Here is a 43,583-nt window from a genome sequence, read left to right as displayed (position 1 = left end):
CTGTCTGGGTTGCCCTAGGCTTACTCAGTTTTTTTTGGGGGTGTGCTTTTGTCTCATTTCTCGCCGGCGGGCGGGCCGGGCGCGGCCGCCCCCGCCCCCCCCCCCCCCCGTCCGCCGTCTGGTGGCACGGCGCCGCACGGCGCTCGGCCCGCCGGGCACGCCGTCCGTGCCCGCGGGCGCCTCGTATCCGGGGCAGCTCGACAGCGTCGGGAACAGGTGCGGTAACTCTCCGCCCGACCACCCTGCCTGCGATCCGGGCACCCGACCGGGACGCGCCCGGCGAAGTGGTGTCAGCGGTCGGGGGCGGGGACCGGGCAGGATGGGGGAGTGAGCTTGGTCACCTGAGAGCTTCGTGTGGGTGCGACCCGGCGAACGCGACCCCGATCAGCAGGCCGGAGGAGGGCGACGCGGTGAGCGACGAGTTCGACGTGGTGGTGGTCGGGGCGGGTCCGGCCGGCGCGGCAGCCGCGCTGGCTGCCCGGCGGGCGGATGCCCGGGTGCTGCTGCTCGACCGGGCGGACTTCCCCCGGGACAAGGCGTGCGGTGACGGGATCGCCGCGCACGCGGTGGACGCCCTCGCCGAGTTGGGGGTGCTGGATGCGGTCGCCGGCTACCCGCCACTGCCGGCGCTGCGGCTGGTCGGCCCGGGTGGCGGCACGGTCGCCCGCCCGCTGCCCCGCCCGGCGTACACCGTGCCCCGGGAGGTTTTCGACGCCCGGCTCGTCGCGGCGGCGGTGGCCGCCGGTGCGGAACTGCGCCGGCACACCGTACGCCGGTTGGAGCAGACCGCCGACCGGGTCGTGCTCGACGGTGACATCGTGGCGCGGGCAGTGGTCGGCGCCGACGGCGCCGGCTCGGTGGTCCGGCGGCTGCTCGGGCACCCGGTCAACCCGGACCGCCACCTCGCGCTGGCCATGCGCGGTTACGCCCCGGCCCCTCCCGGGTCACCGGAGCAGCTCATCGTCACCTCGGGCGAGCGCTGGCCGGCGTACGCCTGGTCGTTCCCGATCGGCGACGGGCGGGCGAACATCGGGTACGGGGAGGTGCTGCGGGGGGAGGCGCTGACCCGGGCGTACCTGCTCGACCGGCTCGCCGCGCTGCTGCCGGGAATCGATCCGGCCGCGGTCGAGGGGCTGCGCGCCCATCACCTGCCGCTGTCCACGCACCGCCCGGTGCCCGGCCACCGGCGCGTGGTGCTGGCCGGCGACGCCCTCTCCTTGATCAATCCGTTTACCGGGGAGGGGATCTTCTACGCGCTGGTCTCCGGGTCATTGGCCGGCGCCGCGGCGGCGGGCGCACCGGACCGGGCCACCCAGCGGTACGCCCACTCACTCCGCCGCCGGCTCGGTACCCACCTGCGGCACAGCTCGTTGGCGGCGTCGCTGGCCCGGCACCGGCGGGTGGTGGACGCGGCGGTCCGTGCTGCCCGGCGCGACGACCGGGTCTACCGCAGCGTCGTGGAGCTCGGGCTGGGCGACGGACGGCTGAACGCCCGTACCCTCGCGATGATCGGGATCGGTCTTCCGGCGCGTGATGAGGCTCCGCGACGCTGATGCCCCGGGCAGGTCGCTACGCTGCTAGGTGATGTCTCTGCGGAACCTTGTCTACTCGGCGTACGAGCGGCGCCTCAAGGCGAAACTCGTGGGTAAGCCGGTGCCCCGGCACGTCGGCGTCATGTGTGACGGCAACCGCCGATGGGCCCGGGAAATGGGTTACGTCGACCCGAACGACGGCCACCGGATGGGCGCCGAGCGGATCAAGGAGTTGCTGCGCTGGTGCGACGCCGCCGGTGTGGGGCACGTCACGCTCTGGCTGCTCTCCACCGACAATCTCTCCCGGCCGGCCGCCGAGCTGGACCCGCTGCTCCAGATCATCGAAGACCTCACCACCGAGCTGGCCGAGGAGGGCAACCCCTGGCGGCTGCGGATGGTGGGCGCGCTCGACGTACTACCGGCGCACCACGCGGCCGCGCTCAAGGCGGCCGAGGAACGCACGCGGGGTCGCAGCGGCGGGGCGCAGGTCAACATCGCCGTCGGGTACGGCGGGCGGCGCGAGATCGTCGACGCGGTGCGCTCGTTGCTGCTGGAGCACGCGGCGGCCGGAGGCAGCATCGAGGAGCTGGCCGAGGGGCTGGACGTCGAGCACATCGCCGAGCACCTCTACACCCGTGGCCAGCCGGATCCGGACCTGGTGATCCGGACCAGCGGGGAGCAGCGCCTCTCCGGGTTCATGCTGTGGCAGTCGGCGCACTCCGAGTTCTACTTCTGCGAGTTGAACTGGCCGGATTTCCGGCAGACCGACTTCCTCCGCGCGCTGCGCTCGTACGCGAACCGTCAACGGCGCTTCGGCGCCTGACCGACCGCCACCTCGGGGTAAGGCGGGGCTAGCCGAGGTGCCGGGCGGCCCGGGTGAGGAAGTCGCCGAGCGCGGCTGGTGAGTCGATGGTGAGGTCGGCGGCGTCGGCCACCTCCTGACCGGTCTCCGGGTTGGCGACCGCCACGCACATGCCGAAGAAGCTCGGGTCGGCGGTGGCGCGGGCGCGCAGCGCGGCGAACGCCTTGATGTCGGAGACGTCGTCGCCGAAGTACCACGCGGCGGCCGCGTCCTGGATCGCCTCGCCGATCACCATGCCCTTGTCCCGGTCGACCGGGGGCTTGAGTTCGAGCACCATCCGGCCGCCCTGCACGCGCAGCCCGAGGCGGTCGGCCTGGGCCTGGCCCCATTCCTGCACGGCCTCGCCGAGCTGGGGTGCGGTACGCCAGTGCAGCGCCACCGAGAGCCGCTTGAACTCGACGAGCGTGCCGGCGGGCAGCTCGGCCCGGGCCAGCTCCGCCAGCTCGGCCATGGTGGGCACCCAGGGCAGGGCGGCGGGTTCGGTCACCGTGTCACCCCCGGAGTGGCTCTGCTCCAGGCCGTAGAGACCGTAGAGGTCGACCCCGGCGAGGCCGCCGAGGCGATCACGCAGGAAGTCCACCGGGCGGGCCGACACGATCGCGATCCGGCGTACCAGGGGAGCGAGCGCCTCGATCGCGGTCAGCACCCTCGGGGCGGGCTGTACCGCGGTCGGATCGTCGCCGACCGGCGCGAGCGTGCCGTCGAAGTCGAAGAAGAGCACGGTTCCGGCTGCCCGGCCGGCGTTCGCGCGCCAGACGTCGTCGGCGCTCGACAGGTCCCTTGGCTGCTGGTTGCCCAGATTCAACGGCGGCACGCGCGTCAGCGTACCCCGGCGTCGCGGGCTCATTCGTGGTCGAGCGGACTCCGCGGTGAGAGCTCGGATCAGCGTTCGGCGGCTCCTCTTCCCCGTCTCCCGAACGGTACGACCGCCGCCTCCTGGCCGTGGCTGAGCAGGTAGCCCTCCACGAAGCCGGTGTTGCGGTCACCGGCGCGCGACTCGATCTCGTCCAGCCGCGCCACCAGGAACTCGGTGAGCGCGCTGACCCGGTCGTTCAGCCGTTCGTGCAGCTCGGCGAGGACGGCCAGGACGACCGCGATGCCGGCGGTGGTGAGCGCGAAGAGATTGACGAGCAGGGGAAGCTGCCCGCCGTCGACCACGAGTGTCACCGCGTTCCCGGTGATGCACAGTGTCATCGACACCGTGGCCACCACGACTGCCAACCATTTCAGGGTCATGGACAGACCCCTCCTTCTGTCCCGCAGGGCTGGGTTCGGCCTTGTCCCGTCCCCCCGCCGACGACGAGCCCAAGCAGTACGAATAGGGACGCTAGCGTGCCCGTTACGGCCCCGGAGCGAAACGAATGAGTCTGACCTGCTGTTCTTTCGCTATCTGAGGAACTACCCGGCCTGTTTCCCGCGCTTTCGGACATCGACCGGGAGGGTTGGGCGATAAGCGAGGTAGCGAATGGTTTCTCGAATGTGGAACTTCTCCGCGTCCGAGACGTTCGGATCGACGAGGCGCCGCAGTAGTGCCTCCACGTCCGGGTCCATCGGCGGGACGGTCCGGGTGTCGCGGGGGGCGGCGGCGGTGCGGTCCCAGCCGAGGGCCGCGAAGGCGGTGGCGGGGTTGAGACCGAGGCCCTCGCAGAAGGCGACCACCCGTTCGGCCTCCGGATCGCTGGCCCAGTCGCCGCGTACCCAGCGGTTGATGGTCTGCCGGGAGACGCCGGTGCGCCGGGAGACCTCTGTGCCGCTCCAGGCCCGGGTGGCTCGTGCCTCGTCGAGCGCCCGTCGGACGAAGGTGGCGAAGGCGATCTTCCGTGCGTTGGCGGTCTCGGTCACCTCGTGACGGTACGGCCAGTCGGCGGCGGGCGGGGTCCCTGGCACGCCGTTGTCACGTGAACGTGACGGCCGACTCGGATTTGCGGTGAACGATCCAGTACGGCTTCTGAGGGGTGTCAGCTGGGCAGAATAGATGACCATTGGTGGTGCCGTAAACGGACGAAAAGCTGATACTGTCACGCCCATGGGACAACCTACGGTGTGTCACGTGCCTGAGACGATTGGTGCTCACATGCGTCACGCCCCCGGTGCGAGGGGGGTGTGGTGACCGAACTCGCGACGCGTGCCCAGGCCTTCGGTCTGATCGCCGAGGGCGTCGCCGCCGGCCTGAGCGCCCCCTGGCGCCTCTACCTCGCCCGGGGCTGCCGTTACCTGTCGCTGAGCGTCGGCGACCGGACCGAGTGGAACGCCTGGCGTACCCACCTCGGCTGCCCGGAGCTGAGCGTACGGGTCTACGACGCCGGCGGGGAGATCCGCCGGTCGTCGGTGGCGGAGGTGGTCCTGGACGGCTGCCGGGTCAGCGTCGAGCTGGTCGAGGAGGTCAGCACCGGCGACCTGGACCAGCTGCTGGTCGCCGATCCCGCCTCGGTCGATCCGGAGGAGCGATGACGCGGCCCCGGCGGCGTCCGGGAGCCGCCCGATGAGTCCATTCCTCGCGATCTTCCTCGTGCTCGTGCTCGGCGCCGCCAGCTACGCCGCCGGGCGGCTGCACGGGCAGCTGAGCTATCGCATCGGCTACCGGTTCGGCTACCGGCAGGGCTACTTCGACGGCGACCGTGGCGCCTGGAACCGGCGCCGCCGGGACGCGCAGGCCGCCATCGCGTCGGCACTGTCCACACCTCCCCCGCCCAGCACCATCCGGGTGAGCGGGACGGTGGCCCGTCCCGGCACCACCTACACCGGCTCGTCGTTCTCGGCGCCGGCCGCCCCGGTCACCGGGCGGCACCCGACCGGCACCCTGGTCAGACGAACCGGTTGAACCGGTCGACGGGGTTCGCCGCCCGGCACCCGGTCGTCCGGTCGAAGGCGCGGTGCGTCGTCCGCGGCGGACACGCACCGTCGGGGCCACGTCAGACCGGTGACGGTGGTCCCACCGGCCGGGATGCGCGCAGGGGGCATGCATCCCGGCCGGCTCCGCCGCCCTCGGCTCGGCAGCCGGCGTGCCCGATCGCGCCGGCTGCCGCGGGGTCCTGCGCGCCGACGGCGTACGAGCCGGGTACCCCGGTCGGGGACGTGTGCGCCGCCGTGCCGGTGACCGGCCGTTCAGGTACCGGTCGGCGGAGAGCAATCACCAACCCCTAGCCGGGATGCCCGTACCGGGCTAGCGTCTAGGCATGGCGCGGGGTTCCCCCGGCCAACCGGCAAGCCCGGACCTGCGACCCTCGCGCATGGGGCCCGCATCCGACCCCGTGTCCCCGGGCACCGGCGGAGGCGGAATGCGGATGGCCGGGTGCACATCCGCCGGAGCAGGCCTGTGACGACTCGCCGTACCACTGCCGGTGCCGATCAGACCCCGGCCGCGACTGCCGTGACCCGCCGAGCCACCCGGAGCCGCCGCACGGCGGCCACCGCGCCGGCCGACGCCAAGGAGCCCCGACCAGCCGGCCAGTCCTTCGTCCTGGACACCTCGGTGTTGCTCTCCGACCCGGCAGCGTTCCACCGATTCTCCGAGCACGAGGTGGTCCTGCCGCTCGTGGTGATCTCCGAATTGGAGGGCAAACGTCATCATCCGGAGCTGGGCTGGTTCGCCCGGCAGTCGCTGCGCATGCTCGACGAGCTGCGCGTACAGCACGGGCGGCTGGACCGGCCGGTGCCCGCGAACGACGCCGGCGGCACGCTGCGGGTGGAGCTCAACCACACCGACGACGGGGTGCTGCCGCCCGGGTTCCGGAACGAGAGCAACGACGCCCGCATCCTCTCCGTGGCGTTGAACCTCGCCGCCGAGGGGCGGGCGGTCACGCTGGTCAGCAAGGACATGCCGCTGCGGGTCAAGGCCGCTTCGGTGGGTCTGCGTGCCGACGAGTACCGGCACGGCCAGGCCAGCGACCCGACCTGGACGGGCATGGCCGAGTTGGAGCTGAGCGAGGAGCAGATCGGCCAGCTGTACGCCGGCGAGACGCTCGACCTGGACGAGGCGGCGGGGATGCCCTGCCACACCGGCCTGGTGCTGCACTCCGGGCGGGGGTCCGCGCTCGGCCGGGTGCTGCCGGACAAGACGGTACGGCTGGTCCGCGGCGACCGGGAGGCGTTCGGCGTCCACGGTCGTTCGGCGGAGCAGCGGATCGCCCTGGACCTCCTGCTGGACGAGTCGGTTGGCATCGTGTCGCTGGGCGGCCGGGCGGGCACCGGTAAGTCCGCCCTCGCCCTGTGCGCGGGGTTGGAGGCGGTGATGGAGCGGCGCCGGCACAAGAAGGTCGTCGTCTTCCGTCCGCTCTACGCCGTCGGCGGCCAGGAGTTGGGCTACCTGCCCGGCACCGAGTCGGAGAAGATGTCGCCCTGGGCGCAGGCGGTCTTCGACACCCTCGGCGCCGTGGTGCACGAGAACGTGTTGGAGGAGGTCACCTCCCGGGGGCTGCTCGAGGTGCTCCCGCTGACCCACATCCGTGGCCGCAGCCTGCACGACGCGTTCGTGATCGTGGACGAGGCGCAGTCGCTGGAACGTGGTGTCCTGCTCACGGTGCTGTCCAGGATCGGGCAGGGTTCCCGGGTCGTACTGACCCACGACGTGGCGCAGCGGGACAATCTGCGGGTCGGCCGGCACGACGGGGTGACCGCGGTGATCGAGGCGTTGAAGGGCCATCCGCTCTTCGCCCATGTCACGCTCAGCCGTTCGGAACGCTCGCCCATCGCGGCGATGGTGACCGATCTGCTGGAGGACATCCCGACGTAGTGACGTTTTAATGGTGTCTCGTCCGGATTTTTGCTGTGGTCCAAGTCACAAATCCGTCGCTTGGTTTCCCATCGGCCTCACCGTGCGCAATCGTGTCCCACGAGCGCCCACGCACCGAACAGATCGTCAGGCATCATTCGTCACACCCGCCACGACACCGGTGCGTCGGCTGCGACCGGCGACGGTCGGGGCGCTCACGGCGCGGGCCCGGCCCTCGACGGCCCGGGACCCCGCCGTGTCCTTGCCCCCGACGAAGGGACCACTTCGTGAGTCGGCTGTGGAGCCGGTTGGGCGCCCGCACGGCCGCCGTCGCGCTGCTCTCCGTGGGCGTTGCCGGCGGCGTCTATCTGGGCGACGACCGGGAAGCCCAGCAGGATGGCCTGGCGGCGCAGGTCAGCGCGCAGGTCGACCAGGCGGAGCACGAGTACCTGCGCGAGCGCCAGGCCGCCCACCAGATGCAGTTCGCGCAGCAGCGCGCCGCCGAGTACCAGGCGCAGCTGCGGGCCGCCGAAGCCGCCAAGGAGGCCGCCGAGCGGGCCAAGCGGGCCGAGCGGGCAGCCGCGTCCCGCAAACGCGAGCGGGCGAAGGCCGAAGAGGCCGCGAACGCGGTCACGAAGCCGTACGACGGGCCGATCCCCGCCTCGTGCGGTGAGTACAGCGGCAACCGGAAGATCGGCTGCGCGGAGATGATCAACGCGGGTTTCCCGATCAAGGAGTTCCCGTGCCTCGACAGGCTTTGGACCAAGGAGAGCGGGTGGAACCACAAGGCCCACAACGTCTCGTCCGGTGCGTACGGCATCCCGCAGGCCAGGCCCGGCGACAAGATGAGTTCCGTCGCTGACGACTGGAAGACCAACCCGGCCACCCAGATCAAGTGGGGACTGGGCTACATCGAGGGGCGCTACGACACGCCCTGCGGCGCCTGGGCGCACTCCCAGAGCTCCGGCTGGTACTGAGAAGGAAACGCGCGAGAACGGGGCGGGTGGCGTACACCCGCCCCGTTTTCCGTGCGTCCGCGCGGGACGCGAGTGGCGGTCGGCCGCGTTTACTGATAGCAGTGGTGAGGTGACCCTGCTCCCCGGAAGCAACGACCCCCACCGCTTCGGCACCGAGGCGTTCTACGCCGCGCTCGGCCGGGCCTTCGTCGCGATGTGCGCCGTGGTGCCGTTCCTCTTCCTCATCGAGGTCGTCGATCAGGGTCTCGCGTTCGGCCTGGACGCCTCCGCCGGCATCATCCCGAAGCGGATCGACGGACTGGACGGCGTCTTCTTCTCACCGTTCCTGCACCACGGCTTCGACCACCTCTACAGCAACAGCATTCCGCTGATCCTGCTCGGCACGTTCGTGCTCGCCGCCGGCGCCCGCCGTTTCCTCTGGTCCACCCTGTTGATCATCGTGGTGAGCGGGCTCGGCGTGTGGTTCACCGGCTCGCCCAACTCGGTGGTGGTCGGCGCGAGCGGGGTGATCTTCGGCTATCTGGGCATCCTGCTCACCCGCGGCATCTTCGAACGCAGCTGGTGGAACTTCGCGGTTTTCCTGCTGGTCGGGCTTCTCTACGGCTGGCAACTGGTGGGCGTCCTGCCCACCGACGAGCTGATCTCCTGGCAGGGGCACCTGTTCGGGCTGCTCGGCGGGGTGGTCGCCGCCATCCTGTTCCGGCGCCGCCGGCACGACCCGAGCCGCTCGGAGTCCACGTTCTCGACGCCGTGAGCGGGCCGACCGGGCCTGCGGACCTCCGTGTGCCGGAGCACGCCGCCGGGCCCGCGTACCCGCCGTGACCTGCCCGCGCGCCGCCGACGACACGCTTGCCCCGGGCCGCGCCAGCGCCATACCGTCGACATCAGCACGCGTTGATCCGCAAGCGGGAAGCGACGGTACGCCATGCGCGAGGTCGATGTCGCCGTGATCGGAGCCGGTCCGACCGGTTTGTTCGCCGCGTACTACGCCGGTTTCCGAGGGCTCTCGGTGGCGGTGATCGACGCACTGCCGGAGCCCGGTGGCCAGGTCACCGCGATGTACCCGGAGAAACTCATCCTCGACGTGGCCGGATTCCCGTCGATCAAGGGGCGGGACCTGGTGGCGAACCTGGTCGCCCAGACCGCGCCCTTCAATCCGCGCTACCTGCTGGGCACCCGCGCCGAGAAGCTGACGTACGCCGACGAACGCCCAGTGCTCGGCCTCGGCGGGGGCGAGCGGCTCCACTGCGGGGCGGTGGTCGTCACCGGCGGGCTGGGCAGCTTCACCCCCCGCCCGTTGCCGGTCGCCGAACACTTCGTCGGCACCGGGATCGTCTACTTCGTGCCGCAGCCGGCCGAGCTGGCCGGTCGGGACGTGTTGATCGTCGGCGGTGGCGACTCCGCCTTCGACTGGGCGCTCACGCTGCACCCGCTGGCCCGCTCCGTGACGCTGGTGCACCGGCGGGAGAAGTTCCGCGCGCACGCCGCCACCGTCTCCCGGGTGCTGGGGCTGCCGATCCGGGTACTGGTCAACGCCGAGGTGACCCGGCTGCACGGCGACGGCACGGTCACCGGTGCGGAGATTACCGTACGGGGTGGCGCTACGGAGATCCTGCCGGTCGACACCGTGGTGGCGGCGCTCGGTTTCACCGCCGACCTCGGCCCGCTCGCCGAGTGGGGCCTCCGGCTGGACCGCCGGCACATCCTCGTGGACAGCACGATGGCCACGAACCTGCCCCGCGTCTTCGCGGCCGGAGACATCACCGAGTACCCGGGCAAGGTCCGGCTGATCGCCACCGGGTTCGGCGAGGCCGCCACGGCGGTGAACAACGCGGCGGTCGCCATCGACCCGGGCGCTCACCTCTTCCCGGGCCACTCCTCGGACGGCACCTGACCGCACACCGCTACCCGATGCTGTTCAAGGCGTGGCCGGATCGAGATTCGCCACTGTCAGCCTGGGCGCATGACCGAGCCGCATCGGCAGCCACGCGACAGCGCTCCCGCCGTGCTGGCCTGGCTGGGACACCCGATCTCGGTGGCCGCCCTCGTCCTGCTCCTGGTCAACGACCGGCCGCTGAAGGTGGAGTTCCCGGGACCGGTGACCGGCAAGCTCAGCGATGTGGCGGGGCTGGTGGTCGCGCCACCGTTGACCGCCGTCCTGCTCACGCTGCTGGCACAACGCCTGCCGGCCCGTACGGCGGTCGCGCTCGGGTTCATGCTGGTCGGCGCCGTCTTCACCGTGGTCAAGTCCGACTCCGGCGCCGCTGCCGCGGCCTCGGCGATCTGGAGCGTCGTGAGCGGGCCGTCGCTGATCCGGGCGGACCTCACCGATCTGCTGGCCCTGCCCGCGCTGGCCCTGGCCGTCTTGAGCTGGATCGGGGCTCGACGTGAACGAGTACGGCAACGTACGGCACGTATGGTCCGGCTGCTGGTGCTGCTGCCGGCGGCGACGTTCGCGGCCGCGGCCACCAGCGCGATCCACTACCCGGACGCGGTACGGGTCGCGGTCGTCGACGATCGACTCGTGGCCGCCGTCGGCAGCGGGTACGGCGACTACGCGACCGAAGCCGACTCATGGCGGATCAGCGAGGACGACGGAATCACCTGGCGGGACGCCACCGAGCCGGAACAGGAGGCGCTGCGAAGCCGAATCGGCACGGCGGGCGAGCCGGCCCGGCACGCCTGTTCGCGGGCGAACCCGGCGCGGTGCTACCGGCTGGTGACCGGACGGCTCCGGGTCGACGAGAGCGACGACGCGGGCTGGACGTGGCGGACGGCCTGGGAGGTGACCGAGAAGCAGCGGGCGGTGCTGATCCGGCAGTACGCGGAGTCCGGCCCCAGGGGCCCGCGGGTGAGCGGGCAGGAACTGGTCGTCCAGGACACGACGGCCGACCGGCACCTGGTGCTGGTCGCCAACGGCCGTGACGGCTTCGCACTCCGCGGCGCCGACGGTGTCTGGGCGCGGATCGGCTTCACCGGCGCGACAGTGGGCAACCACCCGTACGACGGGCGGGCACCGACGCTGGGTGAGAGCAGCCCCGACTCCCGGGGTGCGGATCCGCTACGGGTGGTGCTGCTGCTGTTCGGGTTGGCGGTGCTCGTCCTGGCCGTGTCCGGTGCCCGAGGTGGGAAGCGAACCGATGCGGCTCACTGGCTGCCCGCCACTCTGGGGCTTCTCGGGGCGCTGGTGCTGGAGGCTGCTCCTGGGCTGGCGCGCGGCCCGTCTCGTCGCGCCACCCACCCGCTGGGTCGACCCGCCGTACCCGTGGGTGCCGGCCGGACCAGCGACCTGACGGGCGGGCCGGCCGCTCAGGCCGTCACTGCCGCGCCGGCCGCTGCGGAGCCACCGCGGCGATGAGCACGGCGACCAGCGTGAGAGCGGCACCGCCCAGGGTGGTGAGGGTGGGGTGCGAGGCGGCCGTCGGCACGACCAGGTCCACCAGGACGGCACCGACGACCTGGCCGGCGATGGTGGCCAGGCCGAGCAGCAGCACGCCGGTGAAGCGGACGATCGCCGCGGCGACCGCGATGAAGACGATGCCGATCGGGCCGCCCAGGTAGAGCCAGGGCTCGGCGGGCAGGCTCCCGGTGGGCCAGCCGCGTACCGCCACGTCGACGGCGAACGCCACGAGCAGAGCCACGGTGCCGACGGCGAAGTTCACCAGGGTGGCGGTCAGCGCGCTGCCCGAGGCGCCCCGCACCCGTCCGTTGACCGCCTGTTGCCAGGCGATGCCGACGCCGGCGAGCAGCGGCAGCACGGCGAGCACCAGCGTGTCCGGCTGATCGAACCGGTCGCTGACGGACAGGAGCACCGCGACCACCGCGAGCGCGGCGCCGGCCAGCCGCTGGCCGGTGATCGGGTGTGCGCCGGCGGGGCCGATGCCGGCCCGGTCGACCGCCAGGCTGCTGCCGGACTGACCGGCCACCACGGCCACGGTGAAGACCGCCACGCCGAGCGTGCCGATGGTGAGCCCCTGGGTGGCCACCAGGAACGCACCGAACACCCCGCCCAGGCACTGCCAGGGCCGCAACGCGCCGCTAGCCAGTGCCGTGCGCAGGGTGACCAGGCCACGCCGCCCGGCCGGGGAGGTGGGAACCAGCACCAGCAGCACCAGTAGCCCGATGCCGAAGGAGATCACCGCGGCGCCGAAACCGTCGCCGAGGCGTACGCCCAACTCGCCGTTGATCCTCGACTGCACGGCGACGGCGACGCCGGAGATGGTCGCCAGACCCACCCCGGCGATCCGCTGGGTCGCCGGCAGGACGGGCCGGTCGGTGGTGGCGGCGCTCACTCCTGCTCGGCCAGGGGGCGGCCGTCGAAGTCGACGGCCGAGTAGAGCGCGAGCTTCTCCAGCCGGTGGTACGAGTCGATCACGCGGATCGTGCCGCTCTTCGAGCGCATCACGATCGACTGGGTGTACGCCCCGCCCGCGCGGTAGCGCACTCCCCGCAGTAGATCCCCGGAGGTGACGCCGGTGGCCACGAAGAAGCAGTTGTCCCCGGTCACCAGGTCGTCGGTGAAGAGCACCCGGTCCAGGTCGTGGCCGGCGGCCAGGGCCTTCTCCCGCTCCTCGTCGTCCTTGGGCCAGAGCTTCGCCTGCATCATCCCGCCCATGCACTTGAGCGCGCAGGCGGACGTGATCCCCTCGGGGGTGCCGCCGATGCCCATCAGCACGTCGACGTCCGACTCGCCCCGGGCGGCCGCGATGGCGCCGGCGATGTCTCCGTCGGAGATGAACCGGATGCCCGCGCCGGCCCGCCGGATCTGCTCGATCAGATCCTTGTGCCGGGGGCGGTCCAGCACGCAGACCGTCACCTCGGAGACGTCGGTGCCCTTGACCCGCGCGATGCGGCGCAGGTTGTCGGTCACTCCCGCGTTGATGTCCACCACGTCGGCGTAGGCGGGGCCGACGGCGAGCTTCTCCATGTAGAAGACGGCGCTGGGGTCGAACATCGCGCCCCGCTCGGCGACCGCCAGCACCGCGAGGGCGTTCGGCATCCCCTTGCTCATCAGCGTGGTGCCGTCGATCGGATCGACCGCGACGTCCACCGCCGGGCCGGTCCCGTCGCCGACCTCCTCACCGTTGAAGAGCATCGGGGCGTTGTCCTTCTCGCCCTCGCCGATCACCACCACGCCGCGCATCGGGATCGAGTTGATCAGCTTGCGCATGGCGTCGACGGCGGCCCCGTCCCCGCCTTCCTTGTCACCACGGCCGACCCACCGGCCGGCGGCCATCGCCGCGGCCTCGGTGACCCGGACCAGGTCGAGGGCGAGGTTGCGGTCCAGCTTCTGCGGGACCCGGGTCGTGGTGTTCGTCATGACGGCTCCTCCTCGCGACGGTGCGGGGTGGTTCGGCATCACGGGTGTCCTCCGCTGCCGGCTATGTCGCTGATCCTCACACGATCGCGGATGCCGCGCTGGGGCGGGGCGGTGATGGCCTGGATACCGCCCGTCGGGGCGGTGCGAGAATGGCATGGTGGAACCCGCACAGCCTGCCAACCGCGTACCCGCCGACCGGACCCCGGCCGACGGCCAGACCCCGGCGACCGCCGGGGCGGCCGAGGCCCGCGTCGAGTCCCACGGGCAGCCGGCCGGCGAACCGGCCCCGGTCGCCCCGGCAGGTATCGCACGGCAGGACCAGCCCGAGCCGTCCGCTGCCGCGCCGCTGGCATCGTCCGCGCCGCCGGCTCCGGCCGAGGTCCGCCGCTCCGACCGGTCGCCGAAGGACATGGCGATCTCGCTGCTGGTGCTGTTGATTCCGATCGCGCTGCTGCTGGCGTTCTACCGAGGGTTCCTCGGCGGCGACCAGCCGACCCCGGTCGACCCGGCGCCCGCCATCGAGCAGGCCCAGGACGCGAAGGCCTTCCCGGTGAGTCGACCGGCCGGTCTGGGCGAGGACTGGCAGCCGGTGAACGCCCGCTACCAGACTGCGGAGAGCGGCTCGACGCTGCGGATCGGTTACGTGACGCCGGAGGGGAAGGGCGCCCAGTTGCTGCAGAGCAACGTGCCCGCCGACCAGTTCATCCCGACGGAGCTGACCGACCGGGCCCAGCCGCAGGGACAGGTCGAACTGAACGGACGGAACTGGCAGCGGTACAACGCCCGCGAGAACGAGCAGGCGCTGGTGCTGCTGGAGCCGGACCGTACGGTGATCGTGGTGGGCGACGCTCGGGAGAACGAGCTGCGCGAGCTCGCCGACGGGCTGCGCTGAATAGTTCCCCACCCGAGCATCGGATCGGCTAGTCTGCGTCGACTCCCGCCGGACAAGTACCAGCACCTGGACGCTTCCAAGATCAAGGACAGCTCCCTCTCGCTCGACCTGAGCAAGCCCGACCCGGGCAACAGCGCCACGATCATCAAGGCGATCACCGAGGTGCAGAAGACCGGTGAGGGCGCGTACAGCGGCAAGCTCGACGCCTCCGGGGTGACCGACTCCGACGCCCTGGACCAGGACCTGATCAAGGCGCTCGGCGATCAGGCCAAGTCCCTGCCCTTCACCGCGAAGCTGGACTCGCAGGGCCGGCTCACCGAGCTGGTGCTCTCGGTCCCGGCCGCGGGTGAGACCAAGGCGCACGAGATCAAGGTCAGCTACGCCGACTACGGCACCGCCACCGCCGCGCAGCAGCCGGCCGCGGACCAGGTCGTGGAGGCCTCCGAGCAGACCTACGAGATGCTCAAGTAATCGTCGTACGTGCGGAACGGGGGCGGCGGCTGCCGCCCCCGTTCTCGTGTCCTCCGGGCGTCGCCTCTCGGTCGCCGTGCCGGGAAACCGGACAGCCGGGCGATTGCCGGGCCCGGCGGCAGGGAACAGAGCAGGGGCGGGCCGGCCAGTCGGCCTTCCGGCCGGACCGGCTCGCGCGGCGCAGCAGTGGATCGCTGCGTCGCCCGGTTCCGGCGCACGAGCCCGCGTCGGGTGACCCTCTCGGGAGACACGGATGACTGTTCGACGACGACTCGGCGCCGGTCTGGTGGCCGCCGCACTGTTCACCCCGGGCCTCGCCGCGTGCAACGCCACCGGCGCTCCGGGCGGCACCGCCTCGCCGAGCGCCACCGGCACGGCGACCGGTTCCGGCACGCCGACCGCGACCGGGACGGCGTCGCCGGCGACCGGTGACGCGAAGCAGGCGTTGCTCGCCTCCACGGCGGCGATCCGCGACGGGAACTTCCGGTTCACCATGACCGGCGGCGGGAGCAGCGCTGAGGGGCAGGTGCACGAGCCGAGCCAGAGCGCGCGGATGAAGGTGTCGATCGGTGACTCGTCGTCCGACCTGTCGATGACGCTCGACGTGATCCACTACCGGCCCGACAGCTGGGTGAAGGTGGACCTCGGTGGCCCGGCGGCGGGCAGCGTACCGGGGTTGAAGGAGCTGAACCTCGGCAAGTACCAGCACCTCGACCAGACCCGGATCAAGGGGAATCGCAACCTCGGCTTCGACTTCGATCGGCTCGACCCGGCCGGCAGTGAGGTGCTCACCCAGGGCGTCACGGAGGTTCGGCGGACCGGCGAGGGCGCGTACGCCGGCACCCTCGACGTGTCGAAGGCAGCCGAGGCCGGCTCGCTCGACGCCAACATGATCAGCGCGCTCGGGGCGCAGGCGAAGACGGTGCCGTTCACCGCCCGGGTGGACGCCCAGGGCCGGCTCAGCGAGCTGGTGGTCCAGGTCCCGGCGGCCGGCCAGCAGCAGGCCCAGGACGTACGGATCACCTACTCGGACTACGGCAACGCCACGGCCGCCCAGAAGCCCCCGGCCGCCCAGGTCGTCGAGGCCCCGGCCGAGCTGTACAACCTGTTCAACTGACCCAACCCGTCCCGCGCCGCCGGTCTCGTGGTCGTCGGCGGCCTGTTCCGGAGCCTCGACCGCCTGATCGGCGCGTCGCGGGTGGGGTGCGAGTCAGGAGGGCTGGGACTCCCGGGCGGCTTCGATGCGTGCCCGGGCACCGTCCAGCCAGCGTTGGCAGATCACCGCCAGCGCCTCGCCACGCTCCCAGAGCGCCAGCGACTCCTCCAGCGACGTGCCGCCGGCCTCCAGGCGTTCCACCACCGACGCAAGTTCCGCGCGGGCCTGCTCGTAGCTGAGCCGTTCGTCCGGCCCAGCCTTGGTCTCCTCAGTCATCGGCTCCATCCCAGCACACGGCCGCCCCGCAGCGCGGGGGGCTCGACTCTCGTTCCACGCCGCAGCGTGGCGCAACCGGGCACCCGGCCGTTCACCCGTCCACCGTCGCCGCCAGCTCGCCGTCGGCGAGGCGTACCCGCAGCGGGTCGCCCTTGCCCACCTCGGTCGCGGCCCGGACCACGTGCCCGTCGGCGCGCTGGACGATCGCGTACCCGCGCTCCAGCGTGGCCGCCGGGGACAACGCGCGGAGCCGGGCCAGGGTGTGCCGCAGCTCGTCGTCGGCGGCGGCGAGCCGGTGGTGCAGGCAACGCCCGGCCCGCTGGCGGAGCAGGGTCAGCTCGGTGCTCCGCTGGTCGATCATGACCTGGGGGCGGGCCAGTACCGGCCGGGAGCGCAGTGCGTCCAGCCGGTGCTGCTCCCGGTCGACCAGGTTGCCGACCGCCCGCTCCAGTCGTGATCGGGCCTGACCGATGAGGCGTACCTCCTCGGTCAGGTCCGGTACGACCCGCTTGGCCGCGTCGGTGGGCGTCGAGGCGCGCAGGTCGGCGACGTAGTCGAGCAGCGGTGCGTCCGTCTCGTGGCCGATCGCGCTGACGACCGGCGTTCGGCAGGCGAAGACCGCCCGGCAGAGCCCCTCGTCGGAGAAGGGGAGCAGGTCCTCGAGGCTGCCGCCGCCCCGGGCGATGATGATCACGTCGATGGTCGGGTCGGTGTCGAGCACCTTGAGCGCGTCGAGGATCTGCGGCACGGCGCTCGGCCCCTGCACCGCCACGTTGACCGTGCGGAACTCCACCGCCGGCCAGCGCCGGCGGGCGTTGGTGAGCACGTCTCGCTCGGCCGCCGAGGCGCGGCCGGTGATCAGGCCGATCCGGTTGGGCAGGAACGGCGGGCGGCGTTTGCGGGCCCGGTCGAAGAGCCCTTCGGCGGCGAGTAGCTTCTTGAGCTTCTCCAGCCGGGCCAGCAGCTCGCCGAGGCCCACCTGGCGGATCTCGTCGGCGCGCAGGCTCAGCGTGCCCCGGGCCGCGTAGAACTCGGGCTTGGCGTGCAGCACCACCCGGGCGCCTTCGCGCAGCTCGGGCGTGCCGACGTCGAGGACGTCGCGGTTGGTGGTCACGGTCAGGCTCAGGTCGGCCGACGGGTCCCGCAGGGTGAGGAAGACAGTGCTGGCGCCCGGCCGGCGGCTGATCTGCGCCACCTGGCCGTCGACCCAGACCCAGCCGAGCCGCCCGATCCAGGCGCCGATCTTCTGGCTGACCACCCGGACCGGCCAGGGCTCCTCCGACGTGCTCCGGTCCACCTCACCCGTACTCACCCGCCCACCCTACGGCCCACCCCCGACCATCCCACCGTTGATCATGGCGTTGGCGGTGGAGTCGATCTCCGCAGCCGTCGTCAACGCCACGATGAGCGATGTGGGTCAGGCCATGGACGGCGGCCGGGGCGACGGTCGCAGCCGATGTCCGGTTCCGGTCGGGCACGTACGATGGGCGGGTGACTCAGGATGAAGCGACTCCCCGGACCGGTAAGCGCGTGCTCCTGGCCAAGCCCCGCGGCTACTGCGCGGGAGTCGACCGCGCGGTGCAGACCGTGCAGGAGGCGCTGAAGCTCTACGGCGCCCCGATCTACGTCCGCAAGCAGATCGTGCACAACAAGCACGTGGTGCGGACGCTCGAAGCGCAGGGCGCGATCTTCGTGGAGGAGAACGAGGAGGTGCCGGCGGGCGCCACCGTCATCTTCTCCGCGCACGGCGTCGCCCCCGAGGTGTACGAGCAAGCGGAGGCGCGTTCGTTGAAGGCGATCGACGCGACCTGCCCGCTGGTCACCAAGGTCCACCACGAGGCGAAGCGGTTCGCCGCCGAGGACTACGACATCCTGCTGATCGGCCACGAGGGGCACGAGGAGGTCATCGGGACCTCCGGCGAGGCGCCCGAGCACATCCAGCTCGTCGACGGCCCGGACGCCGCCGACCAGATCACCGTTCGGGATCCGAACAAGGTCGTGTGGCTCTCCCAGACCACCCTCTCGGTGGACGAGACGCTGGAGACGGTCGCCCGGCTGAAGAAGCGCTTGCCGATGCTCCAGTCGCCGCCCAGTGACGACATCTGCTACGCCACTTCGAACCGGCAGCACGTGGTCAAGCAGATCGCGCCGGACTGCGACGTGGTGATCGTCGTCGGCTCACGCAACTCGTCGAACTCGGTGCGGCTGGTCGAGGTCGCGCTGGACGCGGGTGCCCGCGCCGGTCACCTGATCGACTTCGCGCACGAGATCGACGACGCCTGGCTCGCCGAGGCCCGCACGGTCGGCGTGACCTCCGGGGCGAGCGTTCCGGAGGACCTCGTGCAGGAGGTTCTGGCGTACCTCGCCGCCCGGGGCTTCGGCGACGTCGAGGAGATCACCACCGCCAACGAGCGGCTCACCTTCTCGCTGCCGCAGGAGCTCAAGCGGGACATGCGAGCCGCCGCAGCTCGTGGCTGACCGGCATGGAACGCCCGGCCGTCCCGACACGTCCGATACCGGTATGAGGAACCTTCGGCTCGCCGCCGTCGCCCTGGCCGCAGTCGCCGCGTTGAGCGCCTGCGGTGGTCAGGACGGCACCGGCACTCCGACCACCATGCCTACTTCCACGGGAGCGTCTCCGGTGACCGACCAGCCTCCGACCCCGTCGACGTCGCCGACCGACCCGGCCACGCCGACCCCGCCGGGCGTCTCGACTCCGCCCCGCGGGACGACGAAGCCGGGTGGGCCGACGCTGCCGCCGCCGGTCGCCGGCACCGAGCTGACCGGCACGATCGTTGCCGGCGTCGAGGCGAACTGCCTGCTACTCGACGGGTATCTCCTGGTCGGTGGCCCGCGCGACGTCCTCGCCGTGGGTGCTCGGGTGACCGTCACCGGCCGTGTGCAGCGCGGCATGATGACCACCTGTCAGCAGGGCACGCCGTTCGTCGTGGAGGCGGCACGACGTTCCTGAGCCGCGCGCCGGGTCAGCGGGACGGGACGTCGTTGTCGGCCGCGTCGAGCAGCTCCGGCGCCTGCGGCTGCCGGGGCGCCAGCTCGACCTGCGCCGGGGTTTCCAGGTCCCGATCGGAGACGCCCAGCTCGGCGAGCTTGCGTGCGCTGACCAGCACCCGGGCCTCCAGAGAGCCGACTGCCCGGTTGTACGCGGTCACCGCGCTGCCCAGCGCCGTGCCGAGCTTGCCGACGTGGTCGCCGAGCGTGGCAAGCCGGCCGTGCAGCTCGCGGGCCAGCGAGTGCACCGCCGCCGCGTTGCGGGCCAGCGCCTCCTGCCGCCAGGAGTAGGCGACGGTACGCAGCAGCGCGACCAGGGTGGCCGGGGTGGCCAGCACCACGTTCCGGGCGAAGGCGTGCTCCAGCAGCGTCGGGTCGCGCTGGAGCGCCACGTCGAGGAAGGGATCCGCCGGGACGAAGAGCACCACGAACTCCGGGGTGCTGTCGAACGCGGCCCAGTACGTCTTCGCGGCCAACGCGTCGACGTGCGCCCGCAGGTGCCGGGCGTGTGCGTCGAGGTGGGTGTCCCGGCTGCGTTCGTCGCGTGCCTCCATCGCGGTGAGGTACGCGTCGAACGGCGCCTTGGCGTCGACCACCACCGAACGGCCGCCGTGCAGCCGTACGACCAGGTCGGGACGGACACCCTGCTGGTCGGTGGCGGCGGTGACCTGCTCGGCGAAGTCGCAGTGCTCCAGCATGCCGGCCGCCTCGACGATCCGGCGCAGCTGGTGCTCACCCCAGCGACCGCGGACCTGCGGGGCGCGCAGCGCCGCCACGAGCTGCTTCGTCTCGGTGCGCAGTTCACCCGAGACCACACTCATCGAGCGCACCTGTTCGCGTAGCTCCGCGTACGCGTCGACCCGGTCGTGTTCCAGGTCGGCCACGCGCTGCTCGTAGCGGCGCAGGGTCTCGTGCAGCGGTGCGACGGCCCGGGACACCGCCTCCTGGGACTGGGCGGTCGCCTCGTAGCTCAGCGCCCGAAGGGACTGCTCCAGCCGGCCCTCACCCTCCCGCGTCGCCCGCAGCGTGGCGTCCAACCGGGCGATCTCGGTAGCGGAGCGGGACCGGGCGGCGAGCCATCCCACCGCGCCACCGGCGCCGAGACAGACCACCACCACGGCCAGCGTCGGGAAGTCCATCACCGAAGCTTGCCAAACGCGTACGACTTTGCCGGCTTGGGTACCGTCGTGCCATGAAAATTCTGCTCGTGGTCGTCGTTGTGGCGCTGGTCGTGGGCGTCTTGGTCTGGCGGCGGCGGGAAGCCGCGGCCCGGGCGGCCCGCGAACTGGCCGACGTTCGGGCGGACGCCCAGCGCTGGTACGAGCGGCTCGGCGGGCAGGTGATGAACCTGCACGGCGACGATCCGGCGGTGCGGCAGGCGCTGGTGGACGCGGCCGAGCGGTACAACGCCGCGGGAAGTCAGCTCGACCAGGCCGGCACGGTGCACCAGTACCGGCTGGCCCGGGAGACGGCGCTGGAGGGGCTGGCGTACGCGCGGGCGGCCCGGATCGCGCTCGGCATCGATCCCGGCCCTGAACTGCCGCCGTTGGCCGCCGCCGCAGGCACCGGTGAGTTGACCCGGGCACGCGAGGTCGAGGTGCAGGGGCAGACGTTCAAGGCGGGCCCCCAGCCGGGGCAGGAGACGCCGTACTACTACCCGGGTGGCCGGTTCCAGGGGCGCCCGGTACCGGCCGGCTGGTACTCGACGCCCTGGTGGAAGACCGCGCTCGGGGCCGGAGCGGGTGTGCTCGGCGGCGTGCTCATCGCCGACGCCCTCTTCTCGCCCGCCTTCGCCGATCCCGGCTACGGCTTCGAGGCCGGCTACCAGGAGGGCTTCGCCGACGGCAACGACTTCGGCGACCAGGGCGGTGACTTCGGGGGCGGGGGCGACTTCGGCGGCGGGGACTTCGGGGGCGGCGACTGATCCCGACCCCTGCGGCACGGGGCCGGCCCGACAACCCGAACGAGCCTGATACCTCCGAGGCATTTTTATGACTCAGAGGTATCAGGCTCTCGTTGGTCGGTGCGGCGAATCCGCCGGTGCGGTGGATCCGTCGTGCGGTGGATCCGTCGTGCGGCGAATCCGGAGCCCGCGCACTGCGGCGCGCGCCGGTGAAGGCGCACCGGTCCGGCCCGAGCGACCCCGCCAGCATGCCCACGACACGGTGCCGCCCGGCGTTCAGCCCGTGTTGCGCATCCCGGCCGCGATGCCGTTGACCGTGGTGAGCAGGGCCCGCTCCAGCGCCGTACCGTCGCTGGGGGCGCGGCGACCGCCCGGCGCGGTGGCCACCGCCCGGCCGGGGGCGCCCGAGTCCCGGTACTGCCGCAGCAGCGCCACCTGAAGGTGGTGCAGCGGCTCCAGATAGGTGTCCCGCACCGCCAGGGTCCGCTGGAGCACCGGGGAGCTGTCGAGCAGCGCGGGAGACCCGGTCACGGCCAGCACCTCCCGTTTGGTCAGCTCGTACTCCTGCTCGATCTTGTCGAAGATCGGGTGCAGCTGCTCGGGCACGAGCGTCTCGACGTACCGCCGGGCGATGTCGAGGTCGGTCTTGCTCAGCATCATCTCCACGTTGGACAGGAACGTCCCGAAGAAGTGCCAGTTGCGATGCATCTCGGCCAGTACGTCGGCCAGTCCGGCCTCGCGGGCCGCCGCGAGGCCCGAGCCGACGCCGAACCAACCCGGGACGATCTGCCGGGTCTGCGTCCAGCCGAACACCCACGGGATGGCCCGCAGACCGGCCAGGCCGGCTCCCGTGTTCGGCCGCTTCGCCGGGCGGGAGCCGATGTTGAGCGCCCCGAGCAGCTCCGTCGGCGTGGACGCCCAGAAGTACGCCGGCAGCTCCGGGTCCTCCACCAGCGACCGGTACGACCGGTACGCAGACTCCGAGACCACGTCCATCGCGGCGTCCCAACGCTCCAGCATCTCGGCGGGCTGCCGGGGTGCGGTGTGCAGGAGGGTGGCCTGGAGCACCGCGGCCAGCGTCAGTTCCAGGTTCTCCCGGGCCAGCGACGGCAGGCTGTACTTGTCGGAGATGACCTCGCCCTGCTCGGTCACCTTGATCGCGCCGTCGAGGGTGCCGTACGGCTGGGCCAGGATCGCCTCGTGCGTCGGCCCACCGCCGCGCCCCACAGTGCCGCCGCGGCCGTGGAAGAGGCGCAGGTGCACGCCGTGCCGGGCCGCCACGTCACGCAGTGCTCGCTGTGCCCGGTGGATCGACCACTGGCTGGTGGTGATACCCGCTTCCTTGTTGGAGTCGGAGTAGCCGAGCATGACCTCCTGCACGTCGCCCCGCGCCGCCACCAGCGCCCGGTAGGCCGGCAGGGACAGCAGCTCGTCGAGGAGTTCGCCACCGGCGTTGAGTTCCGCCGGGGTCTCCAGCAGCGGCACGAAGCCGATCCGGGCCCGCCCGCTGTGCACGTCCACCAGGCCCGCCTCGCGCGCGAGCACCACCGCGGCGAGCACGTCGTCCACGCCGAGGGTCATCGAGATGATGTACGACTCGATGACCTCGTCGCCGAACCGGTCCTGCGCCTCGCGGACCGTGCTGAAGACGTCGAACGTCTTGCGGGCCGTCTCGGTGAGTGGGGTGTCCAGGGTGGACAGCGGTCGCCGTCCGCTCAGCTCGTCGGCGAGCAGCTTCGTCCGCTCCAGCCGGCTCAGGCCCGGGTAGTCCGACACCTCACCGACCGCGGCGTACAGCTGTGCCAGCACGGCGTGGTGCGCCTCGGCGTGCTCGCGGACGTCCAACGTGGCCAGGTGCAGCCCGAACGCGGAGACGGTACGGATGGTCGAGGCGAGCCGCCCGACGGCGGTGAGCTGGCCCGAGTTGCGGGCCAGCGAGGCGCGCAACAGCTCCAGGTCGGAGATCAGCTCGGCCGAGCCCCGGTAGTCCCGGCCCGGCACGTGCGGAGTGCCCTGCCGTAGCCGTCCGCGGGTGTTGGCCAGCTTCGCCTTCACGCAGCGCGCCTTGAGCCGGTACGGCTCCTCGGCGTTGACCCGGCGGAACCGGGGTGCCACCTCGGGCAGCGCGTCCAGATCCGCGGCGAGGCTGGCGGAGAGGTCCAGCGACACCCCGCGCAGCCGCCGGGAGACGGAGACCTCGTTGATCAGGTCCTCCATCGCCGTCTCGGTGGCCTGGATGCCGTGCTCGTGTTGGATCCGCAGGACCTCGCGGGTCACCGCCGGGGTGACGAACGGGTTGCCGTCCCGGTCGCCCCCGATCCAGGTGCCGAAGCTCAACGGCCGGCCGGTCGGCGACGTCTCCACGCCGAGGGCGCGCAGCGTCTCGGCGAGGTCGTCGAGCACCTGCGGGGCGGCCTCGGCGTACAGGTCGCGCAGGTAGTAGATGGCGTTGCGGGCCTCGTCGGTCGGATCCGGCCGGTCCAGCCGAAGCTCGTCGGTCTGCCACATGAGGTCCAGCAGTTCGGCCAGCCGCCGGTTCGCCGGCCCCTCGTCGCTCGCCCCGTAGAGGATCGCGTTGGCGGTCTCAGCGTCCAGCTCGTCGGCGATCGCGCGCAGCTTCGACAGGATCGACCGGCGGGCCGCCTCGGTCGGGTGGGCGGTGAAGACCGGCCGGACGGCGAGCCGGCGGGCCACCGCGGCGACCTCCTCGGCCGGTACTCCACGCTCGGCGATCATCTTGGCCGCCTGGTCCAGCCACCCGCCGTGCGTCGCCCGGCGGCGGCGCAGGTCACGAGCCCGGTGCACCTGCTCGGTGATGTTGGCGAGGTGGAAGTAGGTGGAGAAGGCCCGGGCCAGCTTGGTGCCGGTTGTCACGTCGAGCGTGGCGAGCCGCTGAGCGGCTGTCGGGGCGTCGGAGCGAACCAGCGCGCGGATCTCCTCGACGAGGTCGAGCAGCGGGCGACCCTCCTGGCGGGCGAGGGTCTGGCCGAGCAGGGTGCCGAGGCGGCGGATGTCGGCTCGCAGGGCGGCGTCGGGGCCGTCGTGGACGTGCTGGTCGGTCACGGGGCGCTCCTTACGTGTCGTACGAAGGACAGCGCTGTCCGACTTACTGGATCGTATCCGCGTGGACGTGGATGTAAGGAGGGGACCCTTGTTATCGCTTTTTTCATAGCCGGGGGCTCTTGCGATCATCGGGCGAGGGCCGTAAGCCCCGGGGCCGGGTCGCATTCCAGCGGTGGAAAACGGATTGGCGGGCCTATTAGCGTTTGATCATGCCGCCTCTGCGATACCCGCCGAAACCGAAGCCGGGCGACCGCGTCGCCGTCGTCTCGCCGTCCGCCGGGCTTCCGGCGATCTTCCCGCACGTGTACGAGCTGGGGCTGCGGCGCCTGCGCGAGGAGTTCGGTCTGGAGCCCGTCGAGTACCCGACGACCCGGGTGGCGGGTGCCGACCCCCGGGACCGGGCCCGGGACCTCACCGCCGCCTTCGCCGACCCGTCGATCACCGCGGTGCTGGCGACCGTCGGCGGGGACGACCTGATCACCGTGACCCCGCACCTTGACGACGAGGTGCTGCGGGCCAACCCGAAGCCGTACTTCGGGTACTCGGACAACACCAACATCCTCAACCACCTCTACCGGCTCGGGGTGGTCGCGTACCACGGCGGGTCGGTGCTGGTGCACCTCGGCCGCTCCGGCGCGCCGAACCGGTTGACCTTCGACTCGCTGCGTGCCGCGCTCTTCACCTCCGGCTGGTACGAGTTGACCCCGGCGACGGAGTGGGGTGACGAGCCGCGCGACTGGCGTGACCCGACGACGCTGACCGAGAAGCCGGTGATGTTCCCCGGCGAGGGGTGGCGCTGGCAGGGCCCGGAACGTGTGGTGCAGGGGCCGACCTGGGGTGGGAACCTGGAGATCCTGCACTGGCTGCTGGCGACCGATCGTGTCCAGTCGGCGGCGGAGCTGGCCGGGTCGGTGCTGATCCTGGAGACGTCCGAGGAGTTGCCGTCCGACACCGAGGTCTTCCGGATCGTGCGCAACATTGGCGAGCGCGGGCTGCTCGGCGCGTTCCCCGCGATCGTGGTCGGCCGGCCGAAGGCGTGGGAGTTCGACAAGCCGCACACGCTGGAGCAGCGGATCGCCTGGGGCGAGGCGCAGCGGGCGGCGGTCATGAAGGCGCTGGCCACGTACAACCCGGACGCCGTGGTGGTCTTCGACGTCGACCTCGGGCACACCGACCCCCAGTTGATCATCCCGTACGGCGGCGAGATGCGGATCGACGCCGGGCAGCGCCGGATCAGCGTGCGCTACTGACGCCGGTCCGCGCGGCCCGGCCAGGTGAAGGTCGCGCAACACCCTGGATGTGGTGGCCTGACCGTGTGGCGGAGGCCACTACATCCAGGATCGAGCACGATCTTGGCGCGGGGATATCCATCGTTCCGTCGTCGGGGCGCGCGGGATGGGGGTGGGTGTCGGCCGGCGGAGATAGGCTGGTGTTCGTGCACCCCCCGTCCAGCTGGACGCGGGGTCTCTGTCGTGTGCCCCGAGCGCACCACGCGCGTCGACTCCTCTGGAAGTGATCGCAAATGCTCACCGGACTGTTCACCGCCGCCCTGGCCGACCCCGGGCTGGCCCGGGCGCGTGACCTGGCGCGCTCCGGTGCCGCGCAGGTCGACGGGCTCGACATCACCGCCCCGCCGGCGCTGCGCCCCTTCGCGGTGGCCGCCGTCGCGGCCGACCCGCAGGGCGGTGCCGGCGACGAGCGGGCCGGCGGGGCCGGTCGGGCGGTGCTCGCGATCACCGCGACCACTCGGGAGGCCGACGATCTGGCCGCCGCGCTGGGCAGCCTGCTCCCGCCGGAGCAGGTGGCGGTCTATCCCTCCTGGGAGACGCTGCCCCACGAGCGGCTCTCGCCCCGCTCCGACACCGTCGGCCGGCGGCTCGCCGTGCTGCGTCGGCTGGCCCACCCGGAGGCGACCGACGCGCACGGCCGCACCGGCCCGCTGCGGGTCGTGGTCGCCCCCGTGCGCTCGCTGCTGCAACCCCAGCTCAAGGGGCTCGGCGACCTGGAACCGGTGCAGCTGGCCCCGGGCGCCGAGGCGGACCTGGAGGAGGTCGCGCGCCGGCTCACCGACATGGCGTACGCCCGGGTCGACCTGGTCACCAAGCGCGGTGAGTACGCGGTGCGCGGTGGCATCCTCGACGTCTTCCCGCCGACCGACGAGCACCCGTCCCGCGTCGAGTTCTGGGGCGACGAGGTGGAGGAGATCCGCACGTTCGCGGTCGCCGACCAGCGGACCATCGAGCAGGTCACCCATCTCTGGGCGCCGCCGTGCCGGGAACTGCTGCTCACCCCCCAGGTGCGCGAGCGGGCCGCAGCGCTGGCCGAGCAGCACCCGGAGCTCGCCGAGATCCTCGACAAGCTCGCCGAGGGCATCCCGGTCGAGGGGATGGAGTCCCTGGTCCCCGCGCTGCTCGGCAACGAGAGCCTGGAGCTGCTGCTGGACGTGATGCCGGCCGGCACCCACGTACTGCTCTGCGACCCGGAGCGGATCCGCACCCGGGCGCACGACCTGGTGCGTACCTCCGAGGAGTTCCTCCAGGCCAGCTGGGCCGCGGCCGCCGTCGGAGGCCAGGCGCCGGTCGACCTCGGCGCGGCCGCCTTCCGCAGCCTGGCCGAGGTCCGCGCGGCCGCCGGGAAGCTGGGCCAGCCGTGGTGGACACTCTCCCCGTTCGGCCTGCTCGAGGGGGAGGCAGCCCCGTCGCGACAGCCCTGGGAGGACGCGCCGGAGGAGGTCAGCGTCACTCCCGACGACGCCATCGCGGTGACCCTGGCCGCCCAGCCGGCGCCGCTCTACCACGGCGAGACCGCCCGGGTGGTCGACGACCTGAAGCGCTGGGCCGGCGAAGGCTGGTCGATCGCGCTGGTCTTCGAAGGACACGGTCCCGCCACGCGGGCCGTCGAGGTGCTTCGCGACGCCGGGCTGGGCGCGCGGCTGACCGAGCAGGTGCCGGACGCTCCGGTCGCCGGTGAACTGCTGGTCACCTGCGGAACGCTCAGCGCCGGCTTCGTCGACGAGGCGTCCCGCTTCGTGCTGCTCACCGGCAACGACCTCACCGGCGGTCGGGGTACGTCGACCCGCGACATGCGCAAGATGCCGAGCCGGCGGCGTAACACGATCGATCCGCTGGAGTTGAAGGCCGGCGACTACGTGGTGCACGAGCAGCACGGCATCGGCCGCTACGTCGAACTGGTGCAGCGCACCGTCAACGGGGCGAGCCGGGAGTACCTGGTCATCGAGTACGCCCCGAGCAAGCGCGGCCAGCCCGGTGACCGGCTCTTCGTCCCAACCGACCAGCTCGACCAGCTCAGCCGGTACGTGGGCGGGGAGCAGCCGACGCTGCACAAGATGGGCGGCTCGGACTGGCAGAAGTCCAAGGCCCGAGCCCGTAAGGCGGTCCGGGAGATCGCCGCGCAGCTGATCCAGCTCTACGCCGCCCGGAAGGCGTCCAAGGGGCACTCCTTCGGCCCGGACACGCCGTGGCAGCGGGAGCTGGAGGACGCGTTCCCGTGGCAGGAGACGCCGGACCAGCTCGCCGCGATCGAGGAGGTCAAGCGGGACATGGAGCAGACGGTCCCGATGGACCGGCTGATCTGCGGCGATGTCGGCTACGGCAAGACCGAGATCGCCGTACGGGCGGCGTTCAAGGCGGTGCAGGACGGCAAGCAGGTGGCCGTGCTGGTGCCGACCACGCTGTTGGTGCAGCAGCACTACAACACGTTCGCCGAGCGGATGAGCCAGTTCCCGGTGACCATCAAGCAGCTGTCCCGGTTCCAGACGCCGAAGGAGGCCGAGCAGACGCTCGCCATGGCCGCCGACGGCACCGCCGACATCGTCATCGGCACCCACCGGCTGCTCCAGGCGGCCACCCGGTTCAAGTCCCTCGGCCTGGTGATCGTCGACGAGGAGCAGCGCTTCGGCGTCGAGCACAAGGAGCACCTGAAGACCATGCGGGCCTCGGTCGACGTGCTGAGCATGTCGGCCACCCCGATCCCGCGCACGCTCGAGATGGCCATCACCGGCATCCGGGAGATGTCCACCATCGCCACTCCGCCGGAGGAGCGGCACCCGGTGCTCACGGCGGTCGGGGCGTACGACGACCGGCAGGTGGCCGCCGCCATCCACCGCGAGCTGCTCCGCGACGGGCAGGTCTTCTACCTGCACAACCGGGTCGAGTCGATCGAGCGTGCGGCGCGGCGTCTCCGGGAACTCGTACCCGAGGCGCGGGTCGCGGTGGCACACGGGCAGATGAGCGAGGAGGCGCTCGAGAAGGTCATGGTCGGCTTCTGGGAGAAGGAGTTCGACGTACTGGTCTGCACCACGATCGTGGAGTCCGGCATCGACATCCCGAACGCCAACACCCTGATCGTCGAGCGTGCCGACCTGCTCGGCCTGGCCCAGCTGCACCAGATCCGGGGGCGCGTCGGCCGCGGCCGGGAGCGGGCGTACGCATACTTCCTCTACCCGCCGGACAAGCCGCTCACCGAGCACGCGCACGAGCGGTTGGCCACCATCGCCCAGCACACCGAGCTGGGCGCCGGCATGTACGTGGCCATGAAGGACCTCGAGATCCGTGGTGCGGGCAACCTGCTCGGTGGCGAGCAGTCCGGGCACATCGAGGGTGTGGGCTTCGATCTGTACGTGCGGATGGTCGGCGAGGCGGTGCAGGCGTTCAAGGGTGAGGGCCCCGAGGAGGAGACCGACGTCAAGATCGATCTGCCGATCGACGCGCACCTGCCGCACGACTACGTCGGGGTGGAGCGGCTGCGGCTGGAGATGTACCGCAAGCTCGCCGAGGCGCGCGACGAGGAGCGGCTGCGCGAGGTGGTCGCCGAGATGACCGACCGGTACGGTGAGCCGCCGGCCCAGGTGCAGAACCTGGTCGCGGTGGCCCGGTTCCGGCTGCTGGCCCGCCGGTACGGCCTCACCGACGTCTCCATGCAGGGCAAGCACATCCGGTTCGGCCCGCTGCCGTTGCCGGACTCCAGGCAGATGCGGCTCAAGCGCTACCACCCGGACGCGGTCTACAAGGCGGCCGCCGATCAGGTCAGCGTGCCCCGACCGAGCACCCGCCGGGTCGGCGGCGAGCCGTTGCGCGACCAGGCCCTGCTGGAGTGGTGCGCCCAGCTCCTGAAGGACGTCCTCGGCGAACCCGCCCTGGCAGCGGCGGCCGGCTGACCGCCTCCCGCCACGTCGATCATGAGGTTGTCGCCCGGGCGCGACGCGCGACAACTTCATGATCACGGGTGGAGGTGCCGGGTCGGGTGGGGGGCGTCACAGGTGGAGGGTCGGCGTGAGAGAGTGATCGTCATGCGTGCTCGCCGACTCATCGCCGCCGCCAGCGTCGCGGCCCTCGCTGTGCTCTCCCTCGCCGCCTGCGGTCAGTCCGCGCCGGACGTCGCCGCGTACGTCGGTGACACCAGTTGGTCGACCTCCCGGGTCGACGAGATCTACGACGGCATCCAGGCGGATTTCGGGGAGGCCGTGCGCCAGGAGCTCGGCCGGACCGGCGTCAGCCCGTCGCCCGAGCAGCTGCGGTCGACGGTGACCCGGGAGGACGTGCTCAGCTTGCTGGTCAGTCTCGAGCTGGGTAAGCGGGTGGTCGCGGAGAAGAACCTCCAGATCGCGGACCAGGTCAGCCCAGAGCAGCTCGAAGCGGTCCTGAGGGTGCCCGCCACGACCGAGTACACCAAGCTCTGGGGTGAGTGGTTCGACGTCCTCCAGGCGCTCAACCAGCAGCTTCCGCCGGCCGACCTCAGCGACGACGCGGTGATGGCCGTCTACCAGGCCATCGCCAGGACCGGACAGATCGACAGCGGGCTCTCGGTGGCGGAGGTGCGCCAGGCCTTCGGCGACGGCGGCTTCGTCCGCAGCGCGACGGCGGTCAGCGTCGCGCTCCAGCAGGAGGCCGAGCGGGCGGACCTGTCGGTCAACCCCCGGTTCCGGCCTCTCGGTGTGCCGTCGTTCGTCAACGGCCCGCAGGGACCCATCATCTACGTGCTGCCGTACGTCGACCAGAATGGTCCGGTGACCGACATCTCCACCCCGGAGCCGCTCCCGTCGAGCGAGCCGGCCCAGCCGACCGACCCGTCCGCAGTGATCGATCCGGTCAACAATTGAGCATGCCGGCGCGGATCGTCCTGCTGGTCACCTCGCCCCGGCTGCCGGCCGGGCTGCTGACCGCGGCCGCTTGGGACGTCGTACGCTCCGCGCCGGTGCTGACCGGCGCGGAGAGCGAGCTGACCACGGCGATCCGCGTCGCCGGTGGTCAGGTCACAGTGGTCGACGGTCCGGCGATGCAGGCGTTGCTCGACGCGGTCCGCGAGCACGGCATCGCCGTCTGGCTGGCGGGGCCGAGCGGTGACGAGCCGCTCGCGCGTGAGCTGGGGTTGCGGCTGGCGCGGGAGCCCGGCCTGGCGGAGCTGGAGCTGATGTACGGCTCGTGGGACCCGCCGGGGGCCCGGCTGCTCGACGCGGTGGCTGTGATGGACCGGTTGGCCTCCCCGGGTGGTGATCCGTGGAAGCGGGCGCAGACGCACGAGAGTCTGGCCCGGTTCCTGCTGGAGGAGTCCTACGAGGCGTATGACGCGATCAGCGCCGGGGACACCGACGCGCTGCGCGAGGAGTTGGGGGACGTGCTGCTCCAGGTGGTGCTGCACGCCCGGCTCGCCGAGGAGCTGCCCGAGGGTGAGCGGTGGAACGTCGATGACGTGGCGGGCGGCCTCGTCGACAAGATGATCCGGCGCAACCCGCACGTCTTCGCCGGGGTCGAGGCGGAGACCCTGGAGGAGATCACCGCCAACTGGGACCGGATCAAGCGGGCCGAGAAGCCGAGTGGGTCGGTGCTGGACGGGGTAGCGCTCAGCCAGCCGGCGCTCGCCCTGGCCGCGAAGGTCCTGGAGCGCGCCGACCGGTTCGGGCTGGCCGTGCCGCCGCCGCTGGCCGAGGGGCAGGTGGACGCGGAGGCCCGGCTGGGGGCCAGCCTGCTGGCCACGGTCGCCGCCGCCCGTGAGGCGGGCCTCGACGCGGAGGCCGCCCTGCGCTGCGCCGCCCTGTCCTACGCCGACGCCGTCCGCGCCGCCGAACCCAAGGCCGACCCCGGCCAGCCAGGTTGATCAAGAGGTTCGCGTCACGAACGCCCGCCCTGGTGACGCAGACCTCTTGATCGCGGTGGCCTTGGGCGGGGTCTCGGGGGAGTGGGGGGAGAGTCGGTAGGGTCGGCGGGTGGAATCGTTTGCCCCGCTCGCCGAGCGCATCGTCGAGGCGCTGCTGGAGAGTCGACCCGAACTGGCCTCGTCCGCCGGCGACCACCGTTTCGACGACCGGCTGCCCGACTTCTCGCCCGATGGGCGCACGGCCGACCAGGCCATGCTCACCGACGCCGCCAACGCACTCTCCGAGATCGACCCGGACTCGCTGGAGACCGAGGAACGGGTCGACCACGCTCTGCTCAGCGCCCGGGTCGACCGGGAACTGTTCGAGCTGACCGAGATCCGGTCGTACGAATGGGACCCGCTCCGGCACAACCCGGGTCCGCTGCTGCACGCGATCGTCGCTCGCCCGTACGCTCCGGCCGACGTACGGCTGACGCAGCTCGCCGGGCGGCTCGGCGCCGTACCGGACATGCTGGCCATCGCCCGCGGGACGCTGCGCGACATGCCGCGGATCCACGCGGAGACGGCGGTCGGGCAGTTCACCGGCACGGCGGCCTTGATCCGCGACGAGGTGCCCGCGCTGCTGGCCCAGGCCCCCGAGCTGCACGGCCGGGTCGAACCGGCCGCGACCGCGGCGATCGCGGCCCTGGAGGAGTTCGTCGCCTGGCTGCGGACCGGACTGGCCGCCGACGCCGGGCCCGGGCGTGACCCGCGGCTGGGTCGGCGCCGCTGGGAGGCCCGGCTCTGGCACACCCTCGACACCGAGCTGGGCGCCCCGGAGATCCTCAAGCGGGCGTGGGCAAACCTGGAGCGGGTCACCGAGCAAATCCGGGAGGCGGCGGTCGAGCTGGTCGGCGGTGCGGCCGACGACCAGACCGTACGCCGCGCGCTGGACCTGCTCGCCGCCGAGCATCCGGACGACGCGACCATCGTGGATCTCGCCTCGATCACCCTCGACGAGGCGACGGACTTCGTCCGCGCCCACGATCTGGTCACGCTCGTCGACGACCCGTGCGTGATCCAGGAGATGCCGGAGTTCGCGCGGGGCGTGGCGGTCGCCTACTGCGACGCGCCCGGGCCGCTGGAGACCGCCGACGTACCCACCTTCTACTGCATCGCGCCGACCCCGGCGAGCTGGCCTGCGCAGCGGGTGGAGTCGTTCTACCGCGAGTACAACGACCACATGATCCGCAACCTCACGGTGCACGAGGCGATGCCGGGCCACTTCCTCCAGCTCGCGCACGCCCGCCGGTACGCCGGTGGGACCCGGGTACGGGCGCTGGCCGAATCCGGGCCCTTCATCGAGGGCTGGGCGGTCTACGCCGAGGAGGTGATGACCGGGCTCGGCTTCGGTGGCCTGCCGGTGCGGTTGCAGCAGCTCAAGATGCAGCTGCGGATGACCATCAACGCGCTGCTGGATCAGCTGGTGCACTGCGAGGAACTACCCGAGGCCGAGGCGATGGCGCTGATGACCGGGCGAGGGTTCCAGGAGGAGGGCGAGGCGGCCGGCAAGTGGCGACGGGCACTGCTCACCTCCACCCAGCTGTCCACGTACTTCGTGGGCTACACCGAGGTCGCCGACATCGCCTCCGCCCGGCCCGACGGCGTGTCGGTGCGGGACTGGCACGACGCGATGCTCGCCCACGACTGTCCGCCACCGCGTCACCTGCGCGCCCTGCTCGGCCTGTAGGGCGGCCGCCGCGGCGGTGCGGTGCCTAGTGCCGCACCGCCGCCCGGGCCGAGTCGATCAGCCAGCGGGAGATCGGGTACGGGGGTGGCAGCTCCGCCGGGAGCGCGTCCAGCGGGAACCGGCGGGCCGCTACAGGTTCCCGGCCGTCCATCACCGGCTCGTCGGTCAAGACTTCGTCGTTCGCCGGTCGATGACGCCGGCGCCGGGCGGCAGTTCGAACGCCGAGTCGTCGATCGTCTCCGAGTACCGGCTCAACGTCACCTCCACCGGCTTGCCGTCGACCTGACCGGTGAAGCTGCCGAGTACGCCGTCCGTCGTCACGCAGGCGGTGAAGTCGTCACCGGCTCGGTCGACGTCCACGCAGGTGGCGTGGTACCCGGCCACTGTGGTGTCGTCCTGCTCGATGATCGCCTCGGGGTCGAGCGCGGCCTCGGTCAACATCCCCACCACGACCGGCGGGGTGAGCAGGCCGCGCCGTTTCGCCTCGGCGAAGACGGCCACCGAGGGCTTGCCCCCCGCGGCCGGAGGCGCGGCCAGCGTGCACATCGCACGGCCACCGGTCATCTCGCACTGGGTGGTCGCCTCGTCGGTGACGGTGAGCTTGCCGCCCGGATAGCTGTACGCGGAGCGGGCCGGGTCCTGCGCCTGGGCGATCGAGGCGCGCTGCCCACCGGGTAACTGGTAGTCGGCCGAGTACGTCAGTTCGAGCGCCTGGTCCAGCCGGGAGGCGAGGTCGTTGACCAGATCGGCTCGCCCGACCACCCGTCCGGCATCGTCCAGGGTCTGGCAGCCGGTTACCGTGAGCGACGCGATGACCGACACGGCGAGCATCCGGAGTTTGGTCGAGGCGGCGGGCATGTGACCCAGCCTTATAGATCGGGTCCACGCTATGCAAACCCGTTGCCGGTTGAGGCCGGAGAATCCGGGAATGTCCGGTCACGGTGCTGCGATGGTCAGGTTTCGAAGCCGCCTGCGTACGCCCGGACGGCCCATGTGCAACGGTCGCCCGCTACGCTGCGTTCAACACCTGCCTCAGCCGCACCGTCGCGGCCGCACCCGAACCACACATACGAGGAGCGACTCAGTGGCAACCATCGAGGGAATCGTCGCCCGGGAGATTCTCGACTCGCGGGGTAACCCGACCGTCGAGGTCGAGGTCGGTCTGGACGACGGCACGGTGGCCCGCGCCGCGGTGCCCTCCGGCGCCTCCACCGGCGCCTTCGAGGCGCTCGAGCTGCGCGACGGTGACGCCGACCGGTACCTGGGCAAGGGCGTCGAGAAGGCCGTCTCGAACATCGAGGACCGCATCGTCGACCAGATCATCGGCTACGAGGCCAGCGAGCAGCGCCTCATCGACCAGAAGATGCTCGACGTCGACGGCACTGACACCAAGTCGGAACTGGGCGCCAACGCGATCCTCGGGGTCTCCCTGGCCGTGGCGAAGGCGGCCGCCGGTAGCGCCGAGCTGAGCCTGTTCCGCTACCTGGGCGGCCCGAACGCGCACCTCCTGCCGGTGCCGATGATGAACATCCTCAACGGTGGCGCGCACGCCGACTCCAACGTCGACATCCAGGAGTTCATGATCGCGCCGATCGGCGCGCCCACCTTCCGCGAGGCGCTGCGCTCCGGTGCGGAGGTCTACCAGGCGCTGAAGTCGGTACTGAAGAAGAAGGGCCTCTCCACCGGCCTCGGCGACGAGGGCGGCTTCGCGCCGAACCTGCCCACCAACTCCGCGGCGCTGGACCTGATCGGCGAGGCGGTCGAGAAGGCCGGCTACCGGCTCGGCAGCGACATCGTGTTCGCCCTGGACGTGGCCGCGACCGAGTTCTGCGAGAACGGCACCTACACCTTCGAGGGTGCGTCGAAGTCCGCCGAGGAGATGAGCAACTACTACACCAAGCTCACCGGGGACTACCCGATCGTGTCGATCGAGGACCCGCTCTCCGAGGACGACTGGAGCGGCTGGCAGACCCTGACCGCCGCGGTCGGTGACCGGATCCAGATCGTCGGCGACGACCTGTTCGTCACCAACCCGCAGCGGATCGCGCGCGGCATCGCCGAGCAGGCGGCCAACGCGGTGCTGGTCAAGGTGAACCAGATCGGTTCGCTCACCGAGACCCTCGACGCCGTGGACCTGGCCCACCGGGCCGGCTTCAAGTGCATGATGAGCCACCGCTCCGGCGAGACCGAGGACACCACCATCGCCGACCTCGCCGTGGCCACCGGCTGCGGCCAGATCAAGACCGGCGCGCCGGCCCGTTCGGACCGCGTCGCCAAGTACAACCAGCTTCTCCGGATCGAGGAGGAGCTGGGCGACGCGGCGCGGTACGCCGGCGCGGGCGCGTTCCCGCGCTACCGTTCCGCCTGAGACGCGCGAGGCCTCGGGGGAGGGGTGTGACGATGCAGCAGCGCCGCACACCGGGTGGTCAGCGTCCCGCCCGCCGGCCCGGCCAGTCCGGCCGGCCGGGCGGGGCCCGCGCCCGGGGGTCGCTCCGGGAGGTCGGCGTCCGCGCCGAGCCTAGAGCCGCCGGTCGCGCTCCGGGCGTGGCCCGCGGCGCCGAGGGCGTACGCTCCGCGAGCCGGCCCGCCGCCGCCCGGCGCACCGGTGCCGGTGGTCCGGTCAAACGGCTCTCCGCACCCCGTCCCCGACGCCTCACCGGGCGGGCCACCGTGCTGTTCGCGGTGCTGATCGCGCTCGCCCTGGCGTACACCTACCCGGTCCGGGTCTACCTGGACCAGCAGGCCGACATCCAGCGGATGGAGGCCGCGCAGGCGGCGCAGGAGAAGCTGATCTCCGACCTCTCCGAGAAGGCCGCCAAGTGGCAGGACAAGGCCTTCATCGAGGCCGAGGCGCGGGACCGGTTCTTCATGGGCCGGCCGGGGGAGAAGCTGGTGATCGTGCTCAACGACCCGGAGGGCGCGGCCCGGGACGCGGGTAAGGCCGGGCCCGGTGCGCCGGCTACGCCCGACCCCTGGTACGACACGCTCTGGTCGAGCGTGCGGGCGGCGAACGGCGAGCAGCCCGCCAAGTGAGCACCAGCCGCACCGAACGAGAGATGGGGATCGTGACTGTCGTACCACCGCAGCAGCCGGCGGCGGATTCCGTACCCCCGCCGAAGCGGGAACCAGCCACCGAGGCCGACCTGGCGGCGGTGGCCGCCCAGCTCGGACGCCCGCCGCGCGGCACGCGGGCGGTGGCGCACCGCTGCCCGTGCGGCCTGCCCGACGTGGTGGAGACGACGCCCCGGCTGGCCGACGGCACCCCGTTTCCGACGCTGTTCTACCTCACCTGCCCCCGGGCGACCGCGGCGTGCAGCCGGCTGGAGTCGGCCGGGCTGATGAAGGAGATGGCCGATCGGCTGGCGGCCGACCCCGAGCTGGCCGCCCGGTACCGGGCCGCGCACGAGGATTATCTGGCCCGGCGTGAGGCGATCGGCCACGTGCCGGAGATCGACGGCATTTCCGCCGGTGGGATGCCGGGGCGGGTGAAGTGCCTGCACGTGCACCTGGGCCATGCGCTCGGCGCGGGGCCCGGGGTGAACCCGTTCGGCGACGAGACGCTGGCGTTGATCGAGCCCTGGTGGACGACCGGACCCTGCGTGGACGTGCCGGCGGCGGAGTGAGAGCGGTGACCGACGAGATCGTGGTGCGGCGGGCCCGCACCGGGGACGTACGGGGGATCCGCCGGCTGGTGGACACCTACACCGACGACCGTCGGCTGCTCAGCAAGGCCACCGTCACCCTCTACGAGGACGTGCAGGAGTTCCGCGTCGCGGTACGGGCCGACGACCAGACGGTGGTCGGCTGCGGCGCACTGCACGTGATGTGGGAGGACCTCGCCGAGATCCGTACCGTGGCGGTCGACCCGTCGTACCGGGGGTTGAAGCTCGGGCATCGGATCGTCGGCGAGCTGATCGACTCGGCCCGCGAGCTGGGCGTCGCCCGGATCTTCGTGCTCACCTTCGAGACTCGTTTCTTCGGCTCGTTCGGCTTCACCGAGATCGACGGCGCCCCGGTGCCGCAGCCGGTCTACGAGCAGCTGCTGCGCTCGTACGACGAGGGTGTCGCGGAGTTCCTCGACCTGGAACGGGTCAAGCCGAACACCCTCGGCAACACTCGTATGCTGCTGCGGCTCTGACCGCTGGTTGCGCCTCGCTCAGGAACGGCGCGGGTGCGCCGAGAAGAACTCCCAGATGAGTTCGGTGGCTCGCACTCCGGCGTCGGCGTCGGCGAGCTGCCCGCTGGTCGCGCCGGGCCACGAGTGCCCCATCTCGGGCAGCGTGTAGACGGTGACGTCGCTGCCGTCGGCGCAGCGGGCGTCCGTACGGATGATTTCCGGCGATCCGGTCGGCTCGACCGGCGTCGGCCGACAACCGAGCCGCCGCTGCCAGGTCTGCACCCCGCTGCGGAAGGCGTCGAAGTACCGGTCCTGGCCGCCGATGAAAGTGATCACCGAGACGGGCTGCTTCGGTACGTAGTCGTCCTGCTCCGCCGGAGGACCGATGTAGCCGCCGCTGACCACGCCGATCGCGGCGAAGACACCCGCCGCCTCCACCGCGGCGCGGAAGCTCATGTCGCCCCCGTTGGAGATGCCGGTCAGGTAGACCCGATCAGGATCGGCTCCCCAGGTGTTCACCAGCTGCTCGGTGAGGGTGGTGAGGAAGCCGACGTCGTCGGCGGTGCCGCAGCAGGTCAGGGCGTTGAAGCCGCCGGCGAGCCCGTCCGGGTACGCGACCAGGACGTTCTCCCGGTCGGCGACGGCGTCCAGGCCCACCATCTCCTGCATCGAGGTGCCCCTCCCCGGGTAGTGGTGCAGCGCGACGACCAGGGCGCTGGGCTTCGTCCGGTCGTACGTCGGCGGGGCGTGCAGCAGGTACGTGCGTTCCTTCCCACCGTGCGTGAGGGTCAGCCGGTGCTCCCCGGGCGCGGGCTCCGCAGCCCGGTCGGCCGGTGGCGGCTCCGGCGTGGCGGTACCCCCGTCACACGCGGCACCGGCCAACACGAGGCCCGCCGCCAACGCCACCGCCAGAACCCGTCGCATACCTGCCCCTCCGTCCGCGATCGGCAAACCCTCGGTCACCGTCCGCCACCGGGTCAACCCTTTCGGTCCTGCCCGAAGACGGGCAGGCTTCAGGCATGCTTCGCCTTTGGCTCCGCCCGGCGGACCTCGGCCGGATCCGTTTCGCCGACCGTCTGCACCCGGTGGGCACGGCGGTGCTGGCCAGCCAGGCACTTCGCGGGCCGACGGTCGCCGCGAACGCCCCCGCCCTGGCGGACCGGGCCGCCGAGGCCGCCGGTGGCGAGGTCCGGGCCGCCACCGCCGCGCTGCGGCACCTGCTGCCCGCCCGTGGCCGGCTGCCGGACTTCCTGACCCCGCTCGACGGCCTCGAGTCGCTGGAGGCCGGCCTCGACGCGATCCGGTCGGCGCCGGTACGGCGGATACGGGCGGACGTCACCGCCGCGTACGCCCACCTGCCGGCCACCCCGCTGCGGCGGCGCTTCGCGGCGGCCGATCCCGAGGTGTTCGACCTGCTCGCGCAGGCGATCCGCACCTGGTTCGACACGGTGCTCGCGCCGCACTGGGCGCACCTGACGCTCGCCCACCGGCACCAGGTGGACACGGCGGCGCAGCGGTTCGCGTCCACCGGGCTGGACGGTCTGCTCGGCGGGCTGCACCCACTGATCCGCTGGCGGTCACCGGTGCTCGACGTCGACACCTGGTGGACCGGTGACCTGACCGGTACCGGGAACGGCCTCATCCTGGTGCCGTCCCCACTGGCCGGCCTGCGGCCACGGGTGCTGGTGGAGCCGGACCGCCCGATCCTGCTGGTCTATCCGGTCGCCATCGGTGCACCGGTGACCGTCGCACCGCAGGTGGATCCCCTCGTCCGGCTGCTCGGTCGTACCCGGGCCGCGGTGCTGCGCGGACTTGCCGAGCCGGGGGAACACACCACCACGGCGCTCGCCCGGGCGACCGGCATCAGCCTGGCGTCGGCCTCGGAGCACGCCACCGCGCTGCGGGCCGCGGGCCTGCTCACCACGGTCCGGGTGGGTGGGGCGGTGCGGCACCGGCTGACGTCGTTGGGCACCCACCTGCTCGGCGTGGCCGCGCAAGGGCCGGTGACCCCGGCTCGGACCTGATCGCTGTCGTAGGGTTGCGGCGTGACGACGCGCGTGGCCGCCATCGACTGCGGAACCAACTCGGTCCGGCTCCTGGTTGCCGACCTGCCCGACCCGGCCGCCGGGCCGGAGAGCCCGCTCACCGACCTCAGCCGGCGAATGGAGATCGTGCGGCTCGGCCAGGACGTGGACCGCACCGGACGCCTGGCGCCCGAGGCGATCGAGCGGACCCGGGTCGCGTTGGTCGAGTACGCGGCCGAGATCGAGAAGCTCGGGGCTGAACGGGTGCGGATGTGTGCCACCTCGGCGACCCGGGACGCCGAGAACGCCGACGAGTTCCGCGCCATGGTGGAGCGGACCCTCGGTGTCCTTCCGGAGGTGGTCAGCGGCGACGAGGAGGCCCGGCTCTCGTTCACCGGCGCGGTACGCGGGCTGCCCGCCGACGCGAAGGCGCCGTTCCTGGTGGTGGACATCGGCGGCGGCTCCACGGAGTTCGTGGTCGGCACCCGCGAGGGCGGGGTGCAGGCGGCTGTGTCGATGGACATCGGCTGCGTCCGGATGACCGAGCGGCACCTGCACGGCGATCCGCCGAGCGTGGACGAGATCGCCGCCGCGCAGGCCGACATCGTGGTCGCCGTCGATCGGGCGCTGGAGGTCGTGCCCGGCCGCGAGGCGGCCACCCTGGTCGGGCTCGCCGGGTCGGTCACCACCGTGGTGGCGATCGCGCAGGGCCTCCAGGCGTACGACCCGGCCCGTATCCACCATGCCCGGGTGTCGTACGAGGCGGTCGCCGAGGTGACCGCCGATCTGCTCGGCAAGACGCGGGAGCAGCGGCTGGCGATTCCGGTGATGCATCCGGGCCGGGCCGACGTGATCGGTGCCGGTGCGCTGGTGCTCAAGGTGATCATGGAGCGGGCCGGGATGCCGTCGGTGGTCGCGTCCGAGCACGACATCCTCGACGGCATCGCCTGGAGCCTCGCACCGAGCGCCGGCTGACCCGCCGCCGGCCACGGCGTCGCACTCGGGCCCCCGCCGGCCACGGCGCCGCGCTCGGATCCCCGGCGGCCAGGGCGTCGCGCTCGGGCCCCGCCGGCCACGGCGTCGCGCTCGGGCCCCCGCCGGCCTCAGGTGGGGAAGCCGGTCGAGCGGCTGATCTCGGCCCACTCCTCGGCTTCCGCGTTGCGCTCCGCTCCACTGCGCAGTGCGGCCTCGACGGCGTCCGCGCCGAGCAGCAGCCGCCGTGGCGGTGCCTCGTGACCGACGATGTCGACGATCACCGCCGCCGCGCGAGCCGGATCGCCGGGTTGCGCCCCGTCGGTCTCCCGCCGCAGTCGGTGCATCCTGCCGACGGAGTCCTGATAGTCCGCGCCGACGTCGTGCAGCCGCATGGAGGTGCCCTGCCAGTCGGTGCGGAACGCCCCCGGCTCCACGATGATCACCTTGACCCCGAACGGCGCGGTCTCGTTCGCCAGCACTTCCGAGAAGCCTTCGACGGCGAACTTCGCGGCCTGGTATGCCCCCAGACCGGGGCTGCCGCCGACCCGGCCGCCGACCGACGAGATCTGCACGAAGGTGCCGCCGCGTTGTCGGCGTAGGACCGGCAGCGCCGCCCGCGTCACGTTGACCACGCCGAACAGGTTCGTCTCGATCTGCGCCCGGAAGTCCTCCTCCGGCATCTCCTCGATCGGTGCGCTGTTGGCGTAACCGGCGTTGTTCACCACCACGTCGAGCCGGCCGAACTGTTCGGTCGCGAAGCCGACCGCACGCCGGGCGGCCTCGGGGTCGGTGACGTCCAGCGCGTACGGCCGGACCTGGTCACCGTAGGTCTCGACCAGGCCGTCCAACTGGGCCGGGGTGCGCGCCGTGGCCACCAGGTGGTCGCCGCTCTCGAGCACGGCCCGAGCCAGGTGCAGTCCGAGGCCTCGGGCGGCTCCCGTCACGAGCCAGGTCTGGCGGGTGTCTCGTGCGTCCATCGTCGTCTCCTCGTCGACCGGGGTTCCCTCGCATTATGCGGAGGGCTGCCTCCGATTATATGGAGGCATCCCTCCGGTTGCACGGCTGGGTGGTGCGGATCGCAGATCGGGAGCGGTTTTCCCAGGATTTCCGGTTTCGTGCGTGCGTGCCGGCGCCGCGGCTCGCCCACTAGTCTGCCGTTGACACTATTCTGCATGGCGCAGTAGTGTCCGAGGCGTGGACACCACGCAGTTGTTGAAGGGTGTGCTGGATCTCGCCGTACTCGCCGTGCTCCGCCACGAGGACGGCTACGGCTACGACATCCTCCGCCGGCTCCGGGAGGCCGGCCTGGAGGAGGTGGGCGACGCGTCGGTCTACGGCACCCTGCGCCGGCTCTTCGCCGCCGGCCTGCTGACCACGTACGTCGTGCCGAGCGAATCCGGCCCGCACCGCAAGTACTACTCGCTGAACGCGGCCGGCCGGGACCAACTGGCCCGCTCCGGCAAGCTGTGGCGGTCGTTCGCCACCACGATGGACGCACTGCTCGACGAACGGGGGACGGCGGCATGACCGTCACGGAGCAGGAGATCGCGGAGTACGTCGGCCGGGTCCGCGCCGCGCTGGCCGACCTTCCGGCGGCGGTACGCGAGGAGCTGACCGAGGACCTGCCCGAGCACCTGGCCGAGGTGGCCGCGGAGGCCGGGGGCTCGTTGCTCGACCGGCTCGGCCCACCCGAGGCGTACGCCGCCGAGCTGCGTGCCGCCGCCGGTGCTCCGGTCCGGAAGGGGCGGAACCTGGACCAGCGGGCGGCCGCCGTCGTCCGCCGCGTCGGCGGTTGGCTCCACACCGTCGACACCCGGCTGGGCCCGCCCTTGGGATACGCGAGCGCGACCGATTTCCTGCGGCTGCTCCGGCCCGCGTGGTGGGTCCTGCGGGCCTACCTGGCCGCCATGCTGGTGACCGTCGTGACGACCGGCGGTTCGCTCGGACTCCTGCCGCGGTTCGGTGGCGAACTGCTCGCCGGCCTCGTGATGCTCGTCGGGTTCCTGCTCGCGTCGATCTGGCTGGGCCGCCGCTCCGGGCGGTTGCGCAGTTGGCGCCGCTGGGCCCTGCACGCCAGCAGCCTCGTCCTCGTCGTCTTCGGGCTGGCCGGGCTGGCCGACGCCGAGGAGCGGGCGGGCTACCACCCCTACGACCCGATCGCGGTCAACAACCCGTACGAACAGATCCGGGACGTCTTCGTCTACGACAGCGAGGGGCGCCTGGTGCAGAACGCCCGGCTCTTCGACCAGAACGGCAACCCGATCCGGCTCGGCTACCCGGACTGTCTCGACGAGCCGGACCCGTACTACGCCAACCCGCTGCTGCGTCCGTACCCGTACTGCCCGGCCCAGGCGCCCTTCGCGCCGCGGGCGCCGGTCGGCCCCTCGGTGGCACCGGTCCTTCCGCCGTTGTCCGGCCCGTCCGCGGCGGCGACCCCGGAGCCGACGAGCACTCCGGAGTCGACCGTCACCCCGGAGCCGACGGCCAGTACCGGACCGGGTGCGGCGGCGACCGCGACGCCCACTCCGGGCGCCACCGGTTGAGCGCCGCCGGGCTCCTGGCGCCGCCGACCCGGTGACCAGGAGTTCCGGCGTTTGCCACAAAGCTGTGAGCCCGCTGTGAAAGCTGAGAAATAGCTGAACGGATGAGGTTCGAGGGGCGACGGACGATGTCCATGATCGCTAGCGTGTCGTCTGCTCATTCACCCCCCGGAAGGAACCCCCGTGTCAGAGCAGGTCGCACCGCCCCCCTCGGCGAACCCTGAGCAGCCTTACCCGGCGCAGCAGGCCCAGGCGGCCGAGCAGGCGCCACCCCCGGCAGGGCAGGTGCCGTCCCCGGCCGAGCCGGAGGCGAAGAAGTCCGGCGGCAAGAAGGCGCTCGGCATCATCGGCGCGATCGTCGTGTTCGTGGTCATCGCGGGACTCAAGTTCGGCCTCGCCACCGTGATCAGGAACGTCTTCGACAAGGACGCCACGGCCGACGCGAAGGTCGGCGACTGTATCGCCAAGCTGCCCGAGGTCCTCGGCACGGAGGAGAAGGAGGTCGACGACGCCAAGGTCGTCGACTGCACCTCGACCGAAGCCGTGTACAACGTGGTCGGTCGGGTGGACGGGCAGACCGAGGCGCAGGCGCAGGAAGGCACCGCGTGTGAGCCGTTCTTCACGGAGGACCAGGACGGCTACCTCTTCTACAGCATCGAGCCCGGCAAGAAGGGCTACCTGCTCTGCCTGACCGAGAAGGCCTGATCGCATCGGCCTGCCGGGATCACCCCACGCAGGCCCCCGACGGCGGCGCGAGTCCTCGCGCCGCCGTCGGCGCATCTCGGATCCGGCGGCGGCGAACAGGAGGTGAATACCACTGTTCCGGCATCTTCCCGGGGCGGTCGCGGCGTGGCAGGCTACCGGCACTGGGCGACCAGCCAACGATGACTGACCGCTAGGAGGGCGTCCGATG

Annotated in this window: 43 protein-coding genes (1 of these 43 cut by a window edge); 30 read left to right on the top strand and 13 right to left on the bottom strand. The window is 72.1% G+C overall.

Annotation, left to right across the window (positions count from 1 at the left end):
• The first annotated feature begins 383 nt into the window (after positions 1-383).
• Positions 384-1,553, top strand: coding sequence for a geranylgeranyl reductase family protein (locus tag ABZS42_RS10415; protein WP_355143763.1), 1,170 nt, complete (start codon positions 384-386; stop codon positions 1,551-1,553).
• 31 nt (positions 1,554-1,584) lie between these two features.
• Positions 1,585-2,355 carry an isoprenyl transferase gene (locus ABZS42_RS10410; protein WP_355143741.1) on the top strand — a complete coding sequence of 257 codons (771 nt, stop codon included), beginning with the start codon at positions 1,585-1,587 and terminating at the stop codon, positions 2,353-2,355.
• 28 nt (positions 2,356-2,383) lie between these two features.
• On the opposite strand, the gene otsB is transcribed toward ABZS42_RS10410, so the two are convergent.
• The 3 genes from otsB to ABZS42_RS10395 form a co-directional block, all read right to left on the bottom strand.
• On the bottom strand, positions 2,384-3,208 hold the full coding sequence (gene otsB / locus ABZS42_RS10405; RefSeq protein ID WP_355143739.1) for a trehalose-phosphatase: 825 nt from the start codon (positions 3,206-3,208) through the stop codon (positions 2,384-2,386).
• A gap of 68 nt (positions 3,209-3,276) precedes the next feature.
• Positions 3,277-3,630: a hypothetical protein gene (locus tag ABZS42_RS10400; protein WP_355143737.1), complete on the bottom strand. Its 354-nt coding sequence runs from the start codon at positions 3,628-3,630 to the stop codon at positions 3,277-3,279.
• A 162-nt stretch (positions 3,631-3,792) separates the two neighbouring features.
• On the bottom strand, positions 3,793-4,236 hold the full coding sequence (locus tag ABZS42_RS10395; RefSeq protein ID WP_355143735.1) for an XRE family transcriptional regulator: 444 nt from the start codon (positions 4,234-4,236) through the stop codon (positions 3,793-3,795).
• A gap of 264 nt (positions 4,237-4,500) precedes the next feature.
• Here ABZS42_RS10395 and ABZS42_RS10390 point away from each other — a divergent pair, with 264 nt between their 5' ends.
• The 7 genes from ABZS42_RS10390 (at position 4,501) to ABZS42_RS10360 (ending at position 11,440) form a co-directional block, all read left to right on the top strand.
• Positions 4,501-4,845, top strand: coding sequence for a hypothetical protein (locus ABZS42_RS10390; RefSeq protein WP_355143733.1), 345 nt, complete (start codon positions 4,501-4,503; stop codon positions 4,843-4,845).
• Positions 4,846-4,876: 31 nt separating this feature from the next.
• Positions 4,877-5,215 carry a hypothetical protein gene (locus tag ABZS42_RS10385; RefSeq protein ID WP_355143731.1) on the top strand — a complete coding sequence of 113 codons (339 nt, stop codon included), beginning with the start codon at positions 4,877-4,879 and terminating at the stop codon, positions 5,213-5,215.
• Between the two features lie 495 nt (positions 5,216-5,710).
• A complete protein-coding gene (locus ABZS42_RS10380; protein ID WP_355143729.1) occupies positions 5,711-7,126 on the top strand; it encodes a PhoH family protein in 1,416 nt (471 codons plus the stop codon).
• Positions 7,127-7,392: 266 nt separating this feature from the next.
• Entirely contained in the window at positions 7,393-8,082 is a 690-nt protein-coding gene (locus ABZS42_RS10375; protein WP_355143727.1) for a lytic transglycosylase domain-containing protein, read from the top strand.
• Positions 8,083-8,191: 109 nt separating this feature from the next.
• Positions 8,192-8,836, top strand: a complete 645-nt coding sequence (locus ABZS42_RS10370; protein ID WP_355143726.1) for a rhomboid family intramembrane serine protease — start codon at positions 8,192-8,194, stop codon at positions 8,834-8,836.
• Positions 8,837-9,007: 171 nt separating this feature from the next.
• Positions 9,008-9,976: an NAD(P)/FAD-dependent oxidoreductase gene (locus ABZS42_RS10365; RefSeq protein WP_355143724.1), complete on the top strand. Its 969-nt coding sequence runs from the start codon at positions 9,008-9,010 to the stop codon at positions 9,974-9,976.
• A gap of 69 nt (positions 9,977-10,045) precedes the next feature.
• Positions 10,046-11,440, top strand: a complete 1,395-nt coding sequence (locus ABZS42_RS10360; protein ID WP_355143722.1) for a hypothetical protein — start codon at positions 10,046-10,048, stop codon at positions 11,438-11,440.
• Here the strand turns inward: ABZS42_RS10360 and ABZS42_RS10355 are convergent.
• Positions 11,400-12,344, bottom strand: a complete 945-nt coding sequence (locus tag ABZS42_RS10355; RefSeq protein WP_355143761.1) for a DMT family transporter — start codon at positions 12,342-12,344, stop codon at positions 11,400-11,402. The two genes, ABZS42_RS10360 and ABZS42_RS10355, sit on opposite strands and share 41 nt — an antisense overlap.
• Before the next feature lie 26 nt (positions 12,345-12,370).
• Positions 12,371-13,402, bottom strand: a complete 1,032-nt coding sequence (gene glpX, locus ABZS42_RS10350; RefSeq protein ID WP_355143720.1) for a class II fructose-bisphosphatase — start codon at positions 13,400-13,402, stop codon at positions 12,371-12,373.
• A 157-nt stretch (positions 13,403-13,559) separates the two neighbouring features.
• On the opposite strand from glpX, the gene ABZS42_RS10345 reads away from it, so the two are divergent.
• The 3 genes from ABZS42_RS10345 (at position 13,560) to ABZS42_RS10335 (ending at position 15,882) form a co-directional block, all read left to right on the top strand.
• Positions 13,560-14,294, top strand: coding sequence for a DUF4245 domain-containing protein (locus tag ABZS42_RS10345; protein ID WP_355143718.1), 735 nt, complete (start codon positions 13,560-13,562; stop codon positions 14,292-14,294).
• A 162-nt stretch (positions 14,295-14,456) separates the two neighbouring features.
• Positions 14,457-14,765, top strand: a complete 309-nt coding sequence (locus tag ABZS42_RS10340) for a hypothetical protein (protein ID WP_355143716.1) — start codon at positions 14,457-14,459, stop codon at positions 14,763-14,765.
• 253 nt (positions 14,766-15,018) lie between these two features.
• Positions 15,019-15,882, top strand: coding sequence for a hypothetical protein (locus ABZS42_RS10335; protein WP_355143714.1), 864 nt, complete (start codon positions 15,019-15,021; stop codon positions 15,880-15,882).
• A gap of 93 nt (positions 15,883-15,975) precedes the next feature.
• Here the strand turns inward: ABZS42_RS10335 and ABZS42_RS10330 are convergent, their stop codons facing one another.
• Both ABZS42_RS10330 and xseA read right to left on the bottom strand, forming a co-directional pair.
• Positions 15,976-16,197, bottom strand: coding sequence for an exodeoxyribonuclease VII small subunit (locus ABZS42_RS10330; protein WP_355143713.1), 222 nt, complete (start codon positions 16,195-16,197; stop codon positions 15,976-15,978).
• A gap of 91 nt (positions 16,198-16,288) precedes the next feature.
• Complete coding sequence (gene xseA, locus ABZS42_RS10325; RefSeq protein ID WP_355143711.1) at positions 16,289-17,509, bottom strand: exodeoxyribonuclease VII large subunit; 1,221 nt, start codon at positions 17,507-17,509, stop codon at positions 16,289-16,291.
• A gap of 179 nt (positions 17,510-17,688) precedes the next feature.
• On the opposite strand from xseA, the gene ABZS42_RS10320 reads away from it, so the two are divergent.
• Complete coding sequence (locus tag ABZS42_RS10320; protein ID WP_355143709.1) at positions 17,689-18,675, top strand: 4-hydroxy-3-methylbut-2-enyl diphosphate reductase; 987 nt, start codon at positions 17,689-17,691, stop codon at positions 18,673-18,675.
• Positions 18,676-18,718: 43 nt separating this feature from the next.
• Positions 18,719-19,168 (top strand): hypothetical protein, encoded by a 450-nt coding sequence (locus tag ABZS42_RS10315; RefSeq protein ID WP_355143707.1) that lies wholly within the window; start codon positions 18,719-18,721, stop codon positions 19,166-19,168.
• Between the two features lie 13 nt (positions 19,169-19,181).
• On the opposite strand, the gene ABZS42_RS10310 is transcribed toward ABZS42_RS10315, so the two are convergent.
• Complete coding sequence (locus ABZS42_RS10310; protein ID WP_355143705.1) at positions 19,182-20,345, bottom strand: DNA recombination protein RmuC; 1,164 nt, start codon at positions 20,343-20,345, stop codon at positions 19,182-19,184.
• A gap of 53 nt (positions 20,346-20,398) precedes the next feature.
• Here ABZS42_RS10310 and ABZS42_RS10305 point away from each other — a divergent pair, with 53 nt between their 5' ends.
• The gene (locus ABZS42_RS10305; RefSeq protein WP_355143703.1) at positions 20,399-21,130 is read left to right on the top strand and encodes a hypothetical protein; all 732 of its coding nucleotides are present in this window, start codon (positions 20,399-20,401) and stop codon (positions 21,128-21,130) included.
• Positions 21,131-21,385: 255 nt separating this feature from the next.
• On the opposite strand, the gene ppc is transcribed toward ABZS42_RS10305, so the two are convergent.
• Positions 21,386-24,172 carry a phosphoenolpyruvate carboxylase gene (ppc, locus tag ABZS42_RS10300; RefSeq protein WP_355143701.1) on the bottom strand — a complete coding sequence of 929 codons (2,787 nt, stop codon included), beginning with the start codon at positions 24,170-24,172 and terminating at the stop codon, positions 21,386-21,388.
• Between the two features lie 209 nt (positions 24,173-24,381).
• Here ppc and ABZS42_RS10295 point away from each other — a divergent pair, with 209 nt between their 5' ends.
• From ABZS42_RS10295 to ABZS42_RS10275, 5 genes are all read left to right on the top strand, one after another.
• Positions 24,382-25,422, top strand: coding sequence for a S66 peptidase family protein (locus ABZS42_RS10295; protein WP_355143699.1), 1,041 nt, complete (start codon positions 24,382-24,384; stop codon positions 25,420-25,422).
• 272 nt (positions 25,423-25,694) lie between these two features.
• Positions 25,695-29,348 carry a transcription-repair coupling factor gene (mfd, locus tag ABZS42_RS10290; RefSeq protein WP_355143697.1) on the top strand — a complete coding sequence of 1,218 codons (3,654 nt, stop codon included), beginning with the start codon at positions 25,695-25,697 and terminating at the stop codon, positions 29,346-29,348.
• A 132-nt stretch (positions 29,349-29,480) separates the two neighbouring features.
• Positions 29,481-30,290 carry a hypothetical protein gene (locus tag ABZS42_RS10285; protein ID WP_355143695.1) on the top strand — a complete coding sequence of 270 codons (810 nt, stop codon included), beginning with the start codon at positions 29,481-29,483 and terminating at the stop codon, positions 30,288-30,290.
• 2 nt (positions 30,291-30,292) lie between these two features.
• The gene (locus ABZS42_RS10280) at positions 30,293-31,285 is read left to right on the top strand and encodes a nucleoside triphosphate pyrophosphohydrolase (protein ID WP_355143759.1); all 993 of its coding nucleotides are present in this window, start codon (positions 30,293-30,295) and stop codon (positions 31,283-31,285) included.
• Positions 31,286-31,394: 109 nt separating this feature from the next.
• Positions 31,395-33,014, top strand: a complete 1,620-nt coding sequence (locus ABZS42_RS10275) for a DUF885 domain-containing protein (RefSeq protein ID WP_355143693.1) — start codon at positions 31,395-31,397, stop codon at positions 33,012-33,014.
• A 25-nt stretch (positions 33,015-33,039) separates the two neighbouring features.
• Here the strand turns inward: ABZS42_RS10275 and ABZS42_RS10270 are convergent, their stop codons facing one another.
• Both ABZS42_RS10270 and ABZS42_RS10265 read right to left on the bottom strand, forming a co-directional pair.
• Positions 33,040-33,183: a hypothetical protein gene (locus tag ABZS42_RS10270; protein ID WP_355143691.1), complete on the bottom strand. Its 144-nt coding sequence runs from the start codon at positions 33,181-33,183 to the stop codon at positions 33,040-33,042.
• On the bottom strand, positions 33,180-33,872 hold the full coding sequence (locus ABZS42_RS10265) for a hypothetical protein (protein ID WP_355143689.1): 693 nt from the start codon (positions 33,870-33,872) through the stop codon (positions 33,180-33,182). The genes ABZS42_RS10270 and ABZS42_RS10265 overlap by 4 nt, the downstream gene beginning before the upstream one ends.
• A 226-nt stretch (positions 33,873-34,098) precedes the next feature.
• On the opposite strand from ABZS42_RS10265, the gene eno reads away from it, so the two are divergent.
• From eno to ABZS42_RS10245, 4 genes are read left to right on the top strand one after another with little or no spacing between them, the layout of a single operon-like run.
• Positions 34,099-35,382, top strand: a complete 1,284-nt coding sequence (eno, locus tag ABZS42_RS10260) for a phosphopyruvate hydratase (RefSeq protein WP_355143687.1) — start codon at positions 34,099-34,101, stop codon at positions 35,380-35,382.
• Between the two features lie 32 nt (positions 35,383-35,414).
• Complete coding sequence (locus ABZS42_RS10255) at positions 35,415-36,047, top strand: septum formation initiator family protein (RefSeq protein WP_355143757.1); 633 nt, start codon at positions 35,415-35,417, stop codon at positions 36,045-36,047.
• 32 nt (positions 36,048-36,079) lie between these two features.
• Positions 36,080-36,637 carry a DUF501 domain-containing protein gene (locus tag ABZS42_RS10250; protein ID WP_355143685.1) on the top strand — a complete coding sequence of 186 codons (558 nt, stop codon included), beginning with the start codon at positions 36,080-36,082 and terminating at the stop codon, positions 36,635-36,637.
• A gap of 5 nt (positions 36,638-36,642) precedes the next feature.
• Positions 36,643-37,152: an amino-acid N-acetyltransferase gene (locus ABZS42_RS10245; RefSeq protein WP_355143683.1), complete on the top strand. Its 510-nt coding sequence runs from the start codon at positions 36,643-36,645 to the stop codon at positions 37,150-37,152.
• 18 nt (positions 37,153-37,170) lie between these two features.
• Here the strand turns inward: ABZS42_RS10245 and ABZS42_RS10240 are convergent, their stop codons facing one another.
• The gene (locus ABZS42_RS10240) at positions 37,171-38,055 is read right to left on the bottom strand and encodes a PHB depolymerase family esterase (RefSeq protein WP_355143681.1); all 885 of its coding nucleotides are present in this window, start codon (positions 38,053-38,055) and stop codon (positions 37,171-37,173) included.
• A gap of 95 nt (positions 38,056-38,150) precedes the next feature.
• Here ABZS42_RS10240 and ABZS42_RS10235 point away from each other — a divergent pair, with 95 nt between their 5' ends.
• Both ABZS42_RS10235 and ABZS42_RS10230 read left to right on the top strand, forming a co-directional pair.
• Complete coding sequence (locus tag ABZS42_RS10235; RefSeq protein ID WP_355143679.1) at positions 38,151-39,155, top strand: winged helix-turn-helix domain-containing protein; 1,005 nt, start codon at positions 38,151-38,153, stop codon at positions 39,153-39,155.
• 33 nt (positions 39,156-39,188) lie between these two features.
• Positions 39,189-40,130: a Ppx/GppA phosphatase family protein gene (locus ABZS42_RS10230; RefSeq protein ID WP_355143755.1), complete on the top strand. Its 942-nt coding sequence runs from the start codon at positions 39,189-39,191 to the stop codon at positions 40,128-40,130.
• 128 nt (positions 40,131-40,258) lie between these two features.
• Here the strand turns inward: ABZS42_RS10230 and ABZS42_RS10225 are convergent, their stop codons facing one another.
• Positions 40,259-41,107 (bottom strand): SDR family NAD(P)-dependent oxidoreductase, encoded by an 849-nt coding sequence (locus ABZS42_RS10225; protein ID WP_355143677.1) that lies wholly within the window; start codon positions 41,105-41,107, stop codon positions 40,259-40,261.
• 217 nt (positions 41,108-41,324) lie between these two features.
• On the opposite strand from ABZS42_RS10225, the gene ABZS42_RS10220 reads away from it, so the two are divergent.
• From ABZS42_RS10220 to ABZS42_RS10205, 4 genes are all read left to right on the top strand, one after another.
• Positions 41,325-41,657 carry a PadR family transcriptional regulator gene (locus ABZS42_RS10220; protein WP_355143675.1) on the top strand — a complete coding sequence of 111 codons (333 nt, stop codon included), beginning with the start codon at positions 41,325-41,327 and terminating at the stop codon, positions 41,655-41,657.
• Complete coding sequence (locus ABZS42_RS10215) at positions 41,654-42,673, top strand: hypothetical protein (protein WP_355143673.1); 1,020 nt, start codon at positions 41,654-41,656, stop codon at positions 42,671-42,673. Before ABZS42_RS10220 ends, ABZS42_RS10215 begins: the two co-directional genes overlap by 4 nt.
• Positions 42,674-42,853: 180 nt before the next feature.
• Entirely contained in the window at positions 42,854-43,375 is a 522-nt protein-coding gene (locus ABZS42_RS10210; RefSeq protein WP_355143671.1) for a hypothetical protein, read from the top strand.
• A 205-nt stretch (positions 43,376-43,580) separates the two neighbouring features.
• Positions 43,581-43,583, top strand: partial view of a dienelactone hydrolase family protein gene (locus tag ABZS42_RS10205; protein WP_355143669.1) — the beginning only. 681 nt of this gene lie beyond the right edge of the window; only the first 3 of its 684 coding nucleotides appear in the window; the start codon lies at positions 43,581-43,583; its stop codon lies beyond the right edge, outside the window.

This window comes from Micromonospora sp. NPDC005367, assembly GCF_040606825.1.
Lineage (GTDB): Bacteria > Actinomycetota > Actinomycetes > Mycobacteriales > Micromonosporaceae > Micromonospora.
Note: the sequence above shows the minus strand (reverse complement) of the source record. Positions and strands in the feature narration are given on the sequence as shown.

What these genes read in the sequence shown, in the direction of transcription:
- ABZS42_RS10410 (WP_355143741.1), top strand. Translation starts at nt 1,585, where the DNA reads ATGTCTCTGCGGAACCTTGTCTACTCGGCGTACGAGCGGCGCCTCAAG.
- ABZS42_RS10280 (WP_355143759.1), top strand. Translation starts at nt 30,293, where the DNA reads ATGCCGGCGCGGATCGTCCTGCTGGTCACCTCGCCCCGGCTGCCGGCC.
- ABZS42_RS10235 (WP_355143679.1), top strand. Translation starts at nt 38,151, where the DNA reads ATGCTTCGCCTTTGGCTCCGCCCGGCGGACCTCGGCCGGATCCGTTTC.
- ABZS42_RS10335 (WP_355143714.1), top strand. Translation starts at nt 15,019, where the DNA reads ATGACTGTTCGACGACGACTCGGCGCCGGTCTGGTGGCCGCCGCACTG.
- ABZS42_RS10305 (WP_355143703.1), top strand. Translation starts at nt 20,399, where the DNA reads ATGAAAATTCTGCTCGTGGTCGTCGTTGTGGCGCTGGTCGTGGGCGTC.
- ABZS42_RS10240 (WP_355143681.1), bottom strand. Translation starts at nt 38,055, where the DNA reads ATGCGACGGGTTCTGGCGGTGGCGTTGGCGGCGGGCCTCGTGTTGGCC.
- ABZS42_RS10360 (WP_355143722.1), top strand. Translation starts at nt 10,046, where the DNA reads ATGACCGAGCCGCATCGGCAGCCACGCGACAGCGCTCCCGCCGTGCTG.
- ABZS42_RS10330 (WP_355143713.1), bottom strand. Translation starts at nt 16,197, where the DNA reads ATGACTGAGGAGACCAAGGCTGGGCCGGACGAACGGCTCAGCTACGAG.
- ABZS42_RS10255 (WP_355143757.1), top strand. Translation starts at nt 35,415, where the DNA reads ATGCAGCAGCGCCGCACACCGGGTGGTCAGCGTCCCGCCCGCCGGCCC.
- ABZS42_RS10295 (WP_355143699.1), top strand. Translation starts at nt 24,382, where the DNA reads ATGCCGCCTCTGCGATACCCGCCGAAACCGAAGCCGGGCGACCGCGTC.
- ABZS42_RS10225 (WP_355143677.1), bottom strand. Translation starts at nt 41,107, where the DNA reads ATGGACGCACGAGACACCCGCCAGACCTGGCTCGTGACGGGAGCCGCC.
- ABZS42_RS10285 (WP_355143695.1), top strand. Translation starts at nt 29,481, where the DNA reads ATGCGTGCTCGCCGACTCATCGCCGCCGCCAGCGTCGCGGCCCTCGCT.
- ABZS42_RS10400 (WP_355143737.1), bottom strand. Translation starts at nt 3,630, where the DNA reads ATGACCCTGAAATGGTTGGCAGTCGTGGTGGCCACGGTGTCGATGACA.
- ABZS42_RS10265 (WP_355143689.1), bottom strand. Translation starts at nt 33,872, where the DNA reads ATGCCCGCCGCCTCGACCAAACTCCGGATGCTCGCCGTGTCGGTCATC.
- mfd (WP_355143697.1), top strand. Translation starts at nt 25,695, where the DNA reads ATGCTCACCGGACTGTTCACCGCCGCCCTGGCCGACCCCGGGCTGGCC.
- ABZS42_RS10315 (WP_355143707.1), top strand. Translation starts at nt 18,719, where the DNA reads ATGAGGAACCTTCGGCTCGCCGCCGTCGCCCTGGCCGCAGTCGCCGCG.
- ABZS42_RS10215 (WP_355143673.1), top strand. Translation starts at nt 41,654, where the DNA reads ATGACCGTCACGGAGCAGGAGATCGCGGAGTACGTCGGCCGGGTCCGC.
- ABZS42_RS10365 (WP_355143724.1), top strand. Translation starts at nt 9,008, where the DNA reads ATGCGCGAGGTCGATGTCGCCGTGATCGGAGCCGGTCCGACCGGTTTG.
- glpX (WP_355143720.1), bottom strand. Translation starts at nt 13,402, where the DNA reads ATGACGAACACCACGACCCGGGTCCCGCAGAAGCTGGACCGCAACCTC.
- ABZS42_RS10385 (WP_355143731.1), top strand. Translation starts at nt 4,877, where the DNA reads ATGAGTCCATTCCTCGCGATCTTCCTCGTGCTCGTGCTCGGCGCCGCC.
- ABZS42_RS10310 (WP_355143705.1), bottom strand. Translation starts at nt 20,345, where the DNA reads ATGGACTTCCCGACGCTGGCCGTGGTGGTGGTCTGTCTCGGCGCCGGT.